The organism is Campylobacter concisus, from assembly GCF_003048605.1.
Taxonomy (GTDB): domain Bacteria; phylum Campylobacterota; class Campylobacteria; order Campylobacterales; family Campylobacteraceae; genus Campylobacter_A; species Campylobacter_A concisus_BM.
Genome location: NZ_PIRX01000012.1, coordinates 1 through 48,415, shown reverse-complemented (window position 1 = coordinate 48,415; position 48,415 = coordinate 1). Strand labels below are relative to the sequence as shown.

Genomic DNA, 48,415 nt, shown 5'->3' with positions numbered 1-48,415 from the left:
AATCAATCAGTTGCTCAAATAGATCACCTAACAAAAGAAAACGTAGTAATTGCTAACCAAGCAAACGAAGTAACATCAGAAGTAGATGAGATGGCTAAAGCTATAGTTGAAGAGGTTAGGAAGAAGAGGTTTTAAACTTCTTTCTTTAGAGTTTTAACAAAATCAAATTTGTTTAAGACAAAACACTTCATTAATATTCATAAACCCCAACCCAGTTTAAGCTGGGTTGGGGTTTAATAAATTGTCTTTTAAATTTAATCATTTATATATCTTATATCTGCTTTAATTTCTAGACTTTAAATTTTTATCTTAGTCTTTTATTTTTCTACTCATACTTGTAATCTTTGCAAATTTTAAAATTTCATGAACGAGTAATTTCGGCTCTAAAATTTGAGCTAAGCTGTAAGCGAAGCCAAATTTTAGTAGTCAATTCTTGCGAGTGAATGAAAATTTAAAATTTACAGAAATAGCAAATTTCTATTTTTGAAATCACAACTTTAAATTTATAAACTCTTTTATCCAAAAGGGAGACAAGAGGACTTGAATTACGGTCTGCTTGCAGTTGCGAGCTAGCGAAGCAAAGCCGTCCCCTTATCTCCCTTTAGATCCCTCAATCCCCTCGCACGTTAGAAGTGCATGCAATTGTACTTTGCACTGCATGCGAATTAAAAGCTCTAATAAATTTTAGATACGCTCGCTCATAAATTTTAAAATTTAATGAAAACTTTTGAGGGTCAAATTTAAATTTATAGCTATTTATGCTTTGCTTCGTGCTCTAAAAGCCAAATTTTAGTTGGCAGACCTTCGCCGCCTGAGTAGCCACCAAGGCCGCTGTGAGAGAGCACTCTGTGGCAAGGGACGATGATAGGCAGTGGATTTTTGGCATTTGCAGAGCCTGCTGCTCGGTAAGCGTTTTTGTGGCCTGCAGCAAGTGCTAGAGCTGCGTAGGTGGTTGTTTCGCCGTATGGCACTTTTTGTAAAACGTCATAAATTTTAGCTCTAAATTTGGTCGTTTTTACATCAAGTCTAACGCTAAATTTTTTAAGTTCGCCCTTAAAATAGGCCTCCAGTTCATCTAAACAAAGCTTTAAATTTTCATCTTTTACCGCTATTTTTTCAAATTTATCTACAAAATTTATCTCACAAATTCCATTTTCACTAGCAACGATCTCTAAAATTCCAATGGGTGATTTTAGGTAGGCTTTTGACACATTTGCTCCTTGAAATTTGAAATTTTGGGCAAATTTTACTTTAGATTGTTTTGCTTTTTGATAAAATGCAAGCAAAATCAGCGATTTTAGACTAAAAACGAGCAAAAATCACAAAGGAAATTTATGAGCTTTTTTACCGACTACGAAAAACACGTGAGTGAGCGAGAAAAAGAGGGCGTGCCACCACTTGCGCTAAATGCCAAGCAAACAAGCGAAATTTGCGAGCTAATGAGACTTGCTGGCAACTCTAGTGGCGATGAAAAGGCGCAAAACGAGCTAAAATTTCTTATAAATTTGCTCACAAATCGCGTAAATCCTGGCGTTGATGACGCGGCAAAGATAAAGGCAGAATTTCTTGGCGAGGTGATAGACGGGCTTAAAATAGACGGCCTTGATGCGGTTCGTGCCATTAAAATTTTAGGCAAGATGCTTGGCGGATACAATGTAGAAATTTTAGTGCGAGCGCTAAAAAATAGCGACGAAACTATCGCGCAAGCTGCGGCAAATGAGCTAAAAAACATCATTTTGGTGCATGAGCATTTTGACGAGATAGCAAGGCTAGCAAATAACAATAAATTTGCAAAAGAGGTGCTTGCTTCTTGGGCAAATGCCGAGTGGTTTACGCATAAAAAGCCACTTGATGAGTGCATAAAGGCAGTGGTTTTTAAAGTGCCTGGCGAGACAAATACAGATGACCTAAGCCCAGCTAGTGAGGCCTATACAAGGGCTGATATACCGCTTCACGCAAAGGCGATGCTGGTTAAAAAGATGCCTGAGGGTTTAGAAATACTAAAAGAGCTAAAAAGTCGCGGCAAGAGCGTGGCGTATGTTGGCGACGTGGTCGGCACTGGTAGCAGCAGAAAGAGCGGTATAAACTCTATCCAGTGGCACCTTGGCGATGAGATAGAGGGCGTGCCAAACAAAAAAACTGGTGGCATCGTGATCGGCACGACCATAGCTCCGATATTTTTTAACACCGCTGAAGATAGTGGCGCGCTACCGATAGTCGCAAACGTAAATGAGCTTGAAATGGGCGATGAGCTAGAAATTTATCCATTTAAGGGTGAAATTTACAAGCTTGCAGGCAATGAAAAAAAGCTCGTGGCAAATTTTAAACTAAGTCCAAACACCCTAAGCGACGAGATAAGAGCAGGCGGCAGGATACCTTTGATGATAGGTAGGCAAGTGACCAAAAAGGCTAGGGAAGCCTTGGGACTTGGCGAGGAGCAAATTTTCATAAAGCCAGATCAGCCAAAAGAGCTAGGCGGTGGCTATACGCTTGCTCAAAAGATGGTCGGCAAGGCTTGTGGCAAGGCTGGCGTGAGAGCTGGGGCTTACGTGGAGCCTGAAATTTTGACCGTTGGCTCGCAAGACACCACAGGACCCATGACCAGAGATGAGATAAAAGAGCTTGCTAGCCTTAGTTTTGGGGCGGATTTTGTCTTGCAAAGCTTTTGTCACACAGCTGCTTATCCAAAGCCAAGCGACCTTGAGATGCAAAAGAGCCTGCCTAAATTTATGACGCTTCGTGGTGGCGTGAGCCTAAAACCAGGTGATGGCGTCATCCACTCGTGGCTAAACCGCATGGTCTTGCCTGACACGGTGGGCACTGGCGGCGATAGTCACACGAGATTTCCTATTGGTATCAGCTTTCCAGCAGGTAGCGGCCTAGTGGCGTTTGCGGCGGTGCTTGGTATGATGCCGCTAAATATGCCAGAGTCAGTTTTGATCAAATTCAAAGGCGAGCTAAAAGAGGGCGTGACGCTTCGTGATCTAGTCAATGCGATACCTTATTTTGCTATCAAAAAAGGGCTTTTAAGCGTTGAGAAAAAAAATAAAAAGAACATTTTTGCGGGCAAAATTTTAGAGATAGAAGGGCTTGAGAGCCTAAAAGTGGAGCAGGCGTTTGAGCTAAGTGACGCTTCGGCTGAGCGCTCGGCGGCTGCTTGTGTGGTAAATTTAAGCGTTGATAGCGTCGTGGAGTATGTTCGCTCAAACGTTGCGCTAATTGAAGCTATGATAAAAGCAGGCTATGAGAGCCATGAAACGCTTGCCAGACGAAAAGAGAAGATGCAAAAATGGCTAGAAAATCCAACTCTTTTAAGAGCCGACAAGGATGCAAACTACGCTGAAATTTTAGAGATTGATTTATCGCAGATAGATGAGCCGATTTTGGCCTGTCCAAACGACCCAGACGACGTGGCTACGCTAAGTGAAATTTTAGCTGATAGCAAAAGAGCGCATAATATCGACGAGGTCTTTGTGGGTAGCTGTATGACAAACATCGGGCATTACAGGGCGCTTGCTAGGATTTTAGAGCGTGAGAGCAAGCTTACTACTAGACTTTGGATCGCGCCGCCAACAAAGATGGATAAAAAGACGCTTGAAGATGAGGGCGTTTATGAAATTTTTAAAAGGTTAAATGCTAGGACAGAGGTGCCAGGCTGCTCGCTTTGCATGGGTAATCAAGCAAGGGTGAACGACAATGCCGTCGTTTTTTCGACCTCGACTAGAAATTTTGACAACAGAATGGGCATGGGCGCAAAGGTCTATCTAGGAAGTGCTGAGCTAGCTGCTGTATGCGCGCTACTAGGGCGTTTGCCAAGCGTTAGTGAGTATAAAAAGATAGTAAGAGATAGTCTTAGTTTAAACAAAGATCAAATTTATAAATACCTAAATTTTAATGAAATAAGCGAGTTTAGTATATAAATTTGTTACAATATCGCGAAATTTTAAGGAGCTTTGATGAAAAAAGTAGCTTTTTTTCTCTTTTTTAGCAGTTTTCTTTTTGTAAATTTACACGCACTAGAGTGCAGTGACCTTGCTAAAAAAGAGATCTTTAAAACTACTCCAAACGAGCTTGCTTACGCGAATGAGGGGCTATTTTATTGTGATGGCTCGCTTTTAAATTTAAAAGAGGTAAAAGAGCTTTTTGATACGAGTGTGGCAGTTAGAAGTGAGTCTCAAAGCTGCGTTGGCGAGGGCGTTTATAGAGAAAATTTAAATAAATTTAGATGGATCTTGCTAAAAGCATCGTTTGCTCCTGAAATCTATCAAAAAGAGCTTGCAAAGCCAGAGGCTGCTGAGGCTCAAAAAGACGCTCAGATGGAGTACTTTAGATACTGGGCAAATGAGAGCTTGTTTAACTTCTTAAAATATAAAAAATTTAGCGAAGCTTATAAAAACGCTCAAACTCCGCTAGTTAAATTTTATGAAGCTTTAGGCGTTGATAGCGCAAGTGCCGCTTACTACGCAACTAGCGTGATAAATGAGTTTTTAAGCTTTAGTGTCGGCAAAAAGGTAAATAAGGCTAAGGCTCTAACTTCTGAGCAAAAGATGATGGCTCAAAAGCTAAGTCAAGACGAGCTTGCGAATTTGCTTTATTCTAAAAATTTCACCACCGCTGAGCTTACAAATTTACTTGATATCGCACTGCTAAATGACAAAAGTAGCGAGATGATAGAAGAGATCATAAGGCGCGGGGCTGACCTGAATTTAGGCGATGAGACACCGCTATTTTTTGCTCTTAAAAATTTAGAAAATGTGAAAATTTTGCTTAAAAATAGAGCCGATGTAAATCATAAAAATTTCTTTGGTAAAAGTGCGCTTTTTTACGCTGTGCAGTTTGAGGATGCGCCTCTTTGTGAGCTTTTGCTAAAGAGTGGGGCAAATGCAAACGAGAGCTATATCGACGAGCAATCTAAGATGAATATGATAAATTTAGGCATGATGCAAGTAGAAGATACGTGTGGTTTGGAGCATACAAACAGAAGCGTTTTCATGCATGCAGCAGCTCACGCGACGCCTGAAATTTTAAAGCTTTTGATAGATAGCGGCGCTGATATAAACGCGACTGATGATGCTGGGTTTAACGCGCTTGATTATGCGATTAAAGATAAAAACGAAAAAAATATTAAATTTTTAGAAGAGCTTGGTTTAAAACCAAATTTTAATTAGGAAGAGATATGAAAAAGACAGCTTTTGTAACCGGTGCAACATCTGGATTTGGCGAGGCTATCGCTAGAAGACTCTCAAAAGAGGGCTACAAGATAGTCGCTCTTGCAAGGCGCGAAGATAGGCTAAAAAAGCTTGCAAATGAGCTTGGCGATACGCATATCATCGTAGCTGACATACGCGATAAAGAGGCTGTTTTTAAGGCGGTAGAGAGCCTGCCTGATAAATTTAAGGACATAGAAGTGCTTGTAAACAACGCTGGCATGGCGCTTGGACTTGAAAAGACGATAGATGCGAAGGTAGAGGATTTTGAGGCGATGATAGACACCAACGTAAAGGGTCTCATCTACTCTACAAAGGCGGTTTTGCCACTACTTTACAAGCAAGAAAAGGGCTATATCTTTAACCTAGGCTCGACAGCTGGCTCATGGCCATATCCTGGCAGCAACGTTTATGGCGCTACAAAGGCCTTTGTAAAGCAGTTTAGTCTAAATTTAAGAAACGATCTAGTTGGCACTAATATCAGGGTGACAAACATCGAGCCAGGGCTTTGCAAGACTGAATTTAGCGAGGTTAGATTTAGAGGAGATAAGGCGAGGGCGGATAGTCTTTATGAAAATACAAATTTCATCACGTCTGAGGATATAGCGACTATTTTGGTTAATTGTCTAAATATGCCAGGAAGTGTCAATATAAACAGGGTCGAAGTCATGGCAAATACGCAGACTTGGGCTGGGCTTGCGATAGAAAAATTTTAAGGAGTTCTTGTGAGACAAATTTTATTATTACTATTTTTTAGTGCCGCGCTTTTTGGTGTCGACCCAGAAGTGGCAAAGAGAAACGCTGAAATTTACGGTGTCTTCACGCTTATACCGCCTGTTGTGGCAATAGCACTCGCTTTTATCACAAAAGACGTTATATTGTCGCTGTTTATCGGTGTTTTTAGCGGAACGTTTCTCATAAATATCATCAATGAAAACGTCTTTATGGGCATCGTAAAAGGCTTTACAGGCATCGTTTCAAGAGTGGTTGAGTCGATGGCTGATAGCACTGATGCAGGCATCTTGCTTCAAGTACTTTGTATCGGCGGCGTGGTCGCACTCATCACAAAGATGGGTGGTACAAAGGCGGTCGCTCTTTGGCTTAGCAAAAAGGCAAAGACTGGCGTCTCAGCTCAAATTTCAACTTGGCTTATGGGTATCTTTGTATTTTTCGATGACTACGCAAATGCCCTTATCGTTGGCCCTATCATGAGACCAATAAGCGATAAATTTAAAATAAGCCGTGAAAAACTAGCCTTCATCATCGACGCTACTGCAGCACCGATCGCTGGTATCGCTATCATCTCGACATGGGTCGGCCTTGAGGTCTCACTCATCGAAAAGGGCTACGAGCTAGTTGGCGAGACTGGTATCAACGCATATTCGGTATTTATAGAGACCATTCCATATAGATTTTATAACCTTTTTATATTGTTTTTCATCGTTTGTACTGCCTTGATGCAGCGTGAGTACGGACCTATGCTAGCAGCTGAAAGACGCGCTAGAAAGGGTGAGCTTCACTCTGGAAAAACGCAAATTCAAGACCTTGAGGACAAGACTCTTGAGCCAAAAGAGGGCGTGAAACTAAGCGCTTCAAATGCTATCGTGCCGCTTCTTGTGCTAGTTATCGGCGCATTTACTAGCTTTTATTTTAGCGGTCTTGCTGCGCTTGAGGGCGATACTCTTAAAAATGCACTTGCAAATCCACTTTCGTTTTCAACATTTAAAGATACTTTTGGCGCAGCAGACTCTGCTACATCGCTATTTCAAGCAGCGCTACTTGCTAGTATAGTAGCTATCACGATGGGCGTTTGGCGCAAAATTTTTGATGTAAAAGAGGCCATTAGCACGTGGGTAAAGGGCTGGAAAACTATGATCATCACAGTTGTTATCTTGCTTCTTGCATGGAGCCTTAGCGCGGTTATCAAAGAGCTTGGCACTTCAAGATATTTGGTTGATCTACTAAGTGACTCAACGCCTAAATTTATCCTGCCAGTGGCTGTTTTTATCCTTGGCTCATTTATCAGCTTTTCAACTGGAACAAGCTATGGCACAATGGGCATTTTGATGCCTCTAGCTATCCCGCTAGCTTATGCAGTCGGCAAAAACTATGGCTTAGATGGTGACGCGATGCACGCTTATATGATCGTAAATATCTCAAGCGTTCTAACGGGCGCTATCTTTGGTGATCACTGCTCGCCGATCTCAGATACTACGATACTCTCATCAATGGGTGCAGGATGTAGCCACATCGATCACGTCTCAACACAGATGATCTACGCACTTAGCGTTTGCGCGGTTTGTGTGCTTGTTGGCTACTTGCCTGTCGCACTTGGTCTTAGCGTTTGGATCGCACTTCCTTGCGGATTTTTAGCGATCTGGGCTTTGGTTAGATTTGTAGGCAAAAAAGTCGAAGAGAAAGCGGCTTAAATTTGGACTGCAAATACCTAAAAGAGTGCGGATCATGCACTCTTTTTACCCCTTATAGTGAGCAAATTTCATTTAAAACTGATCTTATTAAGCAAAATTTCTCCCCATTTTATGAGGGCAAATTTGATGTTTTTAGCTCAAGCCCAAAGCACTACCGCACGAGGGCTGAGTTTGGCATCTGGCACGAGGGTAGCAAGCTTAGCTACACGATGCATGCAAGCGAGAAGGGCAAAAGGGTCTTCATAGATGAGTGCCCAAAGGTCTGCGAGCAAATTTCACATCTCATGCCAAGGCTACTTGAAAATTTACAAAATGATGAAATTTTGCGCACAAAGCTCTTTGGAGTGGAGTTTATCGCCTGTAAAAGTGGCACCTTAGTCACGCTTCTTTATCATAAAAGGCTTGATAGTGAGTTTGAGGCAGCGATGAAAATTCTAGCTAGCAAGCTTGATGTGATGATCTTAGCTAGATCTCGCGGTCAAAAGCTGCTAAGTGGCGAGCTAAATTTAGTTGATGAGCTAAATGTTGATGGGCAAATTTTTAAATTTAGCCTAAGTGAAAATGCCTTTATCCAGCCAAATAAAGCGGTAAATGAAAAGATGATAGCTTGGGCAAAAGAGTGCGTGCAAGGTGGTGCTGACCTGCTGGAGCTTTACTGCGGACATGGAAATTTTACCATCCCACTTTCGTTTAAATTTAAAAACGTCCTTGCCACTGAAATTTCAAAAAGCTCGATCGCAAATGCCCTTAAAAACTGCGAGCTAAATGGGGCAGAAAATATCAAATTTTTGCGTATGGATGCTGATGAGCTAATGAGCGCATTTGCTGGTGTTAGGGAGTTTAATAGGCTAAAAGATATAAAATTAAGCGACTTTAACTTCTCGCACGTCCTTGTCGATCCGCCACGCGCTGGACTAAGCGAGAGTGTCATAAATTTCATCAAAAATTTCAAAAACATCATCTACATCTCGTGCAACCCAGAGACGCTAAAAGAAAATCTAAATGAGCTTACTAAAAGCCATAAAGTGATAAAATTTGCGCTCTTTGATCAGTTTGCCAACACTCACCACATCGAGTGCGGCGTGCTACTAGAGGCAAAAGATAAATTTTAAAAGGAAAGTTGAAAATGGTTTCATTAAACAAAATAATCCAAGCAAAGATAACGATCGGTCACTTTGTAAATAAAACTCCGTTTGCGCTAAGTGCAAAACTTAGTAAAATTTTAGGCGCAAATGTCTATTTGAAAGAAGAAAATTTACAGCGAACTGGAGCTTACAAGATAAGAGGTGCTTACAATAAAATAGCTAGCCTAAGTGACGAGGAGCGAAAACGTGGCGTCGTGGCTGCAAGCGCTGGCAATCACGCTCAAGGTGTGGCGATAAGTGCAAAAGAATTTGGCGTGCATGCTTGCATCGTCATGCCAGAATCAACCCCGCTTCTAAAGGTAGCTGGTACAAAGGACCTTGGCGCTGAAGTGATCTTAAAAGGTGATAACTTTGATGAGGCGTATGAATTTGCAGTAAATTACGCCAAAGAAAAAGATATGACCTTTGTTCATCCATTTAACGATGAGTACGTCATGGCAGGGCAGGGCACTGTGGGTCTTGAGATGCTTGATGAGATAAGCGACCTTGATATGGTTGTAGTGCCAGTTGGCGGCGGTGGCTTAGCTAGCGGTGTGGCAAGCTGTATAAAACAAGTCAATCCAAAAACAAAGGTCGTTTGCGTCGGCGCAAAGGGCGCTCCAGCTATGTTTAACAGCTACGGCGCTAAAAAGAGCATAAACTCAAAGTCAGTGCGCACTATAGCTGATGGCATCGCTGTGCGTGATGCGAGCGAGATAACGCTTAAAAATATCGTTGAGTGCGTGGATGAGTTCGTGCAGGTCGATGATGAGGAGATCGCAACTGCGATTTTGTTCTTGCTAGAGACGCAAAAGATCGTGGTTGAAGGAGCTGGCGCAGCTGGCGTGGCAGCACTTATGCATGATAAGATCAAATTTAAAAAAGGCGCAAAGATAGGCGTGGTGCTAAGTGGTGGAAATATCGACGTGCAGGTGCTTTCTATCATCATCGAAAAGGGTCTTATCAAGTCTCACCGCAAGATGACACTACAAATCACGCTTGTAGATAAGCCAGGAGCGCTCATGAGTCTAACTGATAGTCTTAAATCAGCAAATGCAAACATCGTTAAGATTGACTACGACCGCTTCTCTACTAAGCTTGACTACGGCGACGCTAGCATCACTATCACGCTTGAGACAAAGGGGCTTGAACACCAAGAAAAGATCAAAGATACGCTTAATAAAAACGGCTTTTCTTTCACTCAACTCTTCTAAATTCAAAAGCTCGCTACCTTTTCAAGCAGCGAGCATCTAACTAACTAAAACAATATCTCAAATTTAGCATTTACGCTGTTTGATCTTACATCTTTAGCAAAAGCTCCAGTGTAAGAAAGGCCTAAATTTACATTTTTATAGACATTTGCTTTTATGCCAAGGCTAGCTGTACCAAGGTTTTTAACCTCTTTTCCATCTAGCTCTAGGTATCCAGCATTTGCGACATTTACACCAATAGTTGGTTTTGTATCGCCAACTAGTCTGTTATAGGCTAGATCAGCTTCAAATTTCATCTTCATATTGCCAAGGCTAAATGGCACGCTAGGGTTTAGACCAAGGCTAAAAATGCCTAGATTTCTAGTTTTTTCATCAACATCCATTTTGAAAATTCCTACATTTTGGCTTGTGCTATCAGTTTTTATGCGTAGATAGCTTGCACCCACATAAGGATTTAGAGAGAAATTTTCTGTGTTAAAGCTAGTTAGGGCCAAATTTGCATAAGCATTAAGCGCTTTTTCTTTGCTCTTTATATGATCATTTGAGTAAAAGCTAGCTATTGTCGCACCATTTTGCGTTTTGCGCTTAGCATCTGTGTATAAGACTCCAAGGTCCAGTTTTGTGCTAGCGATCTCGCTTTTTGTATAGATGCCGATGCTTTTACCTTTTGTCTTATAAACATCATCGCCGTCTTCTTTTATCTTTTCAGTACTAGCGCCAAGAACGCCACCAAGTACAAATGCGTCATTTACGCTGCCATCAAATCCAAAAAGCTGTGTCATAGAGTTTGCTTTTATGTCATTAAATTTCATAGCATCAAACATGGTATTTGACCAAAATTTCATACCATTTATGTCGCTCGCTCTTGTGCCAAATGGGTCAGATTCGTGGTTGATAACTGCATTTTTAAGCATGATGTTTTCTAGTAAAAATGCATTGTGCTGAGCTAAATTTGCCTCATTAGCAAATGTTTTTAGAGTTTGTCTTGCCTCTTTTGGCGTAGTGTAGATGAAGTATCTATAAAGATCGCTTGTGATGACTGCTGGTCTGCTTCTAAATGGTGAAGGGAGTAGTGCTGGTTTGTTAGCTGTGCTCTCTATTAGTTGTGCCACCTTCTTTTGGTTGTCATTAGCTGCGATGCTTGTCATTGTATTTTTTGACTTTTTAAGGGTGAGTTCTAGTTTGTTGTCGCTATAGTTTTTACCAAGATCAAAAAATGCATACTCTTTTGAAAGGGTATCTTCGTAGCCTTTGAAATTTCCAGTTGCTGTAAATGTTTTTGATTTTGTGCTGTCGTTATAGAGCCTTTGCATGATCTCTAAGCTTGGCTCACTTATATTTATAAACGAGTTTTTCTCGAAATTTAGATCTAAATTTGAAGCGCCGTTTGAGACGATGTAGCTACCGCCTGATTTTATAGTGGCTTTTACTACGTCATTTGAGCTTTTTTTGGTCACTTCTCCTAAAGATAGTTGCAAGGTAAATTTATTTCTACTAACCTTTGGCACGCTCATTTCTCTTACAATTTCTAGTGCGCCGCCATTTTCTACTATCACGTCGCTTGATTTTAGAGATTGATTAAGAGCTGTGATCTTGCCACCTTTTATTATGGTTTTGCCAGTGTAAGAGTTGTCTCCTGCTAGGCTTAGTGTGCCTTGACCTCTTTTTATAAGAGTACCTTCGTAGCCCTCACTTGCCCTTAGCTCTCTTGCTCTTTCTCTAGCGTTACCTATCTCAAGTTCAGCTTTTTGCTCTGGTGTTAAATTTGCTATTTTCTCTAGCTCAGCCTTGCGCTCAGTCCAAATTTTAGCCTCTGCATCATCTTCTGTTTTTCTAAATTTGATAGCTACATCGCTTATGTTGTTTGAGTAGATATCATCGCTATTTAAATTTACATCAAACACTCCTAGAAGCTGACCTGGTCCAAACATCGCCTTATATAGATCCACTACGCCCCAGCCCCAGCGCTCATCAGGCACTCCAAGCGCAGCACTAAAGCCTGAAATTTTTCTAGTATCGGCTGGCTCTTTGAAGTCATCATGAACTTGCCTTGCAGTAGTTAGTAGCACCTCTCTTATCTGAGCGTTATTCATATATGGGTATCTTTGCATGATGACACCAAGTGCGCCAGTGACGTGTGGAGCTGCCATTGATGTGCCGCCTTTTGTGCCGTAGTCTGCTTTGCCAGTTGTTAGATCAACGACGGTTGAGTATATAGGTTTTGCAGGTGCTGCCACGCTCCACCATTTTGAGTGACCAGGTGTGTTGTAACGCTGCGTGTCGCCCTCTAGCTGGCCAGTGACGTTTAGCCAGTACTTCTCAGCATCAGGTCTAAAGTATGGGAGCATCGCTCTTGTATATGACTCTTTCATCCCGTCTCTATTACCAGCTGTAAAAATTTGGATGACGCCATATCTTGTAGCGACCTCATATGCTGCATCTAAGAAATTTTTGCCATTTACTACAAATGGATAGTAGCTTTTATAGGCAGCATCAAGATCTTTTATGTCTAGGTTGTTGCCACCATCATATCCAGTAGCACCTTCATAGGCTTTGTAAAATTTGCGGTTTGAACCCCAGCTGTTATTTATCGCTCTAGCTCCACTCTTTGCTAGTCCCTCGTAGGATTTTAAAAAGAAGTTGTAGTCTTGATTTGGACCATATGTCATGCCATCTGTGCCGCCAGTATTGCCCATTATAAGCCTTGCGTCAAATGCTACGCCGTGCATACCCACGCCATCTCTTGACGCAGCTATCGTGCCAGCTACGTGAGTGCCGTGAGAGTCGTTTACTCCAGCTATCCAGTCACCATCTATGCTAAATTCTTCACCTTTTTTAAAGTCACCAAAGTCTTTTTTATTTTTATCTACGCTGCCTTTTCCAACTAATGGTGAGTTGCCATGCTCTGTATCTGGGTATCTTTGACCATCTTTATAGTAGCTACCAGAGACTTTTAGTGCACTTACTCTGCCATCACTAAATTCTGGATGGCTAAGTAGCACACCAGAGTCCATCACACCAAGCGTTACGCCTTTGCCAGTTGCTCCAAGAGCATATGCAACGGCTGCGTTCATGCTCACTAAACCCCAGTCGGCCTTGTATTCATCGCTCTGCCAGCTTTTTATATCGCCAAATTTACCTCTGTTTTGCTCACTAGCACTTAGCTGATTAGCAAGTAAAAGAGTGCAGCAAGCAACACTTAAAAGGATGCAATTTTTGCTTGAAACGGATCTTTTCATATCTCGTCCTTTACATAAAATTTAAATCAATTCTAAAATTCTTAAAATAAATTATTAATTAAAATAATAATAATTTAATGAAAAATCGTAGGCTAAATTTACGAAAATATACGTTGTTTACGCTAGTTTTACATTTAACGAGATATTTTATAAAAGACTTAATCTAAAATTAGTTATTTAAATATAATTTTTTTTATCTCTATTTTTAAAACTATTATTTATATATTTTTTTAAAGGATTATTATTTTTCATTAAATTTACAGGACTAAAATTTCGCAAATTTATTCAAGGATGAGATATGAAAAAGAGTTTATTAGGCCTTGCGTTGTTTTGCACTTTGGCTTTTTGTGCCGATGATGAAGTGGTTAGCAAACAAAACGATCAAGTATGGATAGGAGCTATGGGCGGATGCAATCTTTATGTATTTTCACTAAAGACGACTGACGCACCAGTAGATAAGCTAATAGCCAAAGATGAGGCGCAAAAAGAGCTTGTGGCAAATACTAAAAATTTACCAAACAAACACAACGTAATGTTTGCAAAGTGCGATGACTACACGGCGCTCATAGATAGTGGTTATGAAGATAGCTTGGAGGTTTTAAAGTATGATCTGCAAACTTTTGGCAATATAAAGCCAGAGGATCTAACCTACGTCATCATCACGCACGCTCATCCTGATCACATAGGCGGGCTCATAGATGGTGGCAAAAAGACATTTAAAAACGCCAAGCTTTTTATAGATGAAAAGGAGTGGGACTACTGGATGAAGGGCAAAGATGAGAGGACAAAAGAAATTTTATCGCTTTATAAAGACGATAAGAGTTTTTTCGACCATAAAAAGCCGCTATTTGACGGGGCGCTAAAGATCAGAGCTATCCCAGCTTACGGTCACACTCCAGGGCACAACATGATAAGCTTTGAGGCAGATAATGACAAGATCATCTTTATAGCTGATCTTCTTCACGTCCTAGCAGTGCAAGAGGTCGAGCCAAGCATATCTATCACTTATGATATAGATCCAGCCCAAGCTGCTAAAACGAGAGAAAAGGTGCTTGATGGCTTGGAGGACGAGACTACAAAGATAGTAGGAGCTCACATGCCTTACAATAGCCCCATCACCTTGCCTGAGTGATAAATTTCTTTTGCTTTACAAATTTAGGATAAAATGCGGGCTTTAAAGGAGAAAATATGAGCGAATACGCAAATTTGATATTAGCTATCTTGCTAGCTATTTTGGCATTTGCATTTTATAGGTCAAACAAGGCGCTAAAAAAGGCAAAAGATGATAGCGAAAATGTCTCAGTCAGCACTGAAATTTCGCAGCTTAAAAGCATCGGCGAGCTGTCCGTCTTTCAGGTCTATAGCAAAGAGATCGTCACAAAGACAGATCATGCGTTTGGAAATTTTGGCAAAGAGTATCTAAGGTGGCTAGTAAGCGAGAAGAAGCTTTCGATGATATTTGAGTTTGAGATAAATTTCATCTACGATCTAACCAGTCCAAAGCTCGAGATCATGCAGATCGCAAACTCTAGCTATAAGATAAAAATGCCCCCATGTAAGTATAAATTTTCAATCGCCGATATGAAATTTTACGACGAGAAAAACGGCAAATTTATACCATTTTTGCTGCCTGACTCGCTAAATGGCTTTTTTGGTAGCACTTTTACAGAAGAAGACAAAAATAGGCTGATAGAAGAGGCTAGAAATGAAGTCAAAAAGATGAGCGTTCGCCTTATCTCGCAGCTTCAAAGTAAAATCCACAAATCAGCTCGCGACACGCTTGAAGCGATAGCTAAGAGCTTTGGCGCAAACAAGGTCGAGTTTGTCTTTGACGATAGTGACGAGCAGATCAACGAGCAACTAAATTTAGAAAACATAGCATAAAACTTTAAAAAGGAGAAAAAATGAGTGTAAATTCACAAGAGGTCACACAAGCACCTGGCAACAATACAGTCTTTCAAACATGGGTTTTAAAGGGCGACAAAAAAGCATGTAAAGAGGGCTTTGCTAAGCTTTGTGCTTTGGTTGTAAATTTAAACAAAACTGCTAAAGTTAGATTTGGCGCAAATGAAAATGTAAACTGCGTCCTTGGCGTGGGTCATGATGCTTGGAAAAAGCTTGAAATTTCAAAAGAATTGCCAAAAGAGCTTGTAAATTTTAAAGCGATCAAAGGCGATAAACATGAAGCCGTTAGCACAAAAGGCGATATCCACATCCACATCCGCGCGCTAAATGCGGCTGACTGCTTTGACATGGCGCAAAATGTCAAAGAAGTTTTGTTTAAATTTGCAGAGCTTACAGATGAGACTCAAGGCTTTAAGTATCACGACGGCAGAGCGATAATTGGCTTTGTCGATGGCACTGAAAATCCTGATGGCGAAGATAGAGACCACTTTGCAAAAGTTGGCAAAGAGGATGCTAAATTTAAAGGCGGTAGCTACGTTTTTGTTCAAAAATACTTCCACAAAATGAAATAGTGGAACGCCACAAGCGTAAGCGAGCAAGAAAAGGTTATAGGCCGCTCAAAAGAGTATGACATTGAGATGGACGAGAGCGTAAAACCTACAAATTCACACTCAGCTGCTGCAAATGTAGGCGACGATAAAAAGGTCGTGCGTGGCAATATGCCATTTACTGAAGGCAGCAAAACAGGCACTTACTTCATCGCTTATGCAAGCACATTTTCAACGGTTGAGCTTATGCTTAAAAAGATGTTTATCGGCGAGCCTAAAGGCAACTCAGATAGGCTACTTGACTTTAGTACGCCAGTAACTGGGGCTTTATATTTTGCTCCTACGCTTGATATGCTTGGCGATTACGAGGGATAAATTTAGCTTGGGGCAAAGCAAATTTGCCCCTTTAAATTTATAAGGATAAAGATGCCAGAGTGGTTTATCTATGCAGCTCTTTCGGCTGTTTTTGCTGCACTTACCGCGATCTTTGCAAAGCTTGGCGTAAAAGATATCGATAGCGATTTTGCGACATTTATAAGAACGATCGTTGTCATTTTTATGCTTGTTTTGCTTTTAAGCGTGGCTAAAAAATGGCAACCGCTAAGCTCTCTAAGTCCCAAAAACTGGCTCTTTCTCATACTAAGTGGCATGGCGACTGGGCTTTCATGGCTCATGTATTTTAAAGCTATGCAAGCAGGTAAAGTCTATCAAGTAGCGCTGGTTGATAAATTTAGCGTTGTGCTGGCTATCATTTTGGCTGTCATATTTCTTGGTGAGAGGCTAAATTTAAAAGAAATTTTAGCCGTCTGTCTTATCGTATCTGGCGTGTTTCTACTCATTTTTAAATAAAATTTTCTGCATTATTCTTAAAGTATATTTTTAATTTTAATTTGTAATTAATCAAAAAGCCTCTAGAATTTGACAATTTCATTTTGAAGGGAGAAATATGAAAAAAATTATTCTATCAGCCATCGTAGCTTGTGCTGCATTTGGTGCAGGCATGAACTACACAGATGTCGTAAAGGACGTATATGCTGACGCAAACTCAGCTAAGAGCATAGGCAGACTGCTACCAACCAACGCAGTTGAAATTTTGCAAACAAGTGGCGACAGAGCACAGATCAAAGTAAAAGGCTATCAAAACCCAGCCGTTAGCAACGTAGTTTATTTTGCTGATGGCGCGAGGATCATCTCAGTAGCATTTGCAAAAACTGCACCTTTTGATATCAAAGTGATAAAAGAGGGCAAAAACGGCAAATGGAACGAGGTAGAAACGACAGTTTTCGTTCAAAAAGATGGCTTTAGCACAGATGTAAATGCGATGTTTGCAAAAGCTGATAAGATGTATAAAGAGAGCTGTGGCGTTTGCCATGCGTTGCCTCAAACTACGCACTTTAACGCAAATCAATGGCCGTCACTTCTAAAATCAATGATCGGCAGAACCGCAATAGAGAAAAAAGACGAGTGGCTAGTTATAGAATATCTACAAAAACACTCATCTGATGTGAATTTAGGCAAATAAATAGCACTTTTGTAAGCAAAATTTAACCAGTTTTGCAAGCTAAAAGGGCTTAAATTTGCACTTTGTAAAACCAAAACAAAGAATTAAATTTAGATCACAAAACCATGGTTTTAAATTTGATGTATTTTGTTTTGAGAAAACCAAAATTTAGTCTGCGTAGTCGGACAAGTAACTTTAGGTGGGTGAGCGACCGCCTTTAGAGGATACCAACTGCTTGGTATCCGTGCGGGAGAGAGTGAGCGGAGCATATCGCTAGCGATGCGAGCGATGGGTGGCTGCTCGGAGCCCAGGCTTTGCCTAGGCGAGAAGTAAAACCAAAATTTAGGATCAAAAACTAGGTCTTAAATTTAATGTGTTTTACTCAGGAAGAAAACCAAAATTTAGTCCGCGTAGTCGGACAAGTAACTTTAGGTGGGTGAACGACCGCCTTTAGAGGATACCAACTGCTTGGTATCTGTGCGGGAGAGAGTGAGCGAAGCATATCGCTAGCGATGCGAGCGATGGGTGACTGCTCGGAGCCTTGGCTTTGCCTAGGCGAGAAGTAAAAAAGGTATTTATTAATGCAAAGACGAAAATTTTTAAAAGGTAGTTTGGCTTTAGCTGCTACACCATTTCTAGGCGGTTGCGCTTTTAGTGGAAATGGCAGTGTAAAACCAAGCTTAGTACAAAATGGCAGCGTTAGAACCTCTGCATATTGGGGTATGATGGATGTTAGCGTAAAAGACGGCGTTGTGACTGGCTCAAAGCCACTTAGCGTCTTAAGCAGTATACCAAATCCATTAAGAGGCTACACTGCAGATATGATCTACAAGTGCCGCATCAAGCATCCTATGGTGAGAAAGAGCTATCTTGAAAACCCAGATAGTCCAAAGCCAGAGCTTCGCGGTCAAGATGAGTGGGTACAGGTAAAGTATGAGGACGCGATCAAGCTAGTTGCAAGAGAGCTAAAAAAGACAAGAGCCCAAAGAGGCCTTGCTAGCGTCTATGCGAAGTCTCCAGCGTGGAAATCAAGCGGAAATTTCAACAGCTCAACTACGCTTTTGGCTAGATTTATGAACTTAACTGGCGGTTTTGTCGGCGGTCTTGGCGACTACTCGACAGGTGCAGGGCAGGTCATCATGCCTCACGTTATGGGCGGCATAGAGGTCTATGAGCAGCAAACTACATGGCCGGTGGTACTTGAAAACTCAAAGGTAGTGGTGATCTGGGGAAGTGACCCAGTAGCTACGCTAAGAGTTGGCTGGACAGCGACTGATGAGCTAGGATATAAATACCTAGAAGATCTAAAAAATAGCGATAAAGAGATCATCATCATCGACCCTATCAAGAGCCTAACGGGTAACTACTTTGACGGCAAGGCAAAATGGATCGCTCCAGTGCCAAATACCGACACAGCTATGATGCTTGGCATGGCATATCATCTATATAAGACCAAAAACTACGACAAAGAGTTTTTAGAGAGCTACACAGTTGGCTTTGATAAATTCTTGCCGTATCTACTTGGTAAAAAAGATGGCAAGCCAAAAACACCAAAATGGGCGAGCAAAATTTGTGGCGTCAGCGAAAAGGTGATAAAAGAGCTTGCTGTTAAAATGTACAAAAACCGCACGATGATAATGGGCGGCTGGGCTATGCAGCGTGCTCACCACGGCGAGCAGCCTTACTGGATGCTAGTCACTTTAGCTGCTATGCTAGGTCAGATAGGCCTACCAGGCGGAGGCTTTGGTTTTAGCTATCACTACAGCGGTGGCGGCGTGCCAACTAGCACAGCAACGGTCGTTGGCGGTATCAACCCAGCAGATATCGGCGTCATCAAAGATGGTAAATTTAAAGGATATGCAAAAGACGTGGCTGATGAGAGGTTAAAAGCGGAGATAGAAGAGATGCAAGCAGCCTCTTTCCCAGTAGCTCGCATAGCTGACGTGCTTTTAAACCCTGGCAAGACGATAGATCATAACGGCAAGAAGATCACCTATCCAGACATCGACTTCATCTACTGGGCAGGAGGCAATCCATTTGGCCACCAGCAAAATTTAAATAAGCTAAAACGTGCATGGCAAAAGCCAAGAACGGTTGTCGTAAATGAAATTTACTGGACGCCAACAGCGAAGATGGCTGATATTGTATTTCCAGTAACTACGCTTTATGAAAGAGATGATATCACTATGGTGGGCGACTACTCTAACCAATACATCATGCCGATGAAGCAAGTCGTAGCCAAACAAAACGAGGCAAAAGATGACTATCAAATTTTCTCTGATCTAAGCAAGGCCTATGCTGACGGCGTAGCTGAAATTTACACTGATGGGGCGAAAGAGCCACTTGATTTCATCAAGTCATACTACGATAGCGCCGCTAAAGTCATCAATGAGAACAAAGCTCTTGGCGTAAAAATGCCTAAATTTAGTGAGTGGTGGGAGAAAAACGAGCCTACTAAATTTGACTCAACCGCAGAGAACGAGGCTTGGGTAAGACACGCTGAGTTTAGAGAAGATCCTATCCTAAACGCTCTTGGCACGCCAAGTGGTCTTATAGAAATTTACTCAGAGACGATAGCAAATATGAACTACGACGACTGCAAGGGCCATGCTATGTGGATGGAGCCTGCTGAGTGGCTGGGTGCGAAGAAAAAATCAGCCAGCATTCACCTGCTAAACCCACACCCAAGCGTGCGCTTGCACTCTCAGCTAGGCGTAACGTCGCTTAGAGATACGTACGCGGTGGCTGATCGTGAGCCGATCTTGATAAACACTAAAAATGCTAAAAAGCTTGGCATCAAAACAGGCGATATCGTGCGTGTTTATAACAAGAGAGGTGAAATTTTAGCAGGCGCTGTGGTGAGCGATGATGTGAGCTACAACGTAGCAAGACTTTGCGAGGGCGCATGGTACGACCCAGATGAGAAGGGTGTTTGCAAAAATGGCTGCATAAACGTTTTAACAAACGATATCCCAGCTAGCAAGCTCTCAAATGCAAATATCTCGCATACGACGCTTGTTAATATCAAGAAATTTAAAGGCGAAGCACCAGGGCTTAGCGCCTTTAAAGAGCCAAAATTTTCAGTCTGATCGGACTGTAAATTTGGATAAGTGAGCGAAGCATATCGCTAGCGATGCGAGCGATGGGTTACTGGTCGCAGCTTGGACTTTGCTCAAGCGAGAAGTTAAACAAAAATTTAGGATCAAAACCTTGGTCTTAAATTTAATATGTTTTGCTTAGAGAGAAAACCAAAATTTAGTCCGCATAGCCGGACAAATAACTTTAGGTGGGTGCAGGGAGTGCTTGCACTTCCGCTCGCAGTCTAGGCTTTGCCTAGGCGAGAAGTTAAAGATAATAAAAGGAGAAAAAATGAACGAGAACAGACGAGATTTTCTAAAAAAAGGTGCAACAGCGCTTGCAGCTACACCTTTGCTTTCAGGCGTAACAGCTTCAAATTTGTTTGCTGATGAGGTTAAAAAGGGCGTTGTAAAAAATGGCAAAACTCTTACAGCTGCTCACTGGGGCATGCTAAAAGTTACAACCAAAAACGGCATCGCTGTAAAGTCAGAGCCTATCCAAAAGACAAGTGAAATTTACAATCCACTTCAATACTACACACCAGATATGATCTATAAAAGTCGTATCAAACACACAATGGTAAGAAAGAGCTACCTTGAAAACCCAGATAGCCCAAAACCAGAGCTTCGCGGCATCGATGAGTGGGTCGAGGTGCCTTACGAAGAGGCGATCAAGCTAGTTGCAAGAGAGCTTAAAAAGACTAGGGCGCAAAAGGGCTTAGAGAGTGTATTTGCAGGTAGCTACGGCTGGAAGTCAAGCGGCAATGTGCATAACTCAAGAATTTTACTTCATAGATTTATGAACCTAAGTGGCGGCTTTGTTGGCTCGCTAGGCGACTATTCAACAGGTGCTAGCCAGATCATCATGCCTCACGTTGTAGGCAGTATCGAGGTCTATGAGCAGCAAACTAGCTGGCCAGTCGTGCTTGAAAACTCAAAAGTCGTAGTCATCTGGGGCGCAAACCCACTTGCGACACTTCGTATAGCTTGGACAGCGACTGATGAGCAAGGCTTTAAATACTTTGAAGAGCTAAAAAACAAAAAAGATATCAAAGTGATCGTTATCGATCCTATCAGATCTGAAACAGCACAATACTTCGACAAAGCTCAGTGGATCGCTCCAGTGCCAAACACCGACACAGCGATGATGCTAGGCATGATGCACTACCTATATGAAAGCGGCAAATACGATAAAGAATTTATCGAAAACTACACTTATGGCTTTGATAAATTCCTCCCATATCTACTAGGCAAGACAGACAACACTCCTAAAAATTTAGAGTGGGCGAGCAAAATTTGTGGTATCGACAAAGATACTTTAAAAGAGCTAGCTGATACATTTGTAAGCAACCGCACGATGCTAATGAGTGGCTGGGGTATGCAGCGCGCTCACCACGGCGAGCAACCACACTGGGCGATGGTAACGCTAGCTGCTATGATCGGCCAGATAGGCCTACCAGGTGGAGGCTTTGGTTTAAGCTACCACTACTCAAACGGCGGCGCACCAACATGCAAAGGCGCAGTCATCGGCGGCGTAAATAGCGCGAGTGTGGGTAAATTTAACGAAAAAGGCGAGTTTATCGGCACTGATACGGGCGAATTTGACAAACACGGTCGCTTCGTCGCAAAAGCAGCCGCAGTAGCAGGCACAGGTCAAAGCTGGCTACAAAAAGCAACCAACTACGCTTTCCCAGTAGCTCGTATCGCTGATGCGTTGCTTCACCCTGGCAAAGTGATAGATCACGACGGCAAAAAGATCACCTATCCAGACATCGACTTTATCTACTGGGTCGGCGGCAACCCATTAGTTCATCACCAAGATACTAATACAAATTTAAAAGCGTGGAGAAAGCCAAGAACCGTAGTCGTTCATGAAGCCTACTGGACACCTACAGCAAAGATGGCTGATATCATCTTTCCAGTTACCACAGAGTATGAGAGAAACGACATTACGATGACAGGTGATTATTCAAACATGAATATCGTACCAATGAAACAAGTCGTTGAAAAATACCGCGAGGCAAAAGATGATTATCAAATTTTCACTGATCTTTGCAAGGCTTATGCTAAAAATTTAGTCATAGCCTACACAGATAACGGCAAAGACGAGTTTGACTGGATCAAAGAGTACTATGACGCAGCCTACGCTCAAGTAAAGGCGGTCCCTGAGCTTGCAAGCGACATGAAGCCATTTGAAGAGTTTTGGAATGAAAATAAGCCAGTCACATTTGCCTCATCTCAAGATAGTGATAATTGGGTAAGACTTGGCGAGTTTAGAGAAGATCCTGTGCTAAACGCCCTTGGAACGCCTAGCGGTCTTATCGAAATTTACTCAGATACGATCGATAAAATGGGCTATGACGACTGCAAAGCACACCCAACTTGGTTTGAGCCGATCGAGTGGCTAGGCATGAAAGATAAACCAGCAAAATACCACATGATAAGCGCTCACCCAACTGACCGCTTGCACTCACAGCTAAGCCAAACTTCACTTCGTGACAAGTATGCTATCGCTAACCGCGAACCAGTATGGATAAACGAAAATGACGCAAAAGAGCTTGGTGTAAAAACAGGCGATTTGGTGTGTGTATTTAACGCTCGTGGCGAGGTTTTAGCGGGTGCCTATGTGACTAAAAATATCAAAGAGGGCGTTGTAAAACTAGCTGAAGGTGCTTGGTATGACGGCTTTGACAGTGGCATCTGCAAAAACGGCTCTGCAAACGTGCTAACCATAGATATCCCAACAAGTAAGCTAGCAAACGGCAACATCAGCCATACAGCTCTTGTAAATATCAGAAAATATCAAGGCGATGAAGCACCAAAACTTACAGCATTTTCTGAGCCAAAATTTTCTAAATAATTTCAAAGCAGGGGAGTGATCTCCTGCTTAAATTTATCTTTGCTTATAAAATATCTTTAACTACTTTTTCAAATTTATCTATTTATTTTCGTAAATTTTAGAGAAAATTTAAATATTTTTTATTAATTAATATTATTTATTTGTAATTAAAATTTTCTTAAATCACCTAAAATAGGGCATTTGTTTTGTAAAGTAAATTTATTGTTGCTTAAATGTAATTTACATTTTCAAGTTATATTTAATTATTAAAGTAATAAAATCCGCTTCGTTTTTGGGAGAAACAGCCAATATAACGTATCTTGTAATGCAAAGGAATGAAAAATGAATAATCTAAGTATAAAAATAAAGATCCTACTAATTGTAATTTTAAGTCTTATTTGTTTAAGCGCAACAAGTATTTATATTTTAAATGGAGTTTTTAAGACTAGAAGCCAAGCTGTATCAAGTCTTAATACAGCTGAAGATATCATAAAACAAAGTGAATTTATCCATGAACTTCAAAAAGAGCGCGGTTATAGCGCAGGCTTTATAGCTAATGGCAAAGATGCTGATAAAAATTTAAAAGAGCAAAGAGCTAAAGTTGATGGCGTTTTGTCTAAACTTTCTAACAAAGATGAACTTTCAAGCGAGCTTAATAGCATAAGAGCCAAAGTAGATAACAAAGAAAGTTTTGCTCTCATAGCTCCTAAATTTCACGATATGATCGAAAATACACTTATATTTGAAAATTCCCTCGCAAGCAGTTCTGAGCCTGATATGAAAGATAACTTGGCTAGAATTTTTAGCATTTCAAAGATCAAAGAGTATTTTGGTATCACAAGGGCGGTGCTAAATGCTGCCTTTATAAAACATAACATCGATAAAAATACATACGTAAATTTGGTTTCATTTAACGCAAATATCAAAAATCTCATAAATGACTACGTGAAATTTAATGCGGGCACATACGCAGACAGCCTGCAAAAAGAGATCTTGCAAAGTGATGAGTTTAAAAAGATAGATGATATCATCAAAAGTGCTATCGCTACTCCAGATGAGACAGCTAGCAAGTTCGAAGCGGCTAGTTGGTTTCAAAGCATCACAAATTTGATCGATAACTTTAGAAACTATGAGCTTTATTTATTAAATGATATGAAAGATAAAGCTTTACAAGATATGAGCGAAGCTGGCAACTTAGCTGTTTCTATGGTTATTTTACTTGCCTGTTTTATACTATTGCTTGTTTTGGTTTCATTTTTTGTCGGTAAAAATATCATCTCAGGCATCGATAGCGTAAAGGGCGGGCTAAGTGAGTTTTTCTTATATCTAAACAACAAGACAAATTCTGCCAAACTTCTAAGCTTAAAAGGTAAAGATGAAATTTGCATCATGTCTTCTCTTATAAATGAAAACATCCAAAAGATCCAAACATCTAAAGAAAAAGAGAACACCTTCATCCAAAAAGCCAACACCTTTGTAAATGAGATAAAAGATGGCAACTATGAAGCAAGCCTAGAAGCAGATACTAATAACCCAGCTCTAAACCAACTAAAAAGCACATTTAAAGATCTACAACTTGCTCTTAAAAATGCAATCTCAAGTAACGGCAAAGATGTACTTGATCTACTAAACACTTATAAAAACCAAGACTTTACAAAAAGACTTGATGATGATGGTAAGATAGCAAGTGGTATAAACTCACTTGGCATTGAAATATCTAAAATGCTAAATGACAATCTAAACCAAGCACAAGTACTAGAAGAAAAAGCTAAACTTTTAGCTGAGTCAGTATCAAAAGTAGCAAGCTCAGCAAACACTCAAGCAAATAGCTTACAAGAATCTGCTGCTGCAGTTGAGCAAATGTCTAGCTCAATGAATGCCATCTCTCAAAAGACAGCTGATGTTATAAGACAAAGTGATGAGATTAAAAACATCATAACTATCATTAGAGATATAGCAGATCAAACTAACCTTCTAGCACTTAATGCTGCAATTGAAGCAGCACGTGCAGGAGAGCATGGTAGAGGATTTGCCGTCGTGGCTGATGAAGTAAGAAAGCTAGCTGAACGTACTCAAAAATCTCTAGGTGAGATAGAAGCAAATACAAATGTATTAGCTCAATCAATAAATGAGATGAGTGAATCTATAAAAGAGCAAAGTGAAGGTATAAATATGATAAATCAATCAGTTGCTCAAATAGATAATCTAACAAAAGAAAACGTAGTAATTGCAAACCAAGCTAACTCAGTCACATCAGAAGTAGATGAGATGGCTAAAGCTATAGTTGAAGAGGTTAGGAAGAAGAGGTTTTAACAAACAAACCCAAGCACAATACAAAGCATAGCCCTCTAAAACATTAGAGGGCTATGTAAATTTAGGCTACTTGTTTTTCTGCTTTATATACTAAATTCAACTTATAAAACTATCCATAAAATTTTAAAATTTATGAGCGAGCATATCACGGCTCTAAATTTAGTGGCGAGTGGCTATGAGACCTAAATTTAGTAGTCTGCTAAGGCGAGTGAGTAAAGTTTTAAAATTTGCAATAATAGCTAATTAAATTTGTAAATTTCTTTTATCCAAAAGAGAGACAAGGGGACTTAAATTTTGCTTCGAGGCTCGCAACTGCAGGGCAGACACGAAGTCCGCCCCCTTATCTCCCTTTAGATCCCACGTCTGCTTGCAGTTACGAGGCGAAGCCCAAGTAAAGCCCCTCGCACGTTAGAGGTGCATGCAATTGTGCTAAAGCACTGCATGCGTATAAAAAACTCTGTCAAATTTTAAAATTTGCTTGATACTTGCTAAGGTATTATGCGGAATTATAAAATTTGATAAAAACTTATTTGATATATAAATTATATGTATTTTTATTTGTAAAATTTTACAAAATTTCAAGTCTTGCGCTGATGTCAGCAACGCCTTTTGAGTACATTGCAGAAGTTACTATCGCATCGGCACTTGCATAATCTTTTGCGTTTGATAAATTTACGCCGCCAGCTGCTAGTATCATAGTATTTGGCGAAATTTCATCTCTTAATGCTAGCACGTTTTTGATAAGCTCTGGGCTAAATTTATCACACTGCACGACGTCGCATTTTGCTTTCAAAAGCTTGCCTGCTTCGTCCAAATTTTCAGCCTCTACGCAGATCTTTCGCTCGACCATTTTGGCTTTAAATTCTGGCAAATGTGAGACAAATTCATCAAAGCTAGCGTAGGCTTTTATGTGGTTTTTAAAGAAAAGAACGCTGTCGCTAAGTCCAAGTCTGTGCATACCGCCACCACCTTCAAGCACGGCTTTTACACAAAATTTCTTTGCAAATGGGAAACTCTTTCTGGTTGCTAAGACCTCGCATTTTTCATTGACGCTTTTTGCAGCTTTTGACATTTTATTTGTGTAGGTTGCGATGGCGCTAGCATATTCTAGTGCGACTTGGGCTAGTTTCCAAGCCTTATGCACATCTTCGTAGCTACCATAAATTTTTATGATCACATCACCAACCTTGCAAATTTGAGAGTTTTTGACAAAAATTTCGCTCTCGCAGCCAAGTAGCCTTGCTATGCTTGCTGCCACATCTACGCAGCTAACGCAAATTTCATCACGCGAGTAAATTTCAAGCGAGGCTTTTTTATCGATATCTTGAAGCGACGTTGTGAGGTCAAAGTAGGGTAGGTCCTCGTTTATGTAGTCTAAAATTTCAGCGTCGCTTAGTCTCATTTTATGCCTTTTTTGAAGCGGTTTTTGCTTTTACGATCATCTTTTTAAAGATGCCGTTGTCGTAAAGTCCAGTGTGGTAAAGCGCAAAGCATGTAAATGCTATGCCAGAAGCTACGTGGAATTTTTTAACAGATCTATTTTTCATAAAAAGTGCGCTTAGGCAAACAGATGCCAAAGTGACGCTCATGCCGACCTTTGCTACTTGTCTATGAGTGTTTAAGTCTAGTAGTTTGCCGCTTATCTTTATATCTTTTCCCAAATTTTCTCCTTTAGTTTTTGCCCCAGCAGCTTGTGTTTTTGATGCCTAGGCTCTCTGGGTCAAATTCTGGATTTTTACCAGCTTTTCTTTGAGCTTCGTAGTCTTTTATCGCTATTATCACCACTTTTGATAGTAAGAAAATGGCGATAATATTTATCGTAGCCATAGCTGCCATCGTGATATCAGCGATGTTCCAAGCGAGTTTTAAGTTCATCTGAGCGCCTATAAATATCATAATCACTGCTGTGATCTTAAATGCTAGAGTTAAATTTTTGCTTTTTGTTAGAAATTTCATATTTGCCTGTGCGTAGTAGTAGTTGCCGATGAGCGAAGTGATGGCAAATAGCACTACTGCAAGGGTCGTAAAGTGTAGTCCAAAGTCGCCAAAATACTCTTTCATCGCTGCTTGAACAAGAGGTAGGGCGGTTAGCACTTCGCCACTTACACCAGTTTGTTTTGTAAGGTATGCTTGAGAAAAAAGCACGATCATACCAGAGGCGACGCATATCGTCATATCGATAAAGACAGCCATTGCTTGCACTAGCCCTTGTTTGACTGGGTGGCTTGTGTGCGCCGCAGCCGCTGCATTTGGCGCTGAGCCCATACCGGCTTCGTTTGAAAAAAGTCCTCTTTTTATGCCTATTACGATCACGCTTCCAGCAAATCCACCAAATATCGCTTTAAAATCAAAGGCGCTTTCTATGATCATCTTGATGACGGCTGGAATTTCTTTGAAATTTAAAACGATCGCGATGATAGCTAGCAAGATGTAAGTAAGCGCCATGAAAGGCACGATATATGAGCTAACTTTGCCGATGATATGGCTCTTGCTAAAAAACATCACAGCCGTAAATGCTGTAAGGATAAGTCCGATGCCAATAGGCAAGCCACTTTGCGCAAAGGTGATGTTGCTGCCTGCTTGATCGTAGTAAATTTCAAAAGCGGAGGTCATGGTGTAGCTTTGAAGTCCATTAAAGCCATAAGCATAGGTGATGATGAGGATGATAGCAAACAAAGAGCCAAGCCACTTTATGCCAAGCCCGTTTTTGATGTAGTAGGCTGGACCGCCTTTAAAGCCAAAGACATCTTTGGTCTTATAAATTTGAGCTAGAGTACTCTCAATAAAGGCTGAAGCTGAGCCTAAAAATGCCATCAAACACATCCAAAAAAGTGCTCCAGGGCCACCTGCGACGATGGCAGCTGAAATTCCAGCAATGTTGCCGATGCCAACGCGCGAAGCAGTCGAGATCATCAGCGCTTGAAACGGCGTTAGATGGTGCTTGTTATACTTATCCTTTTTCTCTACCAGAACTCTGCAAGCCTCAAAGAACATCCTAAACTGCACAAAACGGGTAAGGTAGCTAAAGTAAATTCCTGAAGCTACAAGGATGATAACCAAAAAATATCCATATAAAAAGTCGTTGGCTACATCCATTTTGCCGTTTAAAAAGTTTAAGAAATTCTCAAACACCATCTATCCTTTCAAATTTATTTTGACTTGATCTTCACGCCCTTCATTGAGTTGAGCAGAAGCCAGATCGTCGTGCCATTGTGAAGCATGGCAGTTGCTATTGGATTTAGCATGCCAAGCGTTGCGGCACTTAGTATGGCTGTATTTACGCCAACGGTTGAGCGGAAATTTGAGCTAATTAACTTCATAGTTTTATTAGCAAGCTCTTTTGCAAGTGCTACGCTCATGATATCATCTTTTAAAAGGCTTATATCAGCTGTTGCTTTAGCGATATCAGCACCTTTGTGCATGCTGATGCCAACATTTGCTTTTGTTAAGCTTGGCGCGTCATTTATACCATCTCCGACAAAAGCGACCTTTTTGCCCTCACTCTTTAGCTCTTCGATGATCGCAGCTTTATCAGTTGGCAAGCACTCAGCATAGACCCTATCAAGCCCCAGCTCGCGCGCTACCTCTTCAGCTTTGCTCTTTATGTCGCCACTTAGCATAACTATCTCTTTTACGCCAAGATTTCGTAGTTTTGCTACCATATCTTTAGCGTTTGCTCTCATATCATCCTTCATGGCTATGACGCCAACAAGCTCTTTGTCGTATCCTACATAAAGCAAGGTTAAACCGCTTTGCAAAGCCTTATTTATAAGCGCTTCGTGAGCTTTAAAGCTTATCATCTCATCATCTTCTAAAAAGTGCCTACTGCCGATAACGACCTCTTTGCCGTGCATCGCAGTTTTTACGCCGTGAGCTACGATAAATTCAACTTCGTCGTGATGGATATGGTTAAATCCACGCTTGTTTGCAGCCTCAACTATCGCTTCAGCCACTGGGTGGAAGTAGTGCTCCTCGGCACTTGCTGTTAAATTTAAGATATCAGCCTCTGAAAATCCATCTTTAAAAGAGTAAATTTCAACCACGCTTAGGCGTCCATGAGTTAGAGTGCCAGTTTTGTCAAAGACAAAGGTATCAACCGAGCTTAGAGCCTCGATCGCCTTTGCACCTTTTATGAGGATGCCGTTTCTACCGGCTTTCGAGATGCTTGACTTAAACGCAACTGGCGTAGCAAGCTTAAGCGCGCAAGAGTAATCAGCCTGAAGCACGCTAGCAACGCTGTTCATATTTTTATTTATAACATACGAAAGCCCAGCAAGAGAGAGCGTGACTGGCACAAGTTTATCAGCTAGTTTTAGAGCTTTTACGCCGATGGCTGATTTTTCATTAAGTGAAGTTTGGATGTACTCTTTGATCCTTGCGGTTGCGGTGTCGCTACCTACGTTTTCAGCCCAAATTTTGATCCTGCCCTCATCGACAACAGTGCCACTTATGACGCGGTCGCCTCTAGCTTTTGCCACGGGTTCTGCTTCTCCAGTCATTGAGACTTGATTAACATCAGCATTGCCCTCTACGATGTAGCCATCAACGCCTATCGTCTCGCCAGCTCCGACTACTACAATGTCGCCTTTTTTTAAATTTTCGGTTTTTACCTTTTTAAGCGTCTTTTCACCGTTTAAATTTCGCTCGACCCAGACCTCTTCGATGTTTGGTTTGGCTAGCTCTTTTATTAGATCATCGCTTCTGTGACTAGCACTCTCCTCCATGTATTCGCCGATATTTATCATCAAATTTGTGCTATTTGCAGCCAAATGATCGCCCATTGCAAGGCTAGTGCCAATAGCAGTTGCCTCGAGCACTTTTGAGGTGATGCCCTCATGCCTTAGCTCTTTTGCACCTTCTATTAAATTTGGAGCTGTTGCGTAAAGAGTTACGGCTGATTTTAGAGTTTTATTACTCATAAATGGCGTTACACCAAGTGCAGCAGCAGCTTTGTAGATATTTGCTTTGCTAGGCAGGCTCTCATCTTTTGGCTTGGTTGGAAAATCATAGCTTTTTATAAAATCTAAAATTTTCTCATAGCTCTTATCAAACTCGACAACGATGCTTTTTGCGTATTTATTTACACGCACACTTTTTGCATCGGTTCGCTCTGAGATCGCAGCCTCGATCGCGCTAACATCGCTTCTAGCGTTTAGGCTCTCGCAAATAAACCTCGCTCTATTTTTGCTCTTGTGAGCTAGAGTGACCTTATTTTTGTGAGTCAAGTTCTGCTTTGACATCTTCAAAACGCTCTTTTAGTTCTTCTATGCCAGCGTTTATTAGCTCGCCACCTTTGATGATCGCTTTAAATACGCACTCTTGTGCTTTTGGATTAGTTAGCACATAAGCTGCTATGCCGCCTAAAAGTAGGCCTTTTACAAAGCCAGCTGCGTTAAAATTTTCAGGTACAAATGGTAAATTTTGAGCTGCATTATTTATCGCATTATCAACTGCGCTTGGCTGAGTTGCTGCTGCGTCATTTGCTACTACTTCGTTTGCGTTTTCTTCATTGATATAAGGGTTATTCATTATTTACTCTCCAGTTTTATTAGTTCTTCAGCTATCAAAAGACCGCCGATGCCAGCTGCAGTAAAAGCTGCTGCGTTTAGATATTTTTTTTGTGCTATCAAATTTGAAGCGTGAATGCCAACAGCACCTACAAAACCACCAGTTACGGCGTATTTTGCTATCTTTTTAGCGACATCTTTTTTAGTTGCTCTGTTGTTTAGATAGTCGCTAAAGCCAAGCGCAGCCGCACCCATGCCAGCGATTAAGGCTCCACTGATGAAGTGATCAAATGGAAGTCTTGTGTTTGAAAGTGTAAAAAGACTATTTTCTTGCATTCTCTATCCTTAAGCTATATCGTTTGGTGTGATAGCTTTTGGAGCTGCTGGCTTTTTAGCGCGTGGTTTTCTTGTTTTTTTAACCACTTTTTCAGCCTCTTTTTCTACTTTTTTAGCGCCACGTTTTGCTTTTTTCTCTTCTTTGACCATGAAGTCTTTTGCGTCTTTTGCGACGTTTTTGCCTTTTTTATAAAGATCTTTTGCAGCCTCTTTGCCTTTATCTAGGCCATCTTTGGCACACTCTTTGATCTTATCTCTTTTACTCCAAGCAACTACTGCTAAACCGCCTACTGCTAAACCTGCTAAAAATGGTAATGCCATTTTAAATCCTTTCTTTGTTTGATTTTGTAAATTATTCATCTTCTTCTTCCTTATTAAAATTTTTGCTAACTACTGAAATGCCTAATGCCCCAAGCGCAAGCCCGCTAAAAAACGAGAAATTTGGGTTGTTTGTGATCTTTGCCAACTCGCTTTTGTCAGCCTTTCCACTTGCGATATTTTGCAAGCTTTTAGTTATCTCATTAAAGTCATTTTGATAGCTTTCTAAAATATTTGCTATGCCATTTTGCTCAAAATTTTGTGAAATTTCATTTAAATTTAGCTCATTTTTTGCCACAGCTCCACTATAAATTTCTTTTAAGCAGTGCTTTAAAGAGGTGATATATTCGTTATTTGAAGTAGCCCAAAGTCTAAAAAATAGATCTTTTAGCTCCTCATCATCTAAGCTTTCACAAAATTTCTCATACATTTTGTTTAGCTCATTTTCATAGTTTAGTGCTTCTATCAGCGCATCTTCTTTATTTTTTGCTGGCAAAAAGATAGCTTCATTTTCGCAAACAAGCTCATACTCGTGCGCACTTGCAAATTTCTCTATCAATATGATCGCATTTTTTCTCACGCTTGCGATTTGATCAAACACTTCGCCAAACGAAGCTAGGCCTTCATATAACCTAAGTGCGTTTTTTTCGCTCGTATAAGAGGCGTTTAAAAGCTCGTTAAGCATATTTTACTTCTCTTGCTACTTCATTTACTTTAGCTGAAATTTCTTCTAAATTTTGCCCTTTTAAGAGATCCTCCCAGAGATTTTTAGGGAAAATTTCGTGGTCATATTCGATCGTTACAGAGCCGATTATCTTGTTAAATTTAACATTTTTTATGCCATTTATCTGAGCGATCATATCATCTAAACTAGCTAAATTTACGCTACTGCTTAGCTCTTTGATCTTTGGGCTAACCCTTACTCTTAGTCTGCCATTTGTGTGAGCTATCATCGAAAAATAGCTTGCAACTTGTGCTAAAGTTTGTGTTTTTATATCCATTTTCATCCTTTTATTTTGTCTGCGTATTATCTAATCTGTAACTTAAACAAATCTGAAATTTTTTTGTCTTTCATTATCAAAAAGCAAAATGAAATGATAAATTTAAATCCCATTTTTTGCTTGGCAATCACTGCAAATTCCATAAAGTATCATCTTATGAGACTCTGCACTAAATGATCTTTGGCTACAAATTTGCTCTTGCCTTTGCTCTATCATCTCATCTTCAAAATCAACCACTTTGCCACAAATTTCACAGATCAGGTGATCGTGAGAGGACTTTAAATTTAACTCGTAATTTTTAACACCATTTTGTTCAAAACTATTTGCCAAATGGTGCTCTTCAAGAAAATTTAAAAAGGTATATATAGAAGTCATTGAAATTTCATTTTTGTAAGTTTCATAAATTTTTTGGCAAATTTCTTGAGCATTTAGATGCGACTTGCTAGCAAAAAGCACACGCAAAATTTGCTCTTTTATCTCAGAGCCTTTTTGACCAAAAGCTTTTAAAAACTCGTTAAAATGCTTGTAAAATAGTTCAAAGTCTTCCACAAAATCCCTATCAAATTGATAATGAATGTAAAGATTTTACAACTTTTCTACTAAAAAATGCATAAAATTTATTACAAATTCTAAGTAAAGTATTTTATAAGCTTCTTTTGGTATAGTTTCGCATTTTTTAAATCAGAATTAAGGAACGAAATGACTTACGACGAGCTAGAATTAGACGCCGTTTTGTTAGAGGTTTTGGAAAATAGAGGCAGCTTTGACTCGATGGATGACGAAGAGCTTTATGAGCTTATCGAGCAAGTCGCGCAATACACTGACGGCGACTACGAAGAGGCGTTTGAATATATGACTCAATTTTCTCCAATCCCTAAAAAACGCTTTGTATCACTATTTATGGTTTAGCAAAAGGCTAAGCCATAATCTTGCTAAATTTATAAACTAAAATTTCAAAAATCTTTAAAATGTAAAAAAGAGCTTGACTCTTCTAAAAGAGCCAAGATATGAGGTTATTATAAGAAGTATTTTGATATTATCTCTTTAAATTTGATTGTGTATTTACTAGCTTTTGGGCTGTTGTTGTAGATATCTTCAAATTCATACATTCTATCGTAGTAGTCGTTTGTATCTTGTGCGTTTATCTTAAGTCTTGCCACATCTAAGCTAACGCCAACAAAAGCTCCGCTAGTCTTGCCACGCTCCTCGACAAATGCTGAAATTTCAGGCAAATCACTAGCTATCGCCACTTCGTTACCAACGCCGCCAGTTGCTTCTGCTTTTAGACTGATTGTATCTTTTGCGTTAAACAAGCTTGCGTAGGCTTCTGAGTTTTTAAACAAAATGATCATATCAGCTGAGCTATATCCTAGCTGAAGTCCGATGCTGCCAGATGTGTAATTTACAAAAAATGGGCTTGACCACTCGCCATCGTCGTTTTTAGCGATAAATACGCCTCTGCCTTTTGAGCCAGTGATGATCGCGCCTGCTTTTGTCACGTCTGGGATGATAGCGATGGCTTTGATGCCTGTAAATTTAGTATTTGGTTTTAAATTTCTAGTGCCAAAAGCGTTTAAAATGTTTATCGCATTTTTTAATTTTTGGTTTTGAATCACATCAGCGTTTAAATTTAGTGCAAAAAATGAGCCAATCAAAAAGAGCAAAGTTAGAATTTTTTTCATCAAATTTCCTTATTTAAAATTTTTGTTATTATAGCCTAAAATAAACTATTATTTAAAAATTTATTAATGAAATTTTATGAGATTTCATTATAAAATGCCCATTTTTAAGGAAAAAATATGAGCTTAATACTTTTTGTGGAATACGTTGGTATCGCATCAGCTGCGCTTAGTGGCTTTTTGTTTGCAGTAAAGAGAGAGTGTGACTGGCTTGGCGTCTTTTTGTCCGCATTTTTGACTGCACTTGGAGGCGGTATCATGCGTGATATGCTCGTTGGTAGGGCAGTTTATTCATTCACTCACTACATGCCAGTAAGCGTCGTCATCTTTATGCTTGTTGTATCTAGGATCACAAATTTACATATAAAAAGAGAGGGCTTGGAGAAGAAATTTGTCTTTATCTTTGCCGACGCGATCGACGTCATCTGTTTTTCTATCGTTGGAGCAATGGTTGCTATCGAGTATAGCTACAACATCTTTGGCGTCATGATGATCGCCTTTTTTAACGGCGTTGGCGGCGGCATCTTAAGAGATATCTTGCTAAATGAAGTCCCATGGTTTTTGCGCACAGGACTTTACGGCACGATAAGCCTTGGCGTGGGGCTTGCTTACTTTATCCTCTATCATCTGGGCCTTACCAACATATTTTTTACTATGTTGCTGCTAGCTGCTGGTATAACGGTCAGGATGTTCGCATTTTATAGAGGCTGGAAGCTGCCTGATCTATGAAATTTAGCGAGTTTTTTGATATCTGGGTCAATGAAAACTACTATAAATTTGGCGTGGATATCGGTAAAAAGGGCGACTTTTACACAAATGTAAGCGTTGGCTATCTCTTTGGCGCCTGCCTTGCAAACTACTTTTTAAAGCTACTTAAAAATGGCGAAATTTCTAGCTCTTGCAAGGTCGTGGAGATCGGCGCAAACTCAGGCGATATGCTGGCTGATTTCGCGCAAGGTGTCTTTACGCTTGAGCCAGAAATTTTGTCAAATTTAGAGTTTATCATCATAGAACCTCATGAAATTTTACGCAAAAAACAGCTTGAAACCTTTAAAAATCGCTTTGGTAATGAGATAAAAATAAAACACTATGAAAATTTAGATGAGTGCTCGTTTGATGAAATTTTTGTCATCTCAAATGAGCTGCTTGACGCATTTAGCTGCGAGGTGATAGAGGGAGAAAATATGCTTTTTGTGGATAGCGAGCTAAAATTTCACTGGCAAAAAGCGGATCAAAATTTATTAGCTCTTGCAAAGAAATTTGGTATAAAAAAGGGCGAGATATCAACTAGCTACGCTAAATTTGCGCTCCAGCTTGCAAATGCGGCAAAAAAGGTGAGATTTTTAAGCTTTGACTACGGAGAATTTGAACCAAAAAATGATTTTAGTCTAAGAGTTTTTAAAGATCATCAAGTTTTTTCATTGTTTGAAATTTCAAACCTTGCGCCATATTTTAAAAGCTCAGATCTAACTTATAGCCTGTGTTTTAAGCAGGTAAAAGAGGCTTTCTCTCTGGCTGGCTTTTTGATGCTTAAATTTAAAAAACAAAATGATGCCTTAGTTTGCGACTTTGGCGTGGATGAAATTTTATCTTTGGTGCTTGAAAAAGGCAGCAAGCAAGCCTACGAAAATGCAGCCAAACAGGCAAAATTTCTACTCTCGCCCGAGTTTTTAGGCGAGAAGTTTAAATTTATAGAGTTTTTAAAGAGCTAGCCTAGCGATATCGGCGTAACCCGCCTCGCAAGCCTTTAAAAGGTCGTTTGGAGCTATCTTTATCTGCTTGCCTCTTACTCCAGCGCTTACTAGCACGTACTCTTGCTCTTTTGCTCGCTCATCGATGAAGGTCGCAAAGTGCTTTTTCATAGCAAGTGGCGAGCAGCCGCCTCTAATATAGCCGGTGATCTTCTCTAGGTCTTTTAAATTTATAAGCTCGCAGCGTTTGGCTCCGCACGCATGAGCAAGTGCCTTTAGATCAAGCTCCAGATCGCCTTGCAAGCAAGCAACGACAAAATTTTTAGGCTCGCACTGGCAGACGATCGTCTTATAAATTTGCTTTATATCTTGCTTGGTGCTAGCTGCTACGTGAACGGCTGAAAGATCGTTTAGATCGACTTCGTATTCTAATATCTCATACTCTATTTTTAGCTTGTCTAAAAGCCTGGCGGCGTTGGTTTTATGTATCATCTTTTCTCATTTTTGTGAATTTTTTGTATAATTATAGCCAAAACTTAAAGGAGGAAAGATGGCTGAAGAAGTTGAAGAGAAAAAAGCAAAAAAAGGTGGCAATGGCGCTTTGATGATAATCATCATCGCGATATTTGTTTTATTGCTAGTTATCGGAGGGCTAGTGGCGTTTTTGATGCTTAGTTCTGACGAGCCAAAAGAGGCAAATATGGCGCAAACACCAGCTCAGACTCAAACTCAACCAGCACCCGCTCAAAACAAAGCAAAACGCGGTGGCAACGACTATTCGAACATGGGACCGATATATCCGCTCGATCAGTTTGTCGTAAATTTACTTAGTGAAAATGGCTCGAGATTTCTTAAAACTAAGATCGATCTAGAGCAAAGCGACGAGCTACTAACTGCCGAGCTTGATAAGAAAAAGGCACTTTTAAGAGATATCATCATAAGAACGCTCTCTTCTAAAACTTACGAAGAAGTAAGCACTGCAAAGGGCAAGGATAGGCTAAAAGACGAGATCGTCGGCAAGCTAAATGAAGTGCTAAATGATGGCTACATCAAAAATATATTTTTTACTGATTTTGTGGTGCAATGATAGGCATCGATATCGTTAAGATAGATAGAATTTCAAGACTTAAGGCTCGTCACGGCGAGCTTTTTTTAAAGAGATTTTTAAGTGATAGCGAGATCGCGCTAGCAAAAAATGATGCGACTTTGGCTGGATTTTGGGCGGCCAAAGAAGCAGCTAGCAAAGCCCTTGGTGTGGGGATTAGCAAAGAGTGTGGCTTTTTAGACATTATGCTCAGTAAAGATGCAAGAAACGCACCAAAGATAAAATTTAGCCCAAGAATTTATACAAGCTTTAATATCAAAGAAGCAAGCCTTAGTATAACTCACGACGGCGGATTTGCCGTAGCTGCAGTGATGATCGTGTGAAATTTATCTGTTTTAAGAATAATCTAATTTTGTATACTTGAGCCGCTAAATACTAGGTTTTATGATAAAAATGGCAATATAATAAAAAGTGACAAACCGTCGGCATCTTTTGAAAGTCATATAGATTTGGAAAATTTTGACTTAAATATACTTACTAAAATTATGGAACAATGAATATGACAGATTTAAGAATCGAGAAAAATTTTTTACCATGGATTTATTATTGGATAAAAGAAGCTTCTGATATAAAACAACAAAAAATGCATTGGCTAAATGAGGACAATATTGATGGTGAAGTATCGTCTTATGTTGAATTGATGTGCTCGCTTTTTGATGATTTAAATTTTGATGACTTTGTGGAAAATACAGTATCCACTTTAGGTTTTTCAGATGAACTTATAAATTCATTGCATGATTTTAGAGATGAACTAAGAAATTATATTGCAGAAGATGATAATGATGATGAAGCGATTATTAAAGATCCAAATTGGCAGATCGTCGTTAAAAAAGCACAAAATGTCATAGTTGCTTGGAATAAATATAAGCAAGTGTCTAAAAATAACCAAAATTTGCAATAAAATCTTTAATATTTTTAGGAAATGATAAAATTGGAAATACTTGGAGTGTGAAACTCTTAGATGCTAGAGAAGAAGATGACACATATAATATTGGTACCATTATTGTTAAATAGGGGCTGAATAATGAAAGAGATTTGTGTATATAATAAAAAATTACGAGTTAGACATATAACTATGCAAATTAGGCAAATGGTGGAAATTTTAATTAAAAATTCACAAAGTGATAATAAAGATTATAAATTTTCAGATGAAATTTTTTATTTTGATGATGGTAAAATGGGAAGTTTTGGCTTTGTTTATGAAAACAATGAGTATATTGGTGGCGGTAAGCATATTTCGGACGTAGAGTTTTATGATGCTGATGGAACACTTTGTGTGGCCACTATGTTTGCATACGATAATAATTTTGTTGATAGTGTTGATATTTGGAAAGTTGATTTTTCACCACTTATAAAGATACCAACAAATGATAATGAGTTTTTTATACCAAATGAAAAGTTAAAAATAACTACCAAGTAAAAGATTTAGATATTTAATATTATATAAAAGAAGGTTTAAATCCAAGAAGATGGTGTTGATAGAAATATTTATCAGCATGTATAAATTTGAAAATGATATGAGCTAGACAATATTATAAAAGGTGAAAAACAAATAAACCGTCTATACATGCCCCGATAAAACAATAAATTTTTACAATAAATTTTTAAATTTGGTTGGAGATTTTACAAAGCTAGAGGGAGCAGCAGTAGATGAAATTATTTCAAGAGTTCTAAAAGATTGGAAAATATTGGTGCAAAAAATAGAAATGGTATAAGATTTATTGATGAGGCTGGTATTGAAAGAATTAGAATTCACGGACCTGATCCAAAAGCCCCAATTGGAACAAATTCAAATTCTGGTTGGATATTAAGAATACAAGATAAAAATAAAAATTACTTAGATAATTTTGGAAATATTGGCGGCTATAAGGCCAATGAAACGCACATACCAATTTATGGAAATCCTATTTTGGAGAAATAAAATGCTAGTAGAAAAGGGATATTTTTTATTAAATTTATGCAGAATGGCTTCTTTATGGCATCAAGATAAGTATTTGGTTAATCCATCTACAGATAAATATGAAACAGTAGAGGACCTGGTGCAAGATGTATATAACGCTTGCGAATATGCGTTATATCCTAGAAATAAAATATATTTTTCAAAGCGAGAGCTAGAAATCATAAGTCACTTCAAATCATTTATGGATAAGAATTTTGGAATAGATTTTTGGAATGAAATAGAAAAAATAGATAATAAAGCTTTAGTTTATTCAAATAAAACTTGGATAAAAACAAGAGAATTTGCCGGTGCAATCATAAAAAGATTTGGTTTTAGTATAGAAAATTTTAATTATGAAAACTTTTAACCACTTTTACAATAAATCTTTAAAGATGACCTAAGTTTTAGAGAGAAAGAGAAGAGATATTATTTTTGCGTTCAGAAATTATCTGCTTGCGTTTGCTGGTTTTATTGATTTTAAAATTTATAAAAGCGAATTTAGAAAAATCTTTAACGACTATCAAGATCCAAGTATTAAAGCTACCGGAGTAGATACGCAAGAAGATGGCTACATAGTTTGTCCGCATTGCTACAACGCAGAACAGGTAAGTGCAGAACTAGGCGTCATAAAGTGCAAAAAATGCCACCAAGAGTATAACAATCCACTTGCTAAAATTTGTCCAAGTGGGATAGAAGTGGTTGTTGAGTAAATTTAAATATACAATATATTGAGAAAAAGTAGAGGCTTGTGAGATCGTAATGGTAATAATTGTTAAGTATTGCCAAATATAAATTTCATCATATATCAAGTAGCCACATTATATGGTTTGTTTTTTATTTTATGGTATTAAAATGATTTTTATTGGTCGGTATAATGATGTTATTAGATGCAATAAATAGGAGTAGTTTTGTGATTTATAATAATTTTTTGACTTTATTGAAAGATTTTACCAATGATAAAATAGATGCGAGCACTTATCAAACTCAATTCTTTAAGTTATTGCATAAAGATGACGGTTTTTTTAATAAATATTATGACGTTATGCAAAGTTTATTTTATGATGTGGAAGAATATTGCCCAATTAAAGAACTAAGAAATACTGATGAAATTGATGAGATTACATTAAAAAATAGCACAATAAATGCACTAAATCAAATAAAGCTATAAGTTTAAAACAATCTCTTTGAGTTAGGACGGCGGCTTTGTCCTAAATAATCGTAAAACCAATAAGCAATAGCTCTAAGCTAGGATAAAGTGGTAAATTTCGCGTGAGTTCTTTTTGATATTCGCTAAAAAATCTTTTATCTTTTGACACAAAAGCATAAATTATCTCTTTATGGCTTTGTAGATCACTGTCATTTTGCGCAAAAAGCATACCGAAACTATCCCTACATCCACTCAAGCACTTGCGTGATATCTTTGGCGTAAAAGCACTTTAGACCTTGTGTGTCAAGCGGTTTGTTTGGGATGATCGCATTTTTAAATTTCTGCGTTTTTGCCTCTTTTAGTCGCTGATCGAGGTTGAAAATTTCTCTTATCTCGCCATTTAGGCTTAGCTCGCCGATGAAGACGCTGTCCTTGCTGATAGGGCGGTTTTTGAAGCTGCTGATTATCGCTGCGATGACGGCTAGATCGGCCGCAGTCTCACTTATCTTAACGCCACCTGAAACGTTTATGAAGACGTCGTAGTGCCCAAGTGGAATTTCAAGCTTTCGCTCAAGTAGGGCTAGCAGCATATCTAGGCGGTTTCTCTCAAAGCCAGTCGAGCTTCGTTTTGGATAGGCGCTTTCGCAAACGAGCGCCTGAATTTCGATGCTAAGTGCCCTTGAACCCTCCATTATGATAGTTATCGCACTGCCACTCATCGCCCCGCCACGTGTGAAAAATTTACTCGAAACCTCGTTTGCGCTCACAAGTCCGTGCTGGCTCATCTCAAATATACCAACCTCGCTCGTCGAGCCAAAGCGGTTTTTAAACCCACGTAAAATCCTCAGCTCTCTGCTCGCGTCGCCCTCGAAATAAAGCACCACATCGACCATGTGCTCAAGCACTCTAGGACCTGCGATCGAGCCCTCTTTGGTTATGTGGCCGATGATGAAAACGCAGATATTTTGGCTCTTTGCAAGCCTCATTAGCTCAAATGTGATCTCACGAACCTGCGTGATCGAGCCTGGAGCGGAGGTTATATTTTGGCTATAAAGAGTTTGAATGGAGTCAATGACTAGCACCTTGTAGTCGCTCTTTTGCACTTCTAGCAGGATATCTTCTAGACAAATTTCAGTTAGCAGGTATAAATTTTTATCCACCGCATTTAGCCTATCAGCTCTCATTTTTATCTGGCTTTGGCTCTCTTCGCCGCTTACATAGAGCGTTTTTTTGCCGTCTTTTGCTAAATTTGAGCCAATTTTTAGAAGCAAGGTTGATTTGCCAATTCCCGGGCTGCCGCCTATAAGCACAAGTGAGCCCTCAACCACGCCGCCACCAAGAACAAGGTCTAGCTCGCTATCTTTGGTGCTAAATCTCGTAAAATTTTGAATTTCAACTTCGTCGATGCTTATGGCTTTACTGGGTGTGCTAGCGCTTTTTGCTATCTCTTTACTTATCTTTATCTCTTGCTGGCTAAGCTCGACAAAGCTATCCCAAGCCCCACATTGTGGGCATTTGCCCAGCCACTTTGCCTGTTGATTACCGCAGGCTTGACACTCAAAAACTGGCTTTGCTTTTGCCATAATATATCCTTTTTAAAATTTCAACTACTATCACTCCAAAAGCCGCTCCGATCATATCAGCTACGACGTCAAGCAGGCTAAAGCTCCTGTTTGGTAAAAATGCCTGAACGAGTTCTATCTGCACGCCAAAGACTAAAAGTATGGCTAAATTTTTTAAAATTTTAAACTCATAGCCAAGGTAGAGCAGTATATAAAGGACGAAAAAGGCTAAAAAATGGTTTGCTTTGTCCCACGAATTTTCGATGATCGTAGGACTTTTTGGAGTAAATGCAAGAAAATCAATCGCCAAAAGAGCAGCGAAAAAGCAAATTTTACTAAGAAATTTTACCCTACTCAAAAATGGCGTCCATCAGCTCGTCTAAAAACTCGTCTGGGTTAAATTTGATGATATCGTCCATGCTCTCGCCAACGCCTATATAAAATATAGGTAGCTCAAGCTCTCTTGCCACGCCAAATAGCGCTCCGCCCTTTGCAGTGCCGTCAAGCTTTGTGATGATGACGCCATCAAGCGAGACGATCTCGTTAAATGCCTTTGCCTGCGCGACGCCAGCGTTGCCCTGCGTGCCATCAAGGATGAGGATCTTGCGGTGTGGCGCCTTTTCGTAGGCCTTTTTGCTGATACGAACGATCTTATCAAGCTCGTTTGCTAAATTTGTCTGGTTTTGAAGCCTGCCAGCCGTGTCTAAGATGACGCGGTCGATGCCTTTTGCAAGGGCCGAGCTGATCGTGTCGTAGGCCACAGCTGAAGGGTCATGCCCTTGCTGGGTGGCGACTATTGGCACATTTAGTCTGATCGACCACTGGCGTAGCTGCTCGATCGCCCCGGCTCTAAATGTATCACAAGCGCCCAAAATGACGCTTTTGCCGTTATTTTTATATAAATTTGCTAGCTTTGCGATAGTCGTCGTCTTGCCAGCGCCATTTACGCCAAGGATGAGATCGACAAATGGCTTATCAGGCTCGATCACGCGCTCGTTTTCGTAGATAAAATAGCTACTCATAACGCGTCTAAGATCAGCTTTGCTCACTTCATCTTGTGGCGGCAGATAGTATAAAATCTCCTCTACGATCTCATAGGCCACGTCAGCTTCTAGTAAAATTTCTTCTAAGCTCTCTTTGTCGATCTTTTTTGACTTTTTAGCCGAGCTTATCGCTCCAAAGGTCTTTTCAAAACCTCTTTTTAAAAACTCAAGCATTATTTTATGGCCCTATTTATGTCAGTTTCAAGCATCTCTTCAGGCACAAGACCGATATAGCCTTGAGCGTAGTCGCCATTTGCTTTAAAAAGTGCAGATGCAGGGAGTCCTTTGATGCCACCCATCGCCTTTTCAAATAAGAAATTTCCCTCGCCAACTGCGATGTCGTATTTGATCTTATACTTTTGAGCAAATTCTTTAACCTCGTCCTCACTCTTGTCTTCAAGCAAGATGGCAACGATGTTTAGCTCGTTTTTAAATTTCTCACTTAGGTTGTTTAAAGATGGGATCTCAGCCTTGCAAGGTGGGCACCAAGTGGCGAAAAATACGTAAAGTGTCGCTTTTTTGCCATCTTTTACGTCAAAGCCGTTGCTTCTTTTTGTGATCTGCATAGTTGTGCCGTTAAGCAGTTTTAGGCTTATATCTTTTACTTCGTCACTTTGTGCGCTCTCGCTTATCTTTGGTGTGAGCGTATCTTTGCTTAAATTTTCATCTTTGCTGGCATTTTCTTCTAAAATTTTACTTTGCACAGCTGGTTCGCTAGTGTTTTGCTCGCTCTTTTTGTTAGAGTCGTCACCGCATCCGAAAAATGCAAAAAGACAAAGTGATGTTATAATTGCGCGTTTTAGTGTCATAAATTTCCTTTTGAAAAATGTTTCAGGATTATACAAGAAAGAGCATAAAATGAGCGTTAATTTAGAAAAAAACGATTTTAGAAAAAATGCAAGAGCAAATTTGATAAAGCTCACTAAATTTAGAGCAAAATGCACACATCACAAGGCAGCAAAAACACTTTTAAATTTGATAAATTATACAAATTCTAAAAAGATACTCTTTTACTTACCGCTTAACTACGAAGTCGATGTGCTTAAAATAAGACGAAATTTATCACATAAATGTGAAATTTTTGCCCCTTTTATGGTAGGTCTTAGCTTAGAGATGGTAAGATTGCGACTGCCATTTCTAACTTATAAATTTAATGTCAGACAGCCATCTGGCAAAAAAATGAATAATGTTAAACTCGATATGGCGGTAGTTCCAGCGATTGGGGTTGATGGAGCTATGGCAAGGATAGGGCACGGAAAAGGATTTTACGATAGATTTTTTGACACTTTGCCCGTTAAGCCAAAACTGATAGTTTTCTTAGAGGTAAAAGACTTCTACACCAAAGATGTGCTCTCGCAGGCGCACGATGCGGTAGCAGACTTTTATATAACCCCAAGCAAAAATTATATAAAAAGAGGAATAAATGATAGAGGTTTTAATAGGCTTAGGAGCCGGTGTGGTTGGCGTTGGAGCAGGGTATCTTTACGCCAAAAAGATAAATGATGCAAACTACAATATATTTTTAGAGCAGGCAAAAGCAAAGGCAAAAGCCATCGAGTATGAAGCTGAGCTAACACTTAAAAACTCTAAAATTTCAGTGCAAGAGGCTGAATTTGAGGCTAAAAAAAGATATGACGACAAGACGACAAAGCTTCAAAAAGAGTATGCAAGTAAATTTGATGAGCTGACCAAAAAAGAGAAAATTTTGCTAAATGAGCAAGAGCTTTTAAATGAGAGCAAAGAGCTTTTTGAAAAAGATAAGCAAGATGCAAAGGTCGCTTACGAAGAGGGTTTAAATTTAAAAGCGACTTATCAAAACAAAGTAGAAGAGGCGATAAGAGTGCTTGAGCACGCTGCTGGCTTAACGGAGGAAGAGGCAAAAGAGGTCGTGCTTAAAAAGGTCGAAGAGAAGTCACGCGCTGACATCGCTCACATCGTTAGAAAGTACGAAGAAGAGGCAAAAAGAGAGGCTAAAAAGAGGGTTAATTACATCTTGGCGCAGGCTACGTCAAGATTTGCTGGAGAATTTGCGGCTGAACGTCTGATAAATGTCGTAAATATCAAAAACGATGAACTAAAAGGCAGGATCATCGGCAAAGAGGGACGTAACATCAAAACCCTTGAAATGGTGCTTGGCGTCGATATCATCATCGATGATACCCCACACGCGATCATACTAAGCAGCTTTAACCTTTACAGGCGTGCGATCGCAACAAGAGTGATCGAGCTTTTGGTGGAGGATGGCAGAATTCAGCCTGCGAGGATAGAAGACCTTCACAAAAAAGTGACTGAAGAATTTGAGCAAAGCATACAAGAAGAGGGCGAGAATATCGTCATGGATCTTGGTCTAAATAAAATTCATCCAGAGATAGTAAAACTAATAGGCAAGCTTAAATTTAGAGCAAGCTACGGTCAAAACGCCCTTGCTCACAGCCTTGAAGTAGCTCACCTTGCTGGCATCATCGCAGCTGAGTGTGGCGGAGATGAGAAGCTAGCAAAAAGAGCTGGCATACTTCACGACATCGGCAAAGCTCTAACTCACGAGTACGAGGGCAGCCACGTCGATCTTGGAGCCGAAATTTGCAAACGCTACAAAGAGCATCCAGTCGTCATCAACGCGATCTATGCTCACCACGGTCACGAAGAGGCTACAAGTATCGAAAGTGCTGCTGTTTGCGCAGCTGACGCACTAAGTGCAGCTCGTCCAGGAGCAAGGCGTGAGGTGCTTGAGAGCTTCTTAAAACGTGTCGAAGAGATTGAAAACATCGCAAAAAGTAAAGAGGGCATCAAGCAAGCTTATGCGATCAACGCTGGCCGTGAGATCCGCGTCATCGCAAATGCTAAACTTATAAACGACGATGAAGCCGTGCTTGTGGCAAAAGAGATAGCTCAAGAGATCGAGAGTAAGGTGCAGTATCCTGGTGAGATAAAAGTAAGTGTTATCAGAGAGACTCGCGCTGTTGATTTTGCGAAATAACGGCAAGATATGAAATTTCTTTTATCATTAATAATGTTTTTATCGCTTGGCTTTGCTAGCGAGGAGCTCGTGCTAGACTCGGCAAATTCGTTTATAACGACGATGAGAGGCGCTAGAAACGCTCCTATAAAAGAGCTCATCGAGCAGTCAAAAGCGACGATCATCTTTCCAAGTGTAAAAAAAGTCGGTTTTGTGGTCGGTGGCATGGGCGGAGATGGCATCATGGTTGTTGGCAACATCAACTCGCCAAGTGAAATTTTACCAGTTAGCATAAGTGGCGGCAGTATCGGCATCCAGCTTGGTTACGAAGATAGCTCGCTTGTGCTTTTTATATTTAAAGATAGCATCATCTACGACATAAAAGACGCCAAGATCACGCTTGATACGAAGCTTTCAGTAGCGTTTGGCGACATCGGACGCAATTATAATAAAATAAGCGATTTTAAATTTTCAAGTGACATCTACGCATACGCTGCAAATGATGGATTTTTTGCAGGAGCAAGCTTTGGTGGAGCAGTGATTAGCGCAAAGGATGAAATTTTAAAACAAAGTGGCTATGCATACGAGCAACTAATATCTTCTGCTTCTAAGCTTTTGGGGCAATGATGCAAGATATTATAAATTCAATCTCGACTTACGGCTACATCGTGCTATTTTTTTACAGCCTTGGTGGCGGCATGGTCGCGCTTATAGCCGCTGGGATATTAAGCTTTGCTGGTAAGATGGACATCACTCTTAGCATAATCGTCGCTGCCGTGGCAAACACGATCGGCGATACTTTGATCTTTTACGTCGCAAGGTTTAATAAAAGCTCGCTTATGCCTTATGTGAAAAATCACAAAAGAAAGCTTGCTTACGCTGGAATTTTGGCAAAAAAGCACGGCGATAAGATAATATTTATCAAAAAATTTATCTACGGCGTCAAAACTTTGGTGCCTATCGCACTTGGACTTACAAAATACTCTTTTTATAAATTTAGCGTTATAAATTTGATCTCTTCAGTGCTTTGGGCAGTGATCGTCGGTCTTGCAAGCTATAAAGCAGGGGATTATTTTATGAGTGTGAGCAATTATCTTGGCGAGCATGGCTATATCATGCCACTTACCATGGTTGGCTTGTTATTAGGTATCTGGTTATTTTTACAACACATTACAAAAAGGAGAAAAGCATGAAAAAGGTGATATCTGCTCTAATCGTAGTTATCGTGATCGTCGCAGGCGCTGTTTATTTTGCCTCAAACAAGGTCGAGGAGAACTATCAAAGGATAGTTGATAGACTAAATGATGTAAATGGCTTTAAAGTTTCAGAAAATAGCTATCAAAAAGGCTTTTTTGGCTCAAAAGGATCGTTTGATCTTATCGTTTCAAAAGATATTTTGAAAAATTTAGCCGGCAAAGATGTAGATGAGGATCTAAATTTCAAGGTAGAAAATGAAATTTCTCACTCAGTGCTTGCATTTTTAAATGGCTTTGATATCGACTCAAAAATTTCTATACAAAATGAGGCGATAAAAAATATCGTTGCTTCATTTCTTGGATCAAACGTCGTCGCAACGGCTAAAACAAAGGCTAGCGTGAGTGGCGATAAAGATGTAAATGTTAAATTTAGTGATATTGACTTTAGTGACAAGCAAACTATGAACGTTCATACAAAGGATGTGAAATTTGGCTTGAAACTGGATGCAAAAGATAATGTAAATAGCGCAAACTTGGGTCTTGAGAAAGTTTCATTAAAAGACCTTAACGAAGAAAATAAAGCAGAAGTTAATCTTGAAGGCGTCGATATAGATACAAGCTACACTGTGCCAGTTGAAATTTCAAAGATATTTGAGAGCAAACTAGCTCCTTACGTAGCAAAAGCTAAGATCAAAAAACTAGCATTATTAGATGAAAAAGATGGTAATGTTGCTTTAGATGATCTTGAGTATAACTCGAAATTTGAAGTCTCAAATGATCTTGGTAGCTCAAATGACGTGGTAAAGATAGGTGCAGTTGCTGTTAATAAAGTGAAATTTACAGATTTTATCTTAGATAGCAAAATAGCAAATATCAATGTGCCAACTATAAATAATATACTTGATAGACTAAGTAATGTAAATGTTGATACAAATGAGAGTATCTTTGCTGGGTTAAATTTGGACGAAGTAATGGGTCAAATTTTAGAGAAAAATCCAAGTGTGAAAGTGGATACATTAAGCTTTAAAAATGGCAATAATGCGATAAATTTAAAACTAGATGCTGCTATCAATGGCTTTAAAAGCGAAGAAAGTCAGCTTGCGATCTTTGATAAGCTATCACTTAATGGTGAGCTAAGCGTGGATGAGAGTTTGGCTAAATTTTTTGATACACTCTTCCCTGAGATGACTCTTATCGAGCCAACACTTATATCTGCTGGATATTTAAAAGAAGATGGCAAAAAAGTAGTAAGTAAATTTAAGTACGATCCAAATAAAAAAGATATTATTTTTAATGAAAAGGTTGGACTTCAAAATTTCTTTATGGGCTTTTAAAAAAGTAGCCTGATTTTTATCTACTTTTAAGCATCACTTCTATATACTTCACTTTCTGTTTTGCAGAACGCAGAGCAGAAAGTTCTTTTAACTTACAATTGTTAAACTATTAGTCAATCTTTGAAATCTAAACAAGTGATCGATTGAGCCAGTCTATTATGATTAAATAATAGATTAGACAAACTAATATAAAAATTAAAAGTTTTTT

Annotated in this window: 46 protein-coding genes and 2 pseudogenes; 30 read left to right on the top strand and 18 right to left on the bottom strand. The window is 39.7% G+C overall.

Going from position 1 to position 48,415, the window contains the following annotated elements:
- Positions 1-752: 752 nt before the first annotated feature.
- Positions 753-1,211 carry a methylated-DNA--[protein]-cysteine S-methyltransferase gene (locus CVS86_RS09675; protein WP_107791750.1) on the bottom strand — a complete coding sequence of 153 codons (459 nt, stop codon included), beginning with the start codon at positions 1,209-1,211 and terminating at the stop codon, positions 753-755.
- 123 nt (positions 1,212-1,334) lie between these two features.
- Between CVS86_RS09675 and CVS86_RS09670 the strand changes: the two genes are divergently transcribed.
- The 6 genes from CVS86_RS09670 to ilvA are packed head-to-tail and all read left to right on the top strand — an operon-like array spanning position 1,335 to position 9,974.
- The gene (locus tag CVS86_RS09670) at positions 1,335-3,920 is read left to right on the top strand and encodes a bifunctional aconitate hydratase 2/2-methylisocitrate dehydratase (RefSeq protein ID WP_107791749.1); all 2,586 of its coding nucleotides are present in this window, start codon (positions 1,335-1,337) and stop codon (positions 3,918-3,920) included.
- 36 nt (positions 3,921-3,956) lie between these two features.
- Positions 3,957-5,168, top strand: a complete 1,212-nt coding sequence (locus CVS86_RS09665) for an ankyrin repeat domain-containing protein (protein WP_107791748.1) — start codon at positions 3,957-3,959, stop codon at positions 5,166-5,168.
- Positions 5,169-5,176: 8 nt separating this feature from the next.
- Positions 5,177-5,923 (top strand): SDR family NAD(P)-dependent oxidoreductase, encoded by a 747-nt coding sequence (locus CVS86_RS09660; protein WP_107791747.1) that lies wholly within the window; start codon positions 5,177-5,179, stop codon positions 5,921-5,923.
- Positions 5,924-5,932: 9 nt separating this feature from the next.
- The gene (locus CVS86_RS09655) at positions 5,933-7,636 is read left to right on the top strand and encodes a Na+/H+ antiporter NhaC family protein (RefSeq protein WP_107791746.1); all 1,704 of its coding nucleotides are present in this window, start codon (positions 5,933-5,935) and stop codon (positions 7,634-7,636) included.
- 2 nt (positions 7,637-7,638) lie between these two features.
- Entirely contained in the window at positions 7,639-8,748 is a 1,110-nt protein-coding gene (gene trmA, locus CVS86_RS09650) for a tRNA (uridine(54)-C5)-methyltransferase TrmA (RefSeq protein WP_107791745.1), read from the top strand.
- Between the two features lie 14 nt (positions 8,749-8,762).
- Positions 8,763-9,974 (top strand): threonine ammonia-lyase, encoded by a 1,212-nt coding sequence (gene ilvA / locus CVS86_RS09645; protein ID WP_002942811.1) that lies wholly within the window; start codon positions 8,763-8,765, stop codon positions 9,972-9,974.
- Between the two features lie 44 nt (positions 9,975-10,018).
- On the opposite strand, the gene CVS86_RS09640 is transcribed toward ilvA, so the two are convergent.
- The gene (locus CVS86_RS09640; RefSeq protein WP_107791744.1) at positions 10,019-13,210 is read right to left on the bottom strand and encodes a S8 family peptidase; all 3,192 of its coding nucleotides are present in this window, start codon (positions 13,208-13,210) and stop codon (positions 10,019-10,021) included.
- 298 nt (positions 13,211-13,508) lie between these two features.
- On the opposite strand from CVS86_RS09640, the gene CVS86_RS09635 reads away from it, so the two are divergent.
- The 9 genes and pseudogenes from CVS86_RS09635 to CVS86_RS10320 all read left to right on the top strand — a co-directional run bounded on the left by CVS86_RS09635 (position 13,509) and on the right by CVS86_RS10320 (position 25,393).
- Positions 13,509-14,342 (top strand): MBL fold metallo-hydrolase, encoded by an 834-nt coding sequence (locus tag CVS86_RS09635; protein WP_107791743.1) that lies wholly within the window; start codon positions 13,509-13,511, stop codon positions 14,340-14,342.
- Between the two features lie 56 nt (positions 14,343-14,398).
- Complete coding sequence (locus tag CVS86_RS09630) at positions 14,399-15,094, top strand: DUF4230 domain-containing protein (protein WP_002942821.1); 696 nt, start codon at positions 14,399-14,401, stop codon at positions 15,092-15,094.
- Positions 15,095-15,114: 20 nt separating this feature from the next.
- Positions 15,115-16,038 (top strand): annotated as a pseudogene (locus CVS86_RS09625) (Dyp-type peroxidase).
- Positions 16,039-16,083: 45 nt separating this feature from the next.
- Positions 16,084-16,512, top strand: a complete 429-nt coding sequence (locus CVS86_RS09620; protein WP_411160916.1) for an EamA family transporter — start codon at positions 16,084-16,086, stop codon at positions 16,510-16,512.
- A gap of 97 nt (positions 16,513-16,609) precedes the next feature.
- Positions 16,610-17,185 carry a cytochrome c gene (locus CVS86_RS09615; protein WP_002942837.1) on the top strand — a complete coding sequence of 192 codons (576 nt, stop codon included), beginning with the start codon at positions 16,610-16,612 and terminating at the stop codon, positions 17,183-17,185.
- Positions 17,186-17,745: 560 nt separating this feature from the next.
- A complete protein-coding gene (locus tag CVS86_RS09610) occupies positions 17,746-20,253 on the top strand; it encodes a molybdopterin-dependent oxidoreductase (RefSeq protein WP_107791742.1) in 2,508 nt (835 codons plus the stop codon).
- A gap of 280 nt (positions 20,254-20,533) precedes the next feature.
- Entirely contained in the window at positions 20,534-23,101 is a 2,568-nt protein-coding gene (locus CVS86_RS09605) for a molybdopterin-dependent oxidoreductase (protein WP_107791741.1), read from the top strand.
- 321 nt (positions 23,102-23,422) lie between these two features.
- Positions 23,423-24,223: pseudogene (locus CVS86_RS10325) on the top strand (nitrate- and nitrite sensing domain-containing protein); the annotation flags it as partial.
- A gap of 9 nt (positions 24,224-24,232) precedes the next feature.
- A complete protein-coding gene (locus CVS86_RS10320) occupies positions 24,233-25,393 on the top strand; it encodes a methyl-accepting chemotaxis protein (RefSeq protein WP_413784229.1) in 1,161 nt (386 codons plus the stop codon).
- Positions 25,394-25,961: 568 nt separating this feature from the next.
- On the opposite strand, the gene modD is transcribed toward CVS86_RS10320, so the two are convergent.
- The 10 genes from modD to CVS86_RS09550 form a co-directional block, all read right to left on the bottom strand.
- Positions 25,962-26,795 carry a ModD protein gene (modD, locus tag CVS86_RS09595; protein ID WP_107791739.1) on the bottom strand — a complete coding sequence of 278 codons (834 nt, stop codon included), beginning with the start codon at positions 26,793-26,795 and terminating at the stop codon, positions 25,962-25,964.
- A 1-nt stretch (position 26,796) separates the two neighbouring features.
- Complete coding sequence (locus CVS86_RS09590) at positions 26,797-27,054, bottom strand: helicase (RefSeq protein WP_107791738.1); 258 nt, start codon at positions 27,052-27,054, stop codon at positions 26,797-26,799.
- A 10-nt stretch (positions 27,055-27,064) separates the two neighbouring features.
- The gene (locus tag CVS86_RS09585; RefSeq protein ID WP_107791737.1) at positions 27,065-28,528 is read right to left on the bottom strand and encodes an alanine/glycine:cation symporter family protein; all 1,464 of its coding nucleotides are present in this window, start codon (positions 28,526-28,528) and stop codon (positions 27,065-27,067) included.
- 14 nt (positions 28,529-28,542) lie between these two features.
- Positions 28,543-30,633, bottom strand: coding sequence for a heavy metal translocating P-type ATPase (locus CVS86_RS09580; protein WP_413784228.1), 2,091 nt, complete (start codon positions 30,631-30,633; stop codon positions 28,543-28,545).
- Positions 30,602-30,922: an oxidoreductase gene (locus tag CVS86_RS09575; protein ID WP_103569927.1), complete on the bottom strand. Its 321-nt coding sequence runs from the start codon at positions 30,920-30,922 to the stop codon at positions 30,602-30,604. Before CVS86_RS09575 ends, CVS86_RS09580 begins: the two co-directional genes overlap by 32 nt.
- Positions 30,922-31,236: a hypothetical protein gene (locus CVS86_RS09570; RefSeq protein WP_009293949.1), complete on the bottom strand. Its 315-nt coding sequence runs from the start codon at positions 31,234-31,236 to the stop codon at positions 30,922-30,924. Before CVS86_RS09570 ends, CVS86_RS09575 begins: the two co-directional genes overlap by 1 nt.
- Positions 31,237-31,245: 9 nt before the next feature.
- Positions 31,246-31,596 carry a hypothetical protein gene (locus CVS86_RS09565; RefSeq protein WP_021085245.1) on the bottom strand — a complete coding sequence of 117 codons (351 nt, stop codon included), beginning with the start codon at positions 31,594-31,596 and terminating at the stop codon, positions 31,246-31,248.
- The gene (locus CVS86_RS09560; RefSeq protein ID WP_107791735.1) at positions 31,589-32,239 is read right to left on the bottom strand and encodes an aminotransferase; all 651 of its coding nucleotides are present in this window, start codon (positions 32,237-32,239) and stop codon (positions 31,589-31,591) included. The genes CVS86_RS09565 and CVS86_RS09560 overlap by 8 nt, the downstream gene beginning before the upstream one ends.
- The gene (locus CVS86_RS09555; protein ID WP_002942231.1) at positions 32,232-32,555 is read right to left on the bottom strand and encodes an HMA2 domain-containing protein; all 324 of its coding nucleotides are present in this window, start codon (positions 32,553-32,555) and stop codon (positions 32,232-32,234) included. The genes CVS86_RS09560 and CVS86_RS09555 overlap by 8 nt, the downstream gene beginning before the upstream one ends.
- A gap of 102 nt (positions 32,556-32,657) precedes the next feature.
- A complete protein-coding gene (locus tag CVS86_RS09550; RefSeq protein WP_107791734.1) occupies positions 32,658-33,104 on the bottom strand; it encodes a Fur family transcriptional regulator in 447 nt (148 codons plus the stop codon).
- A 150-nt stretch (positions 33,105-33,254) separates the two neighbouring features.
- Between CVS86_RS09550 and CVS86_RS09545 the strand changes: the two genes are divergently transcribed.
- Positions 33,255-33,464 (top strand): hypothetical protein, encoded by a 210-nt coding sequence (locus CVS86_RS09545; protein WP_002942234.1) that lies wholly within the window; start codon positions 33,255-33,257, stop codon positions 33,462-33,464.
- A 107-nt stretch (positions 33,465-33,571) separates the two neighbouring features.
- Here CVS86_RS09545 and CVS86_RS09540 read toward each other — a convergent pair whose 3' ends face one another.
- Positions 33,572-34,237 (bottom strand): lipid-binding SYLF domain-containing protein, encoded by a 666-nt coding sequence (locus tag CVS86_RS09540; RefSeq protein WP_103620504.1) that lies wholly within the window; start codon positions 34,235-34,237, stop codon positions 33,572-33,574.
- A 117-nt stretch (positions 34,238-34,354) separates the two neighbouring features.
- Between CVS86_RS09540 and CVS86_RS09535 the strand changes: the two genes are divergently transcribed.
- The gene (locus CVS86_RS09535) at positions 34,355-34,963 is read left to right on the top strand and encodes a trimeric intracellular cation channel family protein (protein ID WP_021093519.1); all 609 of its coding nucleotides are present in this window, start codon (positions 34,355-34,357) and stop codon (positions 34,961-34,963) included.
- Positions 34,960-35,946, top strand: coding sequence for an SAM-dependent methyltransferase (locus tag CVS86_RS09530; protein ID WP_107791733.1), 987 nt, complete (start codon positions 34,960-34,962; stop codon positions 35,944-35,946). The genes CVS86_RS09535 and CVS86_RS09530 overlap by 4 nt, the downstream gene beginning before the upstream one ends.
- On the opposite strand, the gene ybaK is transcribed toward CVS86_RS09530, so the two are convergent.
- Positions 35,935-36,417: a Cys-tRNA(Pro) deacylase gene (gene ybaK, locus CVS86_RS09525; RefSeq protein WP_002942247.1), complete on the bottom strand. Its 483-nt coding sequence runs from the start codon at positions 36,415-36,417 to the stop codon at positions 35,935-35,937. The genes CVS86_RS09530 and ybaK overlap by 12 nt on opposite strands.
- Positions 36,418-36,475: 58 nt before the next feature.
- Between ybaK and fliL the strand changes: the two genes are divergently transcribed.
- From fliL to CVS86_RS09485, 7 genes are all read left to right on the top strand, one after another.
- On the top strand, positions 36,476-37,012 hold the full coding sequence (gene fliL / locus CVS86_RS09520; protein WP_002942267.1) for a flagellar basal body-associated protein FliL: 537 nt from the start codon (positions 36,476-36,478) through the stop codon (positions 37,010-37,012).
- Positions 37,009-37,353 carry a holo-ACP synthase gene (acpS, locus tag CVS86_RS09515; protein ID WP_009293941.1) on the top strand — a complete coding sequence of 115 codons (345 nt, stop codon included), beginning with the start codon at positions 37,009-37,011 and terminating at the stop codon, positions 37,351-37,353. Before fliL ends, acpS begins: the two co-directional genes overlap by 4 nt.
- A 176-nt stretch (positions 37,354-37,529) precedes the next feature.
- On the top strand, positions 37,530-37,931 hold the full coding sequence (locus CVS86_RS09510) for a hypothetical protein (protein WP_107791732.1): 402 nt from the start codon (positions 37,530-37,532) through the stop codon (positions 37,929-37,931).
- A 123-nt stretch (positions 37,932-38,054) separates the two neighbouring features.
- Entirely contained in the window at positions 38,055-38,450 is a 396-nt protein-coding gene (locus tag CVS86_RS09505) for a DUF6984 family protein (protein WP_159070820.1), read from the top strand.
- A gap of 258 nt (positions 38,451-38,708) precedes the next feature.
- Entirely contained in the window at positions 38,709-38,951 is a 243-nt protein-coding gene (locus CVS86_RS09500; protein WP_107791730.1) for a polymorphic toxin type 30 domain-containing protein, read from the top strand.
- Between the two features lies 1 nt (position 38,952).
- A complete protein-coding gene (locus CVS86_RS09495) occupies positions 38,953-39,336 on the top strand; it encodes a hypothetical protein (RefSeq protein ID WP_107791729.1) in 384 nt (127 codons plus the stop codon).
- Positions 39,337-39,846: 510 nt separating this feature from the next.
- Positions 39,847-40,137, top strand: coding sequence for a colicin immunity domain-containing protein (locus CVS86_RS09485; protein WP_159070819.1), 291 nt, complete (start codon positions 39,847-39,849; stop codon positions 40,135-40,137).
- 221 nt (positions 40,138-40,358) lie between these two features.
- Here the strand turns inward: CVS86_RS09485 and radA are convergent, their stop codons facing one another.
- Genes radA through CVS86_RS09465 form a run of 4 tightly spaced genes read right to left on the bottom strand, consistent with a single transcriptional unit; the run spans position 40,359 to position 43,530 of the window.
- The gene (gene radA / locus CVS86_RS09480; protein WP_103579897.1) at positions 40,359-41,699 is read right to left on the bottom strand and encodes a DNA repair protein RadA; all 1,341 of its coding nucleotides are present in this window, start codon (positions 41,697-41,699) and stop codon (positions 40,359-40,361) included.
- Positions 41,674-42,036, bottom strand: a complete 363-nt coding sequence (locus CVS86_RS09475; protein ID WP_107791727.1) for a VanZ family protein — start codon at positions 42,034-42,036, stop codon at positions 41,674-41,676. Before CVS86_RS09475 ends, radA begins: the two co-directional genes overlap by 26 nt.
- Positions 42,029-42,895, bottom strand: coding sequence for a signal recognition particle-docking protein FtsY (gene ftsY, locus CVS86_RS09470; RefSeq protein WP_087582292.1), 867 nt, complete (start codon positions 42,893-42,895; stop codon positions 42,029-42,031). The genes CVS86_RS09475 and ftsY overlap by 8 nt, the downstream gene beginning before the upstream one ends.
- The gene (locus CVS86_RS09465; protein ID WP_107791726.1) at positions 42,895-43,530 is read right to left on the bottom strand and encodes a TlpA family protein disulfide reductase; all 636 of its coding nucleotides are present in this window, start codon (positions 43,528-43,530) and stop codon (positions 42,895-42,897) included. The genes ftsY and CVS86_RS09465 overlap by 1 nt, the downstream gene beginning before the upstream one ends.
- 49 nt (positions 43,531-43,579) lie before the next feature.
- Here CVS86_RS09465 and CVS86_RS09460 point away from each other — a divergent pair, with 49 nt between their 5' ends.
- The 5 genes from CVS86_RS09460 to CVS86_RS09440 are packed head-to-tail and all read left to right on the top strand — an operon-like array spanning position 43,580 to position 48,207.
- Positions 43,580-44,224: a 5-formyltetrahydrofolate cyclo-ligase gene (locus CVS86_RS09460; protein WP_107791725.1), complete on the top strand. Its 645-nt coding sequence runs from the start codon at positions 43,580-43,582 to the stop codon at positions 44,222-44,224.
- The gene (rny, locus tag CVS86_RS09455) at positions 44,145-45,698 is read left to right on the top strand and encodes a ribonuclease Y (RefSeq protein ID WP_107791724.1); all 1,554 of its coding nucleotides are present in this window, start codon (positions 44,145-44,147) and stop codon (positions 45,696-45,698) included. Before CVS86_RS09460 ends, rny begins: the two co-directional genes overlap by 80 nt.
- A 9-nt stretch (positions 45,699-45,707) precedes the next feature.
- Positions 45,708-46,304, top strand: a complete 597-nt coding sequence (locus tag CVS86_RS09450; protein ID WP_107791723.1) for a lipid-binding SYLF domain-containing protein — start codon at positions 45,708-45,710, stop codon at positions 46,302-46,304.
- Positions 46,304-46,870 carry a DedA family protein gene (locus tag CVS86_RS09445; protein WP_180995671.1) on the top strand — a complete coding sequence of 189 codons (567 nt, stop codon included), beginning with the start codon at positions 46,304-46,306 and terminating at the stop codon, positions 46,868-46,870. Before CVS86_RS09450 ends, CVS86_RS09445 begins: the two co-directional genes overlap by 1 nt.
- Positions 46,867-48,207, top strand: a complete 1,341-nt coding sequence (locus CVS86_RS09440) for a DUF945 family protein (RefSeq protein WP_107791722.1) — start codon at positions 46,867-46,869, stop codon at positions 48,205-48,207. Before CVS86_RS09445 ends, CVS86_RS09440 begins: the two co-directional genes overlap by 4 nt.
- Positions 48,208-48,415: the final 208 nt, after the last annotated feature.

Bases quoted from the DNA above. Each gene is read 5' to 3' on its own strand.
- acpS (WP_009293941.1), top strand. From the start codon at position 37,009: ATGATAGGCATCGATATCGTTAAGATAGATAGAATTTCAAGACTTAAG.
- CVS86_RS09670 (WP_107791749.1), top strand. From the start codon at position 1,335: ATGAGCTTTTTTACCGACTACGAAAAACACGTGAGTGAGCGAGAAAAA.
- CVS86_RS09635 (WP_107791743.1), top strand. From the start codon at position 13,509: ATGAAAAAGAGTTTATTAGGCCTTGCGTTGTTTTGCACTTTGGCTTTT.
- CVS86_RS09450 (WP_107791723.1), top strand. From the start codon at position 45,708: ATGAAATTTCTTTTATCATTAATAATGTTTTTATCGCTTGGCTTTGCT.
- CVS86_RS09495 (WP_107791729.1), top strand. From the start codon at position 38,953: ATGCTAGTAGAAAAGGGATATTTTTTATTAAATTTATGCAGAATGGCT.
- CVS86_RS09445 (WP_180995671.1), top strand. From the start codon at position 46,304: ATGCAAGATATTATAAATTCAATCTCGACTTACGGCTACATCGTGCTA.
- modD (WP_107791739.1), bottom strand. From the start codon at position 26,795: ATGAGACTAAGCGACGCTGAAATTTTAGACTACATAAACGAGGACCTA.
- CVS86_RS09640 (WP_107791744.1), bottom strand. From the start codon at position 13,210: ATGAAAAGATCCGTTTCAAGCAAAAATTGCATCCTTTTAAGTGTTGCT.
- rny (WP_107791724.1), top strand. From the start codon at position 44,145: ATGATAGAGGTTTTAATAGGCTTAGGAGCCGGTGTGGTTGGCGTTGGA.
- CVS86_RS09530 (WP_107791733.1), top strand. From the start codon at position 34,960: ATGAAATTTAGCGAGTTTTTTGATATCTGGGTCAATGAAAACTACTAT.
- CVS86_RS09575 (WP_103569927.1), bottom strand. From the start codon at position 30,922: ATGAATAACCCTTATATCAATGAAGAAAACGCAAACGAAGTAGTAGCA.
- CVS86_RS09570 (WP_009293949.1), bottom strand. From the start codon at position 31,236: ATGCAAGAAAATAGTCTTTTTACACTTTCAAACACAAGACTTCCATTT.
- CVS86_RS09555 (WP_002942231.1), bottom strand. From the start codon at position 32,555: ATGGATATAAAAACACAAACTTTAGCACAAGTTGCAAGCTATTTTTCG.
- ilvA (WP_002942811.1), top strand. From the start codon at position 8,763: ATGGTTTCATTAAACAAAATAATCCAAGCAAAGATAACGATCGGTCAC.
- CVS86_RS09535 (WP_021093519.1), top strand. From the start codon at position 34,355: ATGAGCTTAATACTTTTTGTGGAATACGTTGGTATCGCATCAGCTGCG.
- CVS86_RS09610 (WP_107791742.1), top strand. From the start codon at position 17,746: ATGCAAAGACGAAAATTTTTAAAAGGTAGTTTGGCTTTAGCTGCTACA.
- CVS86_RS09440 (WP_107791722.1), top strand. From the start codon at position 46,867: ATGAAAAAGGTGATATCTGCTCTAATCGTAGTTATCGTGATCGTCGCA.
- CVS86_RS09510 (WP_107791732.1), top strand. From the start codon at position 37,530: ATGACAGATTTAAGAATCGAGAAAAATTTTTTACCATGGATTTATTAT.
- CVS86_RS09605 (WP_107791741.1), top strand. From the start codon at position 20,534: ATGAACGAGAACAGACGAGATTTTCTAAAAAAAGGTGCAACAGCGCTT.
- CVS86_RS09615 (WP_002942837.1), top strand. From the start codon at position 16,610: ATGAAAAAAATTATTCTATCAGCCATCGTAGCTTGTGCTGCATTTGGT.
- ftsY (WP_087582292.1), bottom strand. From the start codon at position 42,895: ATGCTTGAGTTTTTAAAAAGAGGTTTTGAAAAGACCTTTGGAGCGATA.
- CVS86_RS09545 (WP_002942234.1), top strand. From the start codon at position 33,255: ATGACTTACGACGAGCTAGAATTAGACGCCGTTTTGTTAGAGGTTTTG.
- CVS86_RS09485 (WP_159070819.1), top strand. From the start codon at position 39,847: ATGTTATTAGATGCAATAAATAGGAGTAGTTTTGTGATTTATAATAAT.
- ybaK (WP_002942247.1), bottom strand. From the start codon at position 36,417: ATGATACATAAAACCAACGCCGCCAGGCTTTTAGACAAGCTAAAAATA.
- CVS86_RS09585 (WP_107791737.1), bottom strand. From the start codon at position 28,528: ATGGTGTTTGAGAATTTCTTAAACTTTTTAAACGGCAAAATGGATGTA.
- radA (WP_103579897.1), bottom strand. From the start codon at position 41,699: ATGGCAAAAGCAAAGCCAGTTTTTGAGTGTCAAGCCTGCGGTAATCAA.
- CVS86_RS09630 (WP_002942821.1), top strand. From the start codon at position 14,399: ATGAGCGAATACGCAAATTTGATATTAGCTATCTTGCTAGCTATTTTG.
- CVS86_RS09540 (WP_103620504.1), bottom strand. From the start codon at position 34,237: ATGAAAAAAATTCTAACTTTGCTCTTTTTGATTGGCTCATTTTTTGCA.
- CVS86_RS09505 (WP_159070820.1), top strand. From the start codon at position 38,055: ATGAAAGAGATTTGTGTATATAATAAAAAATTACGAGTTAGACATATA.
- CVS86_RS09460 (WP_107791725.1), top strand. From the start codon at position 43,580: ATGAGCGTTAATTTAGAAAAAAACGATTTTAGAAAAAATGCAAGAGCA.
- CVS86_RS09660 (WP_107791747.1), top strand. From the start codon at position 5,177: ATGAAAAAGACAGCTTTTGTAACCGGTGCAACATCTGGATTTGGCGAG.
- CVS86_RS09580 (WP_413784228.1), bottom strand. From the start codon at position 30,633: ATGTCAAAGCAGAACTTGACTCACAAAAATAAGGTCACTCTAGCTCAC.
- CVS86_RS09665 (WP_107791748.1), top strand. From the start codon at position 3,957: ATGAAAAAAGTAGCTTTTTTTCTCTTTTTTAGCAGTTTTCTTTTTGTA.
- CVS86_RS09565 (WP_021085245.1), bottom strand. From the start codon at position 31,596: ATGAATAATTTACAAAATCAAACAAAGAAAGGATTTAAAATGGCATTA.
- CVS86_RS09465 (WP_107791726.1), bottom strand. From the start codon at position 43,530: ATGACACTAAAACGCGCAATTATAACATCACTTTGTCTTTTTGCATTT.
- CVS86_RS09560 (WP_107791735.1), bottom strand. From the start codon at position 32,239: ATGCTTAACGAGCTTTTAAACGCCTCTTATACGAGCGAAAAAAACGCA.
- fliL (WP_002942267.1), top strand. From the start codon at position 36,476: ATGGCTGAAGAAGTTGAAGAGAAAAAAGCAAAAAAAGGTGGCAATGGC.
- CVS86_RS10320 (WP_413784229.1), top strand. From the start codon at position 24,233: ATGAAAGATAAAGCTTTACAAGATATGAGCGAAGCTGGCAACTTAGCT.